We start from the raw sequence: 57671 nt of genomic DNA, 5'->3' as shown, positions 1-57671 counted from the left end.
TTCAAGGTCATCAAGCTGGACCAGAAGCGCAACAACGTTGTCGTTTCCCGTCGCAGCGTGCTGGAAGCCGAGAACAGCGCCGAGCGCGAAGCCCTGCTGGAAACCCTGCAGGAAGGCCAGCAAGTCAAAGGTATCGTCAAGAACCTCACCGACTACGGCGCATTCGTGGACCTGGGCGGTATCGACGGCCTGCTGCACATCACCGACATGGCCTGGAAGCGCATCAAGCACCCATCGGAAATCGTTAACGTTGGCGACGAAGTCGACGTACGCGTTCTGAAGTTCGACCGTGAGCGCAACCGCGTTTCGCTGGGTCTGAAGCAGATGGGCGAAGATCCGTGGGTAGCTATCACTGCCCGTTACCCAGAAGGTACTCGCGTACAGGCTCGCGTTACCAACCTGACCGACTACGGCTGCTTCGCTGAGCTGGAAGAAGGCGTTGAAGGTCTGGTACACGTTTCCGAAATGGACTGGACCAACAAGAACATCCACCCGTCGAAAGTCGTTCAGGTTGGCGACGAAGTGGAAGTCATGGTTCTGGACATCGACGAAGAGCGTCGTCGTATCTCCCTGGGCATCAAGCAGTGCAAGTCCAACCCATGGGAAGACTTCTCCGGCCAGTTCAACAAGGGTGACAAGATCACCGGTACCATCAAGTCGATCACCGACTTCGGTATCTTCATTGGTCTGGACGGCGGCATCGACGGTCTGGTTCACCTGTCCGACATCTCCTGGAACGAAACCGGCGAAGAAGCCGTACGTCGTTTCAAGAAGGGCGACGAGCTGGAAACTGTCATCCTGTCGGTTGACCCAGAGCGCGAGCGCATCTCCCTGGGCATCAAGCAGCTGGAAGACGATCCGTTCTCCAACTTCGTTGCTGTCAATGACAAGGGCGCTATCGTCAAGGGCATCGTGAAAGAAGTTGACGCCAAAGGCGCCATCGTCACTCTGGCCGACGACATCGAAGCCACTCTGAAAGCTTCCGAAATCAGCCGTGACCGCGTTGAAGACGCGCGTAACGTTCTGAAAGAAGGCGAAGAGATCGAAGCCAAGATCATCAGCGTTGACCGCAAGTCCCGCGTTATCAGCCTGTCGATCAAATCGAAAGACGACGCTGAAGAGCGCGAAGCTATCCAGAGCCTGAAAAACGCTCCGGAAGCTGCTGCCGACACCACCATGGCTGCGCTGCTGCGCGAAGCAATGGCCAAGCAGAACTGAGTTCTGTTTGATCGGTAAAAAGGGCGACCCTCGGGTCGCCCTTTTTTTTTGTGCTCCGCAACCAGGTGGCGCGGCGGATGGCACTGCTGGATCACGCCAGCTTCAGGCTGGCGAAGCCCGTTGTAGGAGCGGGTTCACCCGCGAATCAGGCAGCGCGGTAGATGGCACCGGCTTCGCCGGTGTTCGCGGCTAAACCCGCGCCTACGCCGATGTCGCCAGGCCCAGTGTAGGAGCGGGTTCACCCGCGAATCAGGCAGCGCGGTGGATGGCACCGGCTTCGCCGGTGTTCGCGGCTAAACCCGCGCCTACGCCGATGGCGCTGGATCACACTCGCCTCAGGCTGACACGCCCCGTTGTAGGAGCGGGCTTGCCCGCGAATCAGGCGGCGCGGTGGATGGCACCGGCTTCGCCGGTGTTCGCGGGTAAACCCGCTCCTACGCCGATGGCACCGGACCACGCGAGCTTCAGGCTGGCACAACCCAGTGTAGGAGCGGGCTCACCCGCGAATCAGGCAGCGCGATGGATGGCACCGGCTTTGCCGGTGTTCGCGGGTAAACCCGCTCCTACGCCGATGGCGCCGGACCACGCGAACTTCAGGCTGGCATAACCCAGTGGAGGAGCGGGTTCACCCGCGAAGCAAGCGCCGCTGGCCTGCCTGAGTGGTAGACCATTCTTGAATTACTTCAATCTTGAATTTTTTTATTAAGTCAAGATCCACCCTGTTCAAATCCTTCCCAGCGTGCTACAAACTGGTTAAGCAATGATCTAGCTGCTTGATAACGAAGGGAAAAATATGACGAAGTCGGAGCTGATCGAACGTATTGTCACCCATCAGGGGCTGCTCTCGTCCAAGGATGTGGAGCTGGCCATCAAGACCATGCTTGAGCAGATGTCGCAATGCCTGGCTACCGGCGATCGCATCGAGATCCGCGGTTTTGGCAGCTTCTCGCTGCACTATCGCGCCCCTCGCGTAGGCCGTAACCCGAAGACCGGCCAGTCGGTCAGCCTCGAAGGCAAGTTCGTGCCGCACTTCAAGCCCGGCAAAGAGTTGCGTGACCGGGTCAATGAAGACGAGCATGAAGAGGCCCATACCTGATTCCACAAGGAGCAATCTGATGCGTAACCTCAAGCGCGCCCTGGCGGCGGTGTTCGTGCTGCTATTGGCGGCTGTGGTGTTGTTCTTCGTGCTGGAGAACCAGCAAACCGTGTCACTGGTCCTGTTCGGTTGGGCTGCACCCGCCATGCCGGTTGCTGTCCTGGTGTTGGCTGCCTTGGTCATTGGCCTGGCAGTCGGGCCGTTGCTGGGGGCCTACGGCGTGCAGCGCAGCAAGCGCAAGATCAGGGCTTCTGCTCGTCAGGCGGCATTGAACGGCAACTAAGGAAATTTCCTACACCTACTAAAGAAAGGTTCACCTATGCATGCGTCGGTCGTCATGGAGTAATAGTCCACTTCATTTTCGGTCCAGGCGAGTGTGCGCAGCATGGAATATCCCAGCCTTTCCCATCACGGTGGTACCCGGGGTGTCACCGGGTCCTGTCACCAGCTGCACCTCGGTCCATCCACCAGTTTGCTGGTCGACTGCGGGCTGGAACAGGGAAGTGATGCGCCGCCCGGTGCAGAATCCGCCCCTCTCGGTTTTGATATCCAGGGTATTCAGGCTCTGGTCATCACCCATGTCCATCTCGACCATGTTGGGCGCATCCCTGCGCTGCTGGCAGCGGGTTACCGTGGTCCTATCCTGTGCAGCGAGCCCTCGGCCCGGCTGCTGCCGCTGGTACTGGAAGACGCCTACAAGCTGAGCATCAGCAGCGAGCCTGCGCAGGTGGCGCGCTATCTCGAATTCATCCGTGACCTTATCGTGCCGCTGCCCTTCGAGCAGTGGCACACGGTGGTTGAGTGCCCTGGTCTTGCCTGTCGTATTCGCCTGCAGCGTGCAGGGCATCTGCTGGGTTCCGCTTATGTCGAGTGCGATATGCAGCATGAGCAAACCAACAGCCGGTATGTGTTTTCTGGCGATCTGGGCGCTTCTGGCAACCCGCTGCTGCGCCCGGTGCAGCCCCCGGAGCGTGCTGACGTGCTGGTGTTGGAAAGCACCTACGGCGACCGCCTGCACCCGCAGGCAGACGACCGCCGTCAGCGGCTGGAAGACGCCATCGACCGAGCCCTCGCCGACAAGGGCACCCTCTTGATTCCTGCATTCAGTCTTGGTCGTACGCAGGAGCTGTTGTACGAGCTGGAAGACATTCTGCACCGCAAAGCCCTGCTGAACACTACTGGTCCGGCTCCGGACGGTGAGTCAATCGACTGGTCACAGTTGCCCATCATCCTCGATTCGCCCTTGGCTCAGCGCATCACCAGCGTGTACCGGGAGCTGCACGAATACTGGAATGCAGAAGCCAGGGCGCGTGTTGCTGCAGGGCGCGATCCACTCGGCTTCAGCCAACTGATCAGTGTGGACACCCATGCCCGCCACCAGCAGGTGGTCAATTACCTCAAGAGCACCGGGCGACCGGCGATCGTGATTGCCGGCAATGGCATGTGTTCGGGTGGGCGCATTGTCAACTACCTCAAGGCCATGCTTGGGGATCCGCGGCATGAGGTGATGTTTGTGGGGTATCAGGCTAAGGGGACGCCGGGGGCGGTGATACAGGCGAGTGAGGGGGCGGAGGGTTTTGTGCAGATCGACCTGGATGGGCATATGTACGAGGTGCGGGCAAAGGTCATGACATTGTCGGGGTACTCGGGGCATGCGGACCAAAAAGGGTTAGTGAGCTTCGCAACACGAGGCGCTAGCTTGGCAGTGAATATCCTCTTAGTGCACGGCGATCCTAATGCGAAAGCTGCGTTGAGCCAGGCCTTGATGACCGCAAGCTTAGCGTTCAAGCACAAGGTAGAGGTGAGCATTCCTCGATAACGACCTGACAATCTGAACAGGCCATGGTGGAACCAGGGCACTACTTTTATGGTCATTGCCTCTCAGGTCACATGGGGGGGCAGCATTTTTCCCAGCTTCCTTCGGTCAGCTCCAGGATCAAGCAGAGGCTAATTGCCGCTGCGCTCGATTTTAGTTACCGTAGGAGCGGCCGCTATAGAATTCAGCGCTGCTTGGTATACCAGTAGTCTGTTCAGCTTATCGGAATCAAGGAAAAATAAAAGAAATGCGCAATGACCTCGAGCGCTTCAAGCAAGAGCGTGAATTTGATATTTTCGATTTGACTGAAGGGGTATGGCGGCAGCGTTGGTTGGTGCTGGTGGTTACTGCAGTGGTGGTGGCGGTCTTCGCTATTTACGCGATTGCAGTGACGCCCGTTTATCAAGCCAAGCTGAATGTTCAGCCTCCGTTAGATAGCGATATCAATCAGCTGAATGTCGGGCGGTCGGATGGCAAAGGGCTCCTTGTGCCAATAACGGCAAAGTTTGTTAATGATGTATATTTGCGAAACTTGCAGTCCAATGTTTTGCGTCAAATGTTTTACAAACGTGTCTATTTGACGAGTTTTGTTGAAAATGTTGAGGGTGAATCGCAAGCAGGGCTTTATGCAAAATTTAATTCTCAGTTTTTGGTTGGTATACATCAGTCAGAGCAATATGCAACAGTAACGGTGTTGGCAGAAGATCCTAAACAAGCTGCTGATTGGGCTGTGCGCTATGCGGAGATGGCGGGTGAGCAATCAAAAAAAGAGTTGATAGAAAGGGTGGTGTCAGACTTTAAAGTTGAAGCTGATAATCTTCAGCAGTCTATAGATTCTGCGCGGGCGAAAGCCAGGCTTGAGCGGGATGACCGCATTGCCCAATTGACAGAAGCCTTGAAAATATCAAAGTCGATTGGTTTGGAAAAACCGCCGATTATTGAAAATAATCTTTCGTCTGAAGTTTCTGCAGGTATGAATGGGTCGTTAATGTACATGCGGGGGAGCAAGGCTCTGGAGTCGGAAATTCAGAATCTCCAGACACGCTCGTCTGATGATCCATTCGTCAATAACCTCCGCGAGCGTGAAGAGCAGGCGGCCGTTTATCGATCTTTGAAGGTTAGTCCTGATCAATTTTCGGTGTATCGTCAGGATGGTGTGGTCGAGATACCAGAGACGCCGATTAAACCAAGGAAGGCATTGCTGGTGGCTGTCGGAATGTTTGCGGGCTTGTTTCTAGGGATTTTTATTGCTCTTGTTCGCGAGGCTTGGCGTTTCCGTCAGGCGCGTTTGCGCACGTAGTCAATAGCCGGTTGGCCGGTGCTGTGAGTTATCGTATTCCTTGAAGACAAGCGCCATGGAACGACTCACCAGGCTAAAGCAATGATCAAATTTTAAAGGGTTCGATTAAAAATGAATGAGCGATATCTAGTCTCAGTGGTAGTGCCAACCCATAATCGCTCAAAGTATGCGATCCCTTGCGTAAAAAGCCTGCTGGAAATTAAAAGCGAACGGCTGCAGGTTGTTGTGCATGACACCAGCAATGATGACTGTGCTCTCGCGGCGTGGGCGGCCGCCCAGACAGATTCGCGTTTGGTGTACGTACATTGGAAAAATCGTCTTTCCATGACCGAGAATCATGAGCGTGCGATTGAGCTGGCAGAAGGCGAATACGTATGCCTGATCGGTGACGACGACACAGTCTCCGCGAGAATCATCGAAGCAGCCGAGTTCGCAAAATCTGAGGCGATCGAAATGCTGACGCCACAGGTAAAAGCGTTTTACTACTGGCCTGACTTTCGGACCAGGTTCTATGGCGCCGCGCATGCCGGGCGCATTTACTTGGACGATTTTTCCGGTGGATGCATGCAGTATGACGTGAAAGCACGTTTGGATATTGCACTGCATGAAGCTTGTCAGGGTACTGATGCGTTACCCAAGCTTTATCACGGATTGGTCAAGCGCCGTCTTCTGGATGAGCTTCGGCAGCGTAGCGGCAAGATCTTCTATGGAACTAGCCCCGACATGTCAGCCTCCATCTCGCTATCTCTGATAGGTAAAACATACTCCCTCATAGACTTTCCCTTTACCATGCCAGGCGGTGGCGGAGGCAGCAATAGCGGGCGCAGTGCTATGGGGAAGCACAAGGGAGATCTTAAAAGCGATCCACACATGAAGCCGTTCACCGATCTGCGTTGGCCGCCTGAGTTGCCGATGTTTTTCAGTGTGGAGACTGTCTGGGCCCACGCTGCATGGGCCACCCTTGAGGGCTTAGGTGATAAAGCTCGTCAAGCCCAGTTTAATCTGGCTCGGCTTTATGCTTTATGTCTTTTCCATCATCGGGATTATGCAAAGGAGGTGCTCTCGGCGCGGCGTGCTGCTAAGCAAGGCGGATGCACCCAAGTCGGTACTGCCCGGATCGTTTCGGAGCTGTTCTCTGTCGTCTGCAAGTATGCGCTTGCGAGGTTTAAGCGCGTTTTGAAGCCCAAGGCTAGTAATGGTCGAGAAGTAGTAGCTGTGGTTGAAGACGTGTATCTCGCCCGGCAGGCCTTGGATCAGCGACTGCCTTTGAGCTTGTCAGGCTCTGCACAAAGCGAGTCATCGTCAGTAAACGCTCAAGGTAGTGAGTGATTGTGCAGCCATGAAGATAGCCAACCTATCATCGCTATTGCTTGCCAGTTTTTCTGGAAAATTGATCTATGCGTTGGCAAGCTTGGTTTCCCTGCCTGTGGCAGCACATGTCTTGGGGGCCGAAGCGGTGGGGTTGGTCGGTTTCTTCACCACGCTTCTGATGGTACTGATGGTGCTAGAGGGAGGGCTTACCAGTAGTGTAATACAGCGTTTGGCGAGTATCAGAGGCTCACGATTAATCGGGCGCTCACATCGTCCCATTTTCGCACTCATCAATACCTATCTGCTGGTGTTCACCTTAATGGGTTTGGTGGCGGCGTTAGTGATTGTGATGGCTTCACCTATGCTTGTGTCAAGTTGGCTGAAGCTCACCGTGATTGCTGAGCAGCAAGCACTATATAGTTTGTATTGTATGGCTATATTTATTGGGCTGAATCTCCCGGTGATGTTGTTGCAGGGGGTGTTCGCCGGCCATGAGCTCCAGCAGTCTTTAAATAAGATTTATATTCCGTACTCCATAATGCGGACGCTAGGCGTGCTTCTGGTTGTTAGCGAGGTTTCGCGTCTTAATAGTGTGGTTGGCTATTTTGTAGTTCAGGTTGTGGTGCAATTTGTTTATGTCCTTTCCTTGCTCTTGGTGTTGAAAAGGCACGGAGCTCTCGGGCGAGCCAGGGTCCACTTTAAATATCTGAAGCACGGAATTGCTTTTAGTCGAGGGGTTTTTCTAATCTCACTGACCTCGCTGATAACAGTGCAATACGATAAGGTATTCATGAGCGGTAAGCTTGGCTTGGAAGAGTATGCTTATTACAGTCTGGCGAGCACGATCGCTGGATTTCCCTACATATTCTCGACAGCGTTTAATGCTGTTTTGTTTCCGAGGTTTTCAAGTAACTTGCGGCTTGGCCAGTTGGACGTAATAGAAAAAATATTTCGTGCTGCACTGGTTTTGTTCTCCCTTGTCATGACCATTATGTGCAGTGCGGTATTCTGGTTTGCTCAGCCCGTTCTACTTATGCTGTTTGAGCCGTTCCTGGCAAACGGAATGGCGATCGTGTTGCCGTGGCTATTGGTTGGAACGGCATTACAATCTCTCTTAATTATTCCCTTCGCGCTGCAGTTGGCGGCAAGTTGGACTTCACTGTCTTTTCGCTTGAATTTGGTGGCAGTGCCGGTCATGCTGTTGGCACTACCCACTCTGGTGGCTCACTTTGGAGCGGTCGGCGGAGGGTACACTTGGGTGCTTTACAATTTGTTTTCGCTTGCGTGTACTGCATATTTCACCTGCCGTCGCTTTCCTTGGTTAAAGAGCGCATATAGGGCCTGTCTGATAGCTGTGCTCTTCACTACGGCGCTGGCGAACGGAATTTTTTTCCTATGTTCAATTTGGTTAAGCAGCGGTTTGGCTGTCTTGGTCGTCACGTGTCTTTCTTCGGCAGCGTTGTGCGCAGTAGGCTTGGTAGTTTTTCGACGGCATCTTGCTGGACTCAGATGACGTGACCGTATACGCTTTCCTGATTAGGGAGAATGACAATGAAAATCATGGTGCTCGGTGCGTCCGGGATGTTAGGTAGCGCGGTATTCAGGCATCTGGCGTCTGATCCGCGCTACGACGTATGTGGTACCGTCCGTAGTGCGGGAGTGTTACGATTTTTCTCACCGGCTGAGCAGGTGCGCATTCAGGTGGGTATCGATGTGCTTAACCAAGATGAGGTTTTAGCACTGTTCAATCAGCACCGTCCTGACGTAATAATCAATTGCACCGGTTTAATAAAGCAACTGGCAACTGCAAACGATCCGCTTGCTGTACTGCCGATCAACTCTTTGCTACCCCATCGGCTGCAAAAGATAGCCAGTTTGATTGGCGCTCGTCTAGTTCATATTAGTACGGATTGCGTGTACGCCGGCACTCGAGGGATGTACATTGAGTCAGACCCGTCTGATGCAGAGGACCTTTATGGTAAGTCGAAGTATATTGGAGAGGTCACTGATGCGACTAATGCCATTACACTCAGGACTTCCATTATTGGACATGAGCTGAGCAGTAGCAAATCACTCATTGATTGGTTCTTGTCGCAAACAGGTCCAGTGAAGGGTTATCAACGAGCGATTTTTTCAGGCTTGCCCACCGTTGAATTAGGTCGGATCATCGGCAATCTCGTTTTGCCTAATGCTGAATTAAGCGGCCTTTATCACGTGTCAGCTGAAGCCATTGACAAGTATTCGCTGTTAAGTAAAGTCGCGAGAATTTATGGTAAGGCTATCACTATTACAGCCGATGATGAGGTAGTCATTGACCGGTCTCTCGATTCGACACGTTTCCGAGAAGCTGTCGGATATTTGCCTCCCTGTTGGGATGATTTGATATCTAGCATGCGCGACTTTAAATAGATTTATCAGGGCAAATATATGTTCAAAAATAAAGTATTGATGATTACCGGTGGCACTGGATCGTTCGGTAATACAGTGCTAAAGCGCTTTCTGGATACTGATGTTAAAGAAATAAGAATATTCAGTCGCGATGAAAAAAAACAAGAAGACATGCGTATCGCCTTGGGTAACGACAAGGTAAAGTTTTATATTGGCGATGTTCGGGACTATAGCAGCCTTATACAGGCAATGGTGGGCGTGGATTATATTTTTCACGCTGCAGCACTAAAGCAAGTTCCATCTTGTGAATTTTTTCCAATGGAGGCCGTGAAAACCAATGTCATGGGGACTGAAAACGTTCTCAATGCGGCGGTTGAGTGTAAGGTCAAGCGCGTTGTTGTTTTGAGTACTGATAAAGCGGTTTATCCCATAAATGCGATGGGTATTTCCAAGGCTCTAGCTGAGAAGTTGGTAATCGCGAAATCTCGGATGATTCCCGATACTTCACCCACCGTTATATGTGCCACTCGTTACGGCAATGTCATGGCGTCCCGCGGGTCAGTGATTCCGCTATTTGTGAATCAACTTAAGTGTGGGCAGGCGTTGACGGTCACAGACCCCAATATGACGCGTTTTCTGATGTCATTGGAGGATTCGGTCGATCTGGTTTTGCACGCGTTTGAGCACTCCCAGCAGGGTGATATCTTTGTTCAGAAAGCGCCCGCTTCGACAGTGGGAGATTTGGCGGAAGCGCTCAAGCAGCTCTTTGTATCAAGCAGTGAAGTCAAGGTGATTGGTACCCGGCACGGCGAAAAGCTCTACGAGTCATTGATATCTCGCGAAGAGATGGCTAAGGCTGAGGACATGGGGCGGTACTATCGGATACCTGCCGACAATCGCGATCTGAACTATGAGAAGTATGCTTCTGATGGCGAGCAGGAGGTCTCTCAGCTTGATGACTACACCTCTCATAATACAACGCTGCTGTCCATCGAAGAAATCAAGGAGACGTTGTTGAGGTTGGAGTATATTCAGCAAGAGTTGAAGGTTTGACTGCGATGTCTCTTTGGTTGCAGTGCATTATCTTTAATGGTGCTGGAAAAGGTGGTTCGCAGTGACAAAGGCTTCTGTCAGTGTAATTGTTCCTTGCTATCGGAGCAAAGCATCAATTTCGCGTGCGGTCGAATCGGTGTTTACGCAAACCCTGAGGCCGATCGAAGTAATTTTGGTTGATGACTGTAGCCCAGATGATACGCTTGAACAACTGTATGCCGAGCAGCAAAAATACCCTGCGGGCTGGATAAAAGTGATTGAACTGCCACAGAATGGTGGGCCAGGGAGTGCACGCAATGCAGGCTGGGCACAGGCGAACGGCAAGTATGTGGCGTTCTTAGACTCTGATGATTGTTGGCATGCTCGAAAAGTCGAACTTCAGTACAACTGGCTTGAGCAGCACCCCGAAGTAACTTTGTTGGGACAAAAATTTGCTTCGGGGATGCAGCGAGAGCCGGCTGTAGAGGATGTGAGTTGTACCCAGGTAACAAAGCGACAGCTACTGTTTTCTAATCAATTTACTACATCGTCGGTAATGCTGCAGCATGGCGTGAAAAGTCGATTTAAACAAGGGAAGCGCTACTGTGAGGATTATCAGCTCTGGTCTGATATCCTTTTTAAGGGGGGGGTGTGTTGCAATATGGATTTTCCGTTGGTCAAAACCTTTAAACCTGTTTATGGGGATTCTGGTTTGAGCGGGCAGTTATGGTCTATGGAGTTGGGTGAATTAGGTGTTCATGGCGCGCTGTTGCGGGAAAAGAGAATTGGGATCCTGCCATTTTTGTTGGCCGTGTCGTGGTCGATGCTGAAGTTTGCCCGACGTGTCGTAAACTCATATGTGCGAAGACGTTAATGATCTATATCTTCGGCTGGGCAATGATGCTGTTGGCGCTAGTCGCTTCTGAAATTACCAAGAACAGGAGCCGTATTCCTGTGGCTTTGGTGATTTTGTTTGTTGCGGTAGTAGCTGTATTGCGCGGTGCTGTTGGCACGGATACTAACACCTATGAGTGGTTGTTGGGTTTGGCTACCTTGGATCCTTTGGCGGGAGGGGTTGAGCCTGCCTTTACTTTCCTGGGCTGGATTTTCATGGGCGTTACAGGCTCTTCTGTTGGCGCAGTGAGATTATTTGGTCTTTTGCTATTTATTGTTCTTTTTTATTATTTGTTGCGCTCCAATGGGAATGAGCGATTTTTTTTGTTGTCCTGTTTCTTACCTTCCTTTATTTATCAGTACAGCATGAATACATTGCGATTAGGTTTGGCCAGTGTGTTTTTGCTTTTGGCATTCCAATATGCTCGACGGATTCGTTACTCAAGACGGGTGGGTTTTTCGTTGATCGCTTTGGGGTTTCATTATTCCTCGATTTTTAACGTCGCCTATCTGATGATGTTGCGCGTCCCGTGGGCGCGCTGGAGCAGTGTAATTGCCGGCCTTGGTTTTGTAGTGTGCGTGGCGTTATTACTGATCCTTAAAAGTGATTATTTTCTGATGAAGCTTAGTGCTTACAGTGCAGTTTCATCACCTGGAAAGTTTTCTGGCATGAGTAAGGTGGTGGTCATTGCAGTAATGCTCATGGCGGTTGCGGCTTCGCGCATGCCGCGCAGCGACAAAATAAAATTAGTGATTCTTACTACTGTTTTAACAATCGCATTTTTTGCGTTAGCAAGCATTAGTTATGCTGGGTTGCGATTTCTCGATTTGTTGTCGTTCTCGCTGCCGTTAGCCGTTCTGGTAGCGTATAACGATAATGAGCGCTCCTTGGACTGGGCGATAAAAATAGGGCTATCGGCAGTTGGGATCTTGTCAATGGTGGCTAGTTATAGGAACTATCTCCAGGAAATGGGGCAGGGTCCTAGCCCTTTTTTGCCTTATCATTTACTGGATGCACTCGGCGGCCTGTAAGTTGGTGTCGCAAGGTTGTGATAGGAGCGGGAACTTGAAAATCCTAGTGTTGGGCGCAAATGGCTTCATTGGGGAACGTTTGATGACGGTCCTCGCCGAGCAAGCGCACTCGATTCGAATGTTAACCCGTAAGCCCGGGAAAGCATCCAGTGAAAAACTGGAAGTGCTAGTGGGGGATCTCACGAGTGATACGCTGGACGTTGAACGTCTTGTAGATGGCTGTGATGTGATCATCAATTGTGCGGGTGAAATCAAGAATGAGCAATTAATGCCCGCTTTGCATGTCAGCGCGGTAAAGCGCCTACTCGATGCCCTTGGCCGCAGGGGCCGGGGAGCGCCTCACGTTCGCTGGGTACAATTGAGCAGTGTTGGCGCGTATGGACCAGCGGCGGGCAAAAGACGAGTGGTCACCGAGCAGACCGCACCTAATCCTCAAGGAATGTACGAGATTACCAAGACCGATGCGGACAAGCTGATCATGTCTCATGCTGCATTGCAGGGAGAGTCGGGTGACTGGGTAATACTTCGACCGTCCAATGTGTTTGCTTGTGACATGCCCAATGGTTCCATTCGTCAGTTGGCCAGGATCATTGGTAAAAAAATGTTCTTCTACGTTGGGCGCGAAGAAGCGATTGCCACTTACATTCATGCGAATGACGTTGCAGCAGCCCTTGCCTGTTGTTCGAGTGAGCCACGTGCAGCGAGGCAAATCTACAACTTGTCCAATGATTGCAGGCTGAGGGACGTGGTCGAGGCACTTGCAGATTGTCAAGGTGTTCAGCCGCCGAAATGGTGGTTGCCGGAGTGGCTAGTCAGAGTGGCTGTTTGGCTTGCTGGGAACATGATGCGTTTGCCGTTAACACAAAGTCGAGTAGATGCCCTGGTAAATAAAACTTCTTATCCTGCGGAGAAAATACGCAACGATTTGAATTTTACGCCTAAGTACAGCGTCCCCGTGCATATATGTGAAGTGATCCAAAAATAATGGAATTATGAATTGAAGGCTATTGGGTAATTTTATCTGTGACTGGCGCATTGGAATCTAACAGTATGTCAATTAAAGGTTTGCGGGTGGCACGGATTTCTACGGTCCCGTTTTTTGTGGTTACGCAGCTTAGCGCTCAATTGCGAGCGCTAAATGAGGCGGGAGCAGAGGTCGACGTGATCGCCAGTAACGACGACATGAGTGGATTGCTTCAGTCAAGGAAGGATCTGAATTTTATACCTGTCGAGATAGCCCGCGAAATCAGCCCGCTGAAGGATTTGCGCAGCCTGATAAAGCTTATCATTTTGTTCAGGAAGCAGGGTTATGACATCGTTCACTCCACGACGCCTAAAGCAGGACTGCTAGCGGCTATTGCTGGGCGGATCGCAGGTGTCAAGATACGTTTGCACACCTTCACAGGCCAGCCTTGGGTAACCATGAATGGGTTAAAAAAGCACCTGCTAAAATTTTGCGACGCGCTCATCGCCAGATTAAATACCCACAACTACGCCGACAGTGTCAGCCAGCGAGAGTTTCTCGTTCGAGAAGGTGTGATTCCACAAGAGAAAGTGTCAGTGATTGGCTTCGGTTCACTGGCGGGTGTTGATATGGATCGATTTGACTGTCAGCGTTTTTCACCGGAGGTGATTGCGCAGACCAGAAACGAACTCGAAATTCCTCAGGATGCCAAAGTTCTTCTCTTTGTTGGGAGAGTCACTCCAGAAAAGGGTATAGGTGAACTCATGGAGGCTTTCACCACGCTGAGGGCAGTGCATGCGGACCTTTTTCTCGTGCTGGTCGGGCCTTATGAGGCTGAAGGGCGAGAGGTTGTCGAGTCTCATTTTGCAGCGGGGACCGCGCACATAAAGGTGCTTGGCCTGCAGGAATTGCCTGAAAAATTTATGGCAGCGGCCGATTTGCTCTGTTTGCCGAGCTATCGGGAAGGGTTCGGTACGGTAGTGATCGAAGCAGCGGCGATGGGCCTTCCAACAGTTGGAACGGATATCTATGGCCTTAATGATGCTGTCGTCAATGGCGAAACGGGGCTATTGGTGCCTGTCCGTGACTCCGGTGCTTTATCCGATGCGATAGATGCTCTACTGTCGCACCCCCAGCGTCTGATTAGCATGTCCACAAAGGCAAAAGAGCGTGCGAGAAGGGACTTCGATTCCAGGCACTGCTCAGCGCTTCTAATCCAACAGTATGAAGGATTTTACAAGTGAGTCATTCAGCAGAGCTGTCAGCCGGTGAGCGCATTCTGGTGACGGGATCCACCGGTTTTGTGGGGGGCGCGCTGTTGAACGGGCTTATTGAGGCGGGGCGTTTTGACGTAGTCGCACAGTACCGTGAGAGGCCAGAAGCGATCAGCACTCTGGTAGACGCGGTATGTGTGCCTTCGATCAACGGCGAGACTGATTGGAAGGCCGCGCTGGAAAAAGTTGATGTTGTCGTACATTGCGCGGCGCGTGTTCACGTAATGAATGAAACTACGAACGATCCCTTGGCTGCTTTTCGTCGCGTGAATGTAGATGGAACGCTTGCACTTGCCCGCCAGGCAGCGAGTGCTGGTGTCCGTCGATTCATCTACTTGAGCTCCATCAAGGTTAATGGTGAGGAAACGAGCGAAGCTCCTTTCAACGCGCAGGACAACTGTTCACCTACTGATCCCTACGGTATATCCAAGTGGGAGGCTGAGCAGGGTTTGCTGGCCTTGGCAGCGGAGAGCGCAATGGATGTCGTGATTGTTCGACCGCCACTGATCTACGGTCCAGGGGTCAAGGCGAATTTCCTTAAGATGGTCAAATGGATGGATCGAGGTATACCGTTGCCTTTGGCGTCAGTGCACAACAGCAGAAGCTTGGTGGGCTTGAGTAACCTTATTTCCTTCCTGATTCATTGCATTGACCACCCAAACGCTGGCAACCAGATATTCCTGGTGTCAGATGGCCAGGATCTGTCGACGCCAGCTCTGTTATCGAAAGTAGCAGGCGCGCTAGGTAAATCATCCCGTTTGATACCTTTCCCGGTGTCATTTTTGTTGGGGCTGGCAGCCTTGGTTGGGAAAAAGGCAGAATTTCGCCGACTGTGTGGCTCACTGACGATAGACATTGAAAAAAATAGACGGTTGCTCGGTTGGCAGCCGCAGTCTTCGGTATCCGATGAATTGAAGCGAACTGTCAAAGCATATCGTCAGCAGGAATCCAAATGAGCCTTTGGTTGCTATTACCCATTACCGCAATTCTTTCATATTTTTTAACCGCCGCCCTTCGTCGCTATGCGCTCTCAGCGAGCATGATAGATGTGCCGAATGCACGCAGTTCCCACACCGTGCCCACTCCTCGTGGTGGTGGCGTTGCTATTGTGTTGTCGTTCCTTTTAGGGTTGGTAGTACTCGGAATCGTGGGAGTGTTGCCTGGCGCTCTAGCAGTAGGGCTTTTCGGGGCAGGTCTGATCGCAGCGCTGATAGGGTTTCTTGATGACCATGGTCATGTGCCTGCACGCTGGCGATTGCTCGGGCATTTTTCTGCCGCGGCCTGGGGCTTGTTCTGGATGGCAGGTGCTCCCCCCCTTGAGCTCTTTGGAACGGTTTTAGATCTGGGATGGGTGGGAAACGTTCTTGCGACCGTGTATTTGGTCTGGTTACTCAATTTGAACAATTTCATGGATGGAATTGATGGCTTGGCCAGTGGCCAGGCCGTGACGGCATGCATCGGTGGCGCATTGCTCTATTGGCTGGGCGGGCAGGCATCGCAACTGTGGCTTTGCGGCTTGTTGCTGGCCGCAGTGGCAGGTTTCTGGATTTGGAACTTCCCTCCAGCAAAGATCTTCATGGGCGATGCCGGCAGTGGTTTCCTCGGGATCATGATGGGGCTACTGGCCCTACAGGCTGCTTGGATTTCGCCCGCTTTTTTCTGGAGTTGGCTAATACTGTTAGGAGTGTTCGTTGTTGATGCAACCTGGACCCTGATTCGAAGGCTCCTGCGCGGGGAGAAGGTCCATGAGGCACATCGCAGTCACGGATATCAGTATGCGGCCAGGCACTACAAAAGCCACAGAGTAGTCACCCTCACTGTGCTGTTGATCAATGTACTCTGGCTGACACCACTCGCGTTGCTGGTGGGATCGGGGCTCCTCAACGGAGCTGGCGGTCTACTGATCGCCTATGCGCCGCTATGTGTACTGGCGGCAAAGTTTAACGCCGGGCGGCGGGAGGCCTGACTATCTATGAGACCAGGAGGCGATAACAAGATGCGCAGTTGGCTTCTACAGCTTACGCGGCGCCAGAAACGGTTGCTGCAATTGTCTACTGATGTGCTGCTGATATGGGTGGCGCTCTGGCTCGCGTTTGTGGTCCGTCTAGGCATTGAAGAGATGGCTAACCCCATAATCGACCATGCGTGGCTGTTCCTCACTGCTCCTTTGGTGTCCATTCCGTTGTTCATTCGCTTCGGTTTGTACCGTGCGGTGATGAGATATTTCGGTAACGACGCCTTGATCGCCATCATCAAGGCCGTGACACTCTCGGCGCTCATTCTCGGCTTCATCATCTACTGGGCTAGCAACCACCAGAATGTTGTGCCGCGGTCCATCACCTTCAATTACTGGTGGTTGAGCCTGATCATGATCGGCGGTCTTCGCCTGGCCATGCGGCAGTATTTCTTGGGTGACTGGTTTGCCGCGGCTGTGCAGCACGTTCCTTTTGCCAGTAATGGCCGTGGCGATGGCCTGCCGCGAGTGGCCATCTATGGCGCCGGTGGTGCTGGCAATCAGCTTGCTGCCGCCCTGCGCTCTGACAAGGCCCTGCGCCCGGTTGCCTTCATCGACGATGACCCCAGCATCACCGACCGGGTGATTGCCGGCTTGCAGGTTTACCGCCCCGACCAGTTACAGGACATGATCGATGCCACGGGAGCGCAGGAAATCCTGCTAGCCATACCGTCCTCTACCCGCACTCGCCGTCGCGAAATCCTCAACTTCCTTGAAGGCTACCCGCTGCACGTGCGCAGTATTCCCAGCTTCCTGGACCTGGCCAGCGGTAAAGTAAAGGTGGACGACATCCAGGAAGTAGATATTGCCGACCTATTGGGTCGCGATGCCGTCCCGGCACAGGCTGACCTGCTGGAGCGCTGCATCGTCGATCAGATCGTACTGGTAACCGGTGCCGGCGGCTCCATCGGCTCGGAACTGTGCCGGCAGATATTGGGCCAGGGGCCAAAAACCCTGCTGTTGTTCGACCATAGTGAATTCAACCTCTACAGCATCCTCTCCGAGCTGGAGCAGCGCGTTGCCCGTGAATCCCTTACGGTCAGCCTTGTACCCATCCTGGGCTCGGTGCGCAACCAGTCCCAGCTTCTGGACATCATGCGCACCTGGCACGTCGACACTGTCTATCACGCAGCTGCCTATAAGCACGTGCCGATGGTGGAGCACAACATCACCGAAGGCCTGATGAATAATGTCATCGGCACACTGCACACTGCCCAGGCCGCGTTGCAGGCCGGAGTTGCCAACTTCGTGCTGATTTCCACCGACAAGGCCGTGCGCCCGACCAATGTGATGGGCAGCACCAAACGCCTGGCCGAGATGACCCTGCAGGCGCTGAGCCGCGAAGTGGCGCCGGTGCTGTTTGGCGACAGCAGCAACGTTTCGCAGGTGAACAAGACCCGCTTCACCATGGTGCGCTTCGGTAACGTGCTGGGCTCATCGGGGTCGGTGATTCCACTGTTCCACAAGCAGATCAAGGCGGGCGGCCCGCTTACCGTCACCCACCCCAAGATCACCCGCTACTTCATGACCATTCCCGAGGCCGCGCAGCTGGTAATTCAGGCCGGCTCCATGGGCAAGGGTGGCGATGTGTTCGTGCTGGACATGGGCGAGCCGGTGAAAATTGTGGAACTGGCCGAGAAGATGATTCACCTGTCGGGCTTCAGTGTGCGCTCCGAGCGTAACCCGATGGGTGATATTGCCATTGAGTTCACCGGGTTGCGTCCGGGGGAAAAGCTGTATGAAGAGTTGCTGATTGGCGATAACGTCATTGCGACCCGTCACCCGATGATCATGAGTGCCAACGAAGACTTCCTGCCCTGGGATACGCTCAAGGAGTTCCTGCGGCAGCTGATGGCGGCAGCGGCGGTTGATGACTTTGTGCGGGTACGGCAGTTGCTGCGCGAAACCGTGAGCGGCTATTCGCCGGAAGGCGAGATTGTCGACTGGATTTACCAGCAGCGGCGCCTGGAGCCCTGACCTTGCTTTGCAGCTAAACCTGCTTCCACAGGGCCGCAGCGCGGCCCCTGTATCTCCGCCATTCCAGCCTGAATGTCACGTTGCCATCGTCTTCGCTCTCGAATCAACCGCCGACAGTCTAGAATCCTGAAAGTGGAAGCGCAGACCCTGACAACGGAAGCAGACAAACATGACCATTTTGGTAACCGGCGGTGCAGGCTTTATCGGGGCGAACTTCGTTTTGGACTGGCTGGCCGGCGATGACGAACCCGTGGTCAACCTGGACAAACTCACCTATGCAGGCAACCTGCAGACCCTGAGCAGCCTGCAGGGCGACAAGCGCCATATCTTCGTGCACGGCGACATTGCCGATAGCCGGCTGGTCGCGGAATTACTGAATGCCCATCAGCCCCGCGCCATCATCAACTTTGCCGCTGAGTCCCACGTCGACCGATCGATCCATGGCCCGCAAGCCTTCATCGAAACCAACGTCGTCGGCACGTTCCAGTTGCTGGAAGCCGCGCGTGCATACTGGGGCAGCCTTAATGAGCCGGCGCGGCAGGCATTTCGTTTCCTGCATGTGTCTACCGACGAAGTGTATGGCTCTCTGACTGCCGACGAACCGGCTTTCACTGAAACCCACCAGTACCAGCCTAACAGCCCGTACTCGGCCAGCAAGGCTGCCAGCGACCACTTGGTGCGTTCGTACTACCACACCTACGGCCTGCCGGTGCTGACCACCAATTGCTCGAACAATTACGGCCCTTATCACTTCCCGGAAAAGCTCATCCCGCTGATGATCGTCAACGCCCTGGCCGGCAAGCCGCTGCCGGTATATGGCGACGGTCAGCAGATTCGCGACTGGTTGTACGTAAAGGACCACTGCAGCGCCATCCGCCGCGTACTGGAGGCCGGCAAAGCTGGTGAGGTGTACAACGTCGGCGGCTGGAATGAAAAGCCCAACCTGGACATCGTCAACCGCGTGTGCGCGCTGCTGGACGAACTGCGCCCACGCGCCGACGGCAAGCCCTACGCCGAACAGATCACCTATGTAAGCGACCGTCCAGGTCACGACCGCCGTTATGCCATCGATGCCCGCAAGCTGGAGCAGGAGCTTGGCTGGAAGCCTGCGGAAACGTTCGAAACCGGCATCCGCAAAACCGTGGCCTGGTACCTCGACAACCAGGACTGGGTGCAGAACGTGCAGTCTGGCAGTTACCGTGACTGGGTAGAAAAAAACTACGCAGGGCGTTCTGCATGAAGGTGCTGCTGCTGGGCAAGGACGGTCAGGTAGGATGGGAACTGCAACGCAGCCTGGCCCCACTGGGGCAGTTGCTGGCGCTGAACGCTCGCAGCCAGGCATACTGTGGCGACCTGGCCAACTTGCCGGGCCTGGCCGAAACCGTCCGTGTCTACGCCCCCGATGTCATCGTCAATGCGGCGGCCTACACTGCCGTGGACAAGGCCGAGAGTGACCGTGAGCAAGCCTTCAAGGTAAACGCCGACGCCGTCGGCGTGCTGGCCCGCGCTGCCGCTGAATGTGGCGCGCTACTGGTACATTACTCCACCGACTATGTGTTCCCGGGGCAGGGCACCCAGCCTTGGCGCGAAGACGATGCCGTTGACCCATTGAATACCTATGGCGCCAGCAAGCTGGCCGGCGAGCAAGCGATCCAGGCTGCCGGTTGCCAGCACCTGATTTTCCGCACTTGCTGGGTGTATGCCGCACGCGGCAACAATTTCGCCAAAACCATGCTGCGCCTGGCTGCGGAGCGTGACAGCCTGGGCGTGATCGATGACCAGCATGGTGCCCCGACGGGTGCAGAACTGATCGCCGACATCACCGCCCACGCCATTGTCGCCACGCGCCGCAACCCATCCCTGGCTGGCCTGTACCACCTGGCCGCTGAGGGTGAAACCACCTGGTGCGGCTATGCCCGTTACGTACTGGAGCAAGCGGCGGTCCATGGCGTGCCGCTGAAAGCTCATGCCGAGCACGTCACCCCCTTGACCACAGAGGCTTATCCGACGGCGGCCATGCGGCCGGCCAACTCGCGTCTCGATACCCATAAACTGCAGAAGGCCTTTGCCCTGACCCTGCCAGACTGGCGCCTGGGTGTGGCTCGCATGCTGACGGAAATCCACGAGAAAGGACCACTATGAAGCGTAAAGGCATCATTCTGGCGGGTGGGTCGGGTACCCGCCTGCACCCGGCGACCCTGGCAATTTCCAAGCAACTGTTGCCGGTGTACGACAAGCCGATGATCTATTACCCGCTGACCACACTGATGCTGGCGGGCATTCATGACATCCTGATCATTTCCACCCCGCAAGACACCCCGCGCTTCGAGCAACTGCTGGGCAACGGCCACCGCTGGGGCATCAACATCACCTACGCCGTGCAGCCATCTCCGGACGGCCTGGCCCAGGCGTTCCTGATTGGCGAAGACTTCCTCGGCAACGCCCCTACCGCGCTGGTGCTGGGTGACAACATCTATTACGGCCACGACTTCCAGCAGTTGCTGCGCAACGCGATGGACCGGCAAGGCAGCGCCAGTGTGTTCGCCTATCACGTGCAAGACCCCGAGCGTTATGGCGTGGTCGAATTCGACGGGCAGGGTAATGCCATCAGCCTGGAAGAGAAGCCGGCCAAACCCAAGTCCAACTATGCTGTGACCGGGTTGTACTTCTACGACAACGACGTTATCGAGATTGCCAAAAGCATTCGGCCATCCGCGCGTGGTGAGCTGGAGATTACCGACGTGAACCGCGCGTACCTGGAGCAGCACCGTTTGTCGGTAGAGATCATGGGGCGGGGGTATGCCTGGCTGGATACCGGGACGCATGACTCGTTGCTTGAGGCAAGCGGGTATATCGCGACGATCGAGCGGCGGCAAGGGCTGAAGGTGGCCTGCCCCGAAGAGGTGGCATTCCGGCAGGGGTGGATCGATGCCCAACAGTTGGAAATGCTGGCAGCACCGCTGGCCAAGACCGGTTATGGCCAGTATCTGCTGCGTTTGATTCAAGGCACGGTTTATTGAGGCAACAACCTCGGTGGGGCGGCGCCGCCATTCCACGGGCGGTTCAACCCGCGAAGGGACCGAGTCCTGCTGGCCAATTTCCACCCGCCGTTCACCGTTGCCGGCGCTACCGTATTCGCGGGTAAACCCGCTCCTACACAGATTGGTGGTGGACACACATTGGTGATTGGGCGCAGACCGTCGTAGGAGCGGGTTTACCCGCGAAAGGGCCGCCCCTGCTGGCCAATTCCCATCAGCCATTCACCGTCGCAGCCGCCACCGTATTCGCGGGTAAACCCGTTCCCACGCCGTGAACCATCCCTCACCCCAGGGTTTTCCCACCCCCACAACCCGCGTATCATCTGCGCACACAAATCTGAACATTCCCACGGCAGTTCCAGACCATGAGTCTTGCGCACCCTGCGTGCATGGCAGTTTCAGGTACCCAGACAATCATCAGTGACATATAACGAATGGCCAGTTTCGTGGCCAGGCCAGGCATGCCGGCTGTCCGACGGATGGGACGGTGCCCGATGAGATTTGAAGGAATAGGTTTTGATCAAGCGTAGAAAGGTTGCAATCGTTGGTTGTGCGTACCGTTTTCCTGGCTCTTCCAATGCAGGCTTCTGGCAAAACCTGATGGAGGGCCGCGACCTGGTGACCCAGGTTGACCCGTCGCGTTGGAACAAACGCGAGTTCCTGCACCCGGACAAGGCCAGCCCTGCATCCAGCTACACCTTCGCCTCAGGCACCCTGGGTGATATCAGCGCTTTCGACGCTGGCTTCTTCAGCATCTCGCCGCGTGAAGCCGCGATGATGGACCCGCAGCAGCGCATGCTGCTGGAAATGTGCTGGGAAACCTTTGAAAACGCCGGGGTCAAGCCGTCCAGCCTGCGTGGCAGCAACTGCGGCGTGTACCTGGGCATCGCCGGTGTCGAGCAGTCCTACCGCCTGCTCGAGGACCTGTCAGCCATCGATGGCGCCACGGCGACCGGCAACACCATGAGCATCGCGGCCAACCGCCTGTCGTTCTTCTACGACCTGCGTGGCCCGAGCATGGCCATCGACACCGCCTGCTCGTCGTCGCTGGTGGCCTTCCACCAGGCGTGCCAGGCCATCCTCAGCGGTGATGTCGACCAAGCCGTGACGGGCGGTATCAGCCTGCACATGCACCCGTTCGGCTTCATGATCTTCGCCAAGGCGACCATGCTGTCGCGCACCGGGCGCTGCCAGTCGTTCGACGAAAACGGCGACGGTTACGCCCGCTCCGAAGGCGGCGGGTTGTTCCTGCTCAAGGACTACGACCAGGCAGTGGCCGATGGAAATACCATTTTGGCGGTGGTAGCGGCCAGTGCGGTGAACACCGACGGGCGCAAGTCCAGCCTGACCCTGCCCAATGCCGAGGCCCAGGCGGCGTTGCTCAAGCGCGCCTACTCCCAGGCCGGTATCTCCCCCGAGCAGTTGGACTACCTGGAGGCCCACGGCACCGGTACCGCGGTGGGAGACCCGATCGAAACCCGCGCCATCGGCGAGGCACTGGGCCAGGCGCGCGGCGCCGGCAACCCGCTGCCAATCGGCTCGGTGAAAAGCAACCTCGGGCACCTTGAAGCCGCCTCTGGCGTGGCTGGCCTGATGAAGGCACTGAACTGCCTGGCCGAGCGCACCGTGCCCGCTACCATTGGCGTGCAGGCGCTCAACCCGAACATCGCGTTCGCCGACCTCAACCTGCAGGTGGTCACCGAGCCCCTGCCGCTGAAGGCCGATGGCCAGTTGACGGTGGGGGTGAACTCGTTCGGCTTTGGCGGCGCCAACGCCCATGTCATCCTGCAAAGCCCCGAGCCACAGGCGCCGGCAGCGCAAGCGGCCAGCGCCCGGCGCGTGCCGTTACTGCTCAGTGCCAAGAGCGAACAAGGCCTGCGCGCAACCGCTGAACGCTTTGCCGCCTACCTGGCCGGGCAGCCACAGGCCGACTATTACGATGTGGCCTACCAGGCGATGTTCCGCCGCGATGCGCACAGCCACCGCCTGCTGCTGGTTTGCGACAACGCGGCCGAAGCCGCCCAGGCGCTGGACGACTATGCCCAGGACCCGACCCTCAGCGAACTGAGTGCAGTGCTGGAGGCCGGCCAGGCTCTGGACGGCGCCTCGGCACCGGTATTTGTCTACTCCGGCAACGGCTCGCAATGGCAGGGCATGGGCCGGGCGATGCTCGACCAGCCGCTGTTCGCCGCCGCCGTGGATGAAGTGGACGCGTTGTTCCAGCCCTTGGCGGGCTACTCGCTGCGCGCCGAGCTGCTGGGTGACAACGGCGAAGGCCGTTATGCACGTACCGAAATCGCCCAGCCTGCGCTGTTTGCCCTGCAAGTGGCGGTTACCAAAGTGCTGGCTGCCGAAGGCATCCACCCGGTGGCGGTGATCGGCCACAGTGTGGGTGAAGTGGCGGCGGCCTGGGCCAGCGGCGCGTTGAGCCTTGAGGACGCCACCCAGGTCATCTACCACCGCAGTCGCCTGCAGGGCCTGACCCGTGGTACCGGGAAGATGACGGCGGTCGGCCTCTCGGGTGAGGCCACGGCGCAACTGATTGCCGAACTGAAACTGGATGGCCGCCTGGTGGTGGCGGGCGAGAACAGTGCCCGCGGCGCCACTGTCGCCGGTGAGGTTGACGCCCTGGCACTGCTGGAAGCGGCCCTGGAAGAGCGCCAGGTATTCGCCCGCCGCCTGGACCTGGACTACGCCTTCCACTCGCCGGCCATGGACCCGATCAAGCAAGCGGTTATCGACGACCTCGCGCATATCCGCCCGCAGGCTACGAAGATCCCGTTCTACTCCACTGTCGTCGGTGGCCAGTTGAACGGCGAACGGCTGGACAGCCAGTACTGGTGGCAGAACATTCGCTTCCCGGTGCTGTTCCAGGGCGCGCTGGCTGCCTTGGTGCGCAATGGCCTGAACCTGTTCGTCGAAGTGGGCCCACATGCGATCCTGCGCAGCTACGTCAACGATGTGCTGGCCGAGTGCGAACAACCGGGGCAAGTGATTGGCACCCTCAAGCGCAACGACCACAGCCCGCTGCTGCTGGAACGTACCGTAGCCCGCCTGCAGATTGCCGCCGTCGAGCCACAGTGGCAGGCACGCTTCCCGGTGACCGGGCGCCCGCTGCGCCTGCCTAACTATGCCTGGCAGCACGACCACTTCAGCTTGCCGGTCACTGCCGAGGCCTATGGCCCGCTGAGCCACGAGCGCGTGCACCCGTTGCTGGGTTACCCGGTAACAGACCAGGCGCTGACCTGGGAAAACCGCCTGGATACCCAGCAGTACCCGACCCTGGCCGACCACAAGGTGGGTGAGTCGGTACTGTTCCCGGGTGCAGGCTTTACCGAGCTGGCCCTGGCGGTGGCGCAACTGCACCAGCCGGGCGAGTTCGTCGATATCGAAGAGCTGGAAATCCACAACCCTCTGCTGCTGAGCAGCGAGGTCATCAAGAAAGTGCGCGTGCAGGTCGAAGAGGCCGACGGCACGTTGCGCATCAGCTCGCGCACGGTGATGCAACGCGAAGACTGGGTACAGCACGTGGTTGCACGCTTGCCGGGTGAAGCGCGCGGTGTGCTGCTGGACACCCGGGCACCGGCGTTGCCAGCCCGCCCGGCAGACTTCACCGGCGAGCAGCACCTGGCAATGACCTGCGCGGTTGGCCTGAACTACGGTCCCGCTTACCAGACGGTGGCCGCAGCTTGGGTGGAAGGGGAGCGCGTGTTGGCTCAGTTGGTCGTGCCTGCTGCCATCGAGCACGAGCTGGCAAGCCTGCACCTGCACCCGGCGTTGCTGGATGGTGCCTTCCAGCTGATTACCGAGCTGCTGGCCAGCCGCCAGGGGCATGACGATGGACTGGCGTTCATCCCCGTCAAGCTTGGGCGCATTGCCTTTACCAATGCTGGCGGTGTTCCGGTGTTGGCCGAGGTGCGTCAGCGCAAACGCACCGCGCATTCGCTGCTGGTCGACTTCACCCTTTTCGATGCCAGCGGCGCTGCCGTGCTGGCGATCAAGGATGCGCGCATGCGTGCCGTGCGCCTGCAGTACGACCGCAGTGGCGATATCAAGCGTATGGGCCATGTAGGGCAGGCCGCGCCAGGCGCGGTTGTGCCTGTGCAGCGTAACGCCGTGGCCTGCTCGCCGTTGGTCGAGGCCTTGCAGTGCCTGGCCGACGAACCGGCACAGGTGCGTTACCTGAATGAAGTGGAGCCACTGCTGGATGTGCTGTGCAACAGCTTTGTCCTCGATGCGGTGGAACAGGCCGGCGGCCGCATCAGTGCCGAGCAGGTCGCGCTATGGTCGCAGGGCCAGGGCGACTTCCTGGCGATGCTGTTGCGCCATGCCGAGCACGACGGCAGCCTGCAGCGTAGCGCGGACGGCAGCTGGCAACTGGTCGACCAGGGCGAGCGCCCGACCTCGCAGGCTATCTGGCAAGAGCTGTTCAAGAGCTACCCCGAGTACTTCCAGATTATCCATTCCGTTGGCCGCATCGGCCGACATCTGTCGGCGTTGCTGGATGGCAGCCAGGCCTTCGACACCCTGCAACCGCGCGAAACCAGCGGTGCCAGCCTGGCGCGCCTGGTGCTGGGTGCGGCAGGGCAGCAGCACCTGCTCAGCGGCATTGGCCAGACCTTGGCCGCACGCCTGGCGCAACTGCCGCCCGGCCAGCGCCTGCGTGTGCTGGAGTTCGGCTTCGGCGGCGCTTCGTTTGCCGAGCTGTTGTACGCCGGTCTGGATTTCGATCGCCTCGATTATGCCTACTGCGTCGCCGAGCCTGAGCTTGAGCAGCGTCTGCGTGACGATTGCCCGGCGCTGGAGGTGCTTGGCCTGGAGCAACTGGCCGACGCCGGTACGTTCGACTGGGTGCTGGTGCCTACCGACTTTGGCCCCCTTGGTACGGTGGGTGACGCCCTGCGCTTGGCCAGTGGCCGGCTCAACCCGCACGGCCAGTTGGCGCTGCTTGGGCAGTACCCGGCGCGCTGGGCCGATTTCGTCTTCGGTGCCCAGCCAGATTGGTGGCTGGCCGGCCCGCAGCAGGCGTTGTCGCGCCAGCAAGGCCCGGCGTTCTGGAGCCATGAGCTGCAGCGGCATGGCCTGACCGCGTTGCGCACGCTGGAGGCGTTGCCGGGTAACGCCTGTGGTAGCTACCTGTTGCTGGCGGACAAGCCCGCCGGTGCCGACACTGTCGCACCCGTGGCAGTGCAGCGCTGGGCCGTACTCGCCGAAGCAGGGCAGGGCGCTGCCCTGCGCCTGGCAGAGCAACTGCGCGCCCAGGGCCAGCAGGTTGACCTGTTGCAGCCGGGTGACGCCCAGGCGCTGGCGGCTCAGCTTGGCGCCTTTGCCCAGCCCCCTGAGCATGTGCTGCACCTGGCCGGTTTCGACAGCGGCACAGGCCTCGATGGCCAGGCCGAGCGCTGCATGCAAGCGGCCGCGCTGGTGCAGGCCTGTGAGTCGCTGACGATCGCCCCGCAGTGCTGGTTGTTCAGCCGTGGCGCTGCCGAGCACCTGCACAGCGCCGACACCGCCGCTGACGTTGCGGCCATCGGCGACGCGGCGTTGTGGGGCTTTGGCCGTACCCTGGCCAACGAATCCCCGAACTGTCGTATTCGCCTGCTCGATCTGGCGCACGCGGCAGCGGTCGAGCTGGCGGTACCTGCGTTGCTGCACGCCGATAGCGAAACCGAGCTGGCCCTGGACGGCGAAGGCCGTCGCTACGTGCCGCGCCTGCGCGTGCTGGGCGACCAGCCGCGCCGCGCAGTGGGCGATGCGCAGTGGGTGTGCCTGGGCTTCGACCTGCCGGGCCAGCTGCGCAACCTGCGCTGGGAAGTGCGTGAGCCGCGTCAACCGGCGGCGGATGAGCTGGACATTCAGGTGCGCGCGACGGGCCTTAACTTCCGTGACGTGATGTTCGCCCTCGGCCTGCTGTCGGATGAAGCCATCGAAAACGGCTTCTCCGGCCCTACCCTGGGCTTCGAATTTGCCGGTGTGGTGCAGGGCAAAGGCGCCGAGGCAGTGGGCGACTTCGCCCCGGGTGACCGTGTGGTGGGCTTTGGCCCCTGCAGCTTCGCCAACCGCCTGGTCACCAACGCCAACGCCGTTGCACGCATCCCCGAAGGGATGTCGTTCGAAGCGGCGGCCACCATTCCGAGTACCTTCTTCACCGTGTACTACGCGCTGCATCACCTGGCGCGCCTGGAGCCGGGCGAGAAGGTGCTGATCCACGGCGCTGCCGGTGGCGTGGGCATCGCTGCCATCCAGATCGCCAAATGGCTGGGCGCAGAAATTCACGCCACCGCAGGCAGCGACGAGAAGCGCGACTTCCTGCGCCTGCTGGGCGTCAGCCACATCTACGACTCCCGTTCGCTGGCTTATGCCGACCAGGTGCTGGCGGCCACCGGTGGGCGTGGCGTGGACGTGGTGCTCAATTCGCTGGCCGGTGAGGCCATCAACCGCAACCTGCAGGTGCTGAAGCCGTTTGGTCGCTTCCTGGAGCTGGGCAAGCGCGACTTCTACCAGAACACCCGTATCGGCTTGCGCCCGTTCCGCAACAACATCAGCTATTTCGGTATCGACGCTGACCAGCTGATGAGCGAGCGCCCCGCGCTCACCCGCCGCCTGTTCGCCGAAATGATGGAGCTGTTTGAACAGGGCATCCTGCATCCGTTGCCGTTCCGCGAGTTCGACGCCAACCAGGTGGTCGAGGCTTACCGTTACATGCAGCAGGCACGGCAGATTGGCAAAGTCGTGGTGACCTACGCTAACCCTATCCAGCAAACCGTCGACACCCGCGTGCAGCCGGTGCGGGCACTGCAGCTTGCCGCCGATGCCAGCTACCTGGTCACCGGCGGCCTGGGTGGCTTTGGCTTGCGTACTGCGCAGTGGCTGATCGACAAAGGTGCCCGTCACCTGGTGTTGCTGGGCCGTCGTGGCCCGGCCAGTGAAGAGGCCCAACCGCAACTGGCGTTGTGGCACGCCCAAGGTATCGATGTGCAGGCCGTGGCGTGCGACATCACCGACCGTGAGCAACTGCGCGGGGTGGTCGATCGCATCGGCGCCAGCCCATGGCCACTGCGTGGCCTGGTGCATGCCGCGACGGTGATTGACGACAGCCTGATCCGCAACCTAGACGGCGACCAGTTGCGTCGCGTGCTGGAACCCAAGGCCAAGGGCGCGCAGTACCTGCACGAGCTGACCCAGGGCCTGGCGCTGGACTTCTTCGTGATGTTCTCCTCGGCCACTACCTTGTTCGGCAACCCCGGCCAGGCCAACTACGTGGCGGCCAACCACTGGCTCGAAGCCCTTGCGCGGCACCGACGTGCTCAGGGCCAGGCAGCCACTGCCGTGCTGTGGGGCGCCATCGACGATGTCGGCTTCCTGGCGCGCAACAGCCAGATCAAGGACGCCCTGCAGAGCCGCATGGGGGGCTCGGCGCTGCGGGCCGAGGCCGCCTTGGCACAGCTCGAGGCCATGCTGTTGCAGGGTGATAACGGCCATGGCGTGCTGGAACTGGACTTCAAGGCCCTGGCGCGCTTCCTGCCGAGCGCCAGTACACCGCGCTTCAGCGAACTGGCCCGTGCCTATGGCGGCGACCATGAGGATGAAGGTGGCGGTGAAGACATCCAGCGCATGCTGGAGGAGCTTGACGATGGCGAACTGCTCGAACGCTTCGTAGACATGCTCAAGCACGAGGTGTGCGAGATTTTGCGCCTGCCGCCAGCACGCCTGGATGCCCAGCGCCCGCTGCAGGAAATGGGGCTCGATTCGTTGATGAGCGTCGAGTTGGTGGTGGCGCTGGAGGAGCGTTTCGGTATTCGCCTGCCGGTGATGGAACTGAGCGACAGCTCCAGCATCGACAAGCTTGCCGTACGCTTGCTGGAGCTGCTGCGCGGTGAAGCGAGCAGCGGCGAAGAGCAACTGGCGCAGAATGTGCTTGCCCGCCATGGCAGCGAGCACAGTGCCGAAGAGTTGGCGCAGTTGAACGCAGCCTTGGCCGACAGCAACGCGGCACCCAACCGATTGATTGATTAAGAGTGCCAGATGACAGCCAGAACCCCGACCGGCCTTGCTGGTGATGCCAAGCAACGCCTGATCCAGCAAGCCCTCGCCCGGCGCCGTCATGTGGCTGCCGAGGGCGAGCAGGGCGCCACCCTGGAGCAGGTACAGCAGGCTGCCCTGAAGGTGCCCGAAGCGCACTATCGCTTTGATCTGCACCCGGGGTACCAGCAACTGCGGGTAATCCAGCAAAGCGCCATGCAGCTGGGCGTGAGCAACCCGTTCTTCCGTATGCACCAGGGCACCGCCGGTGCCCAGACGCAGATTGGCGAGCGCGAGTTTCTCAACTTTGCCAGTTACAACTACCTGGGCTACTCCGGCCACCCGAGCGTGGCCGAAGCGGCCAAGGCGGCGATCGACCGCTACGGCACCTCGGTGTCGGCCAGCCGCCCGGTTTCTGGCGACCGCCCGCTGCACCGCGAGCTCGAGCGCGAACTGGCCCGCCTGTACGAGGTAGACGATGCGGTGGTGATGGTCAGCGGCCATGCCACCAACGTCACCACCATCGGCTACCTGTTCGGGCCACGCGACCTGGTGGTGCATGACGAGCTGATTCACAACAGCGTGTTGCAGGGTATCCAGCTGTCCGGTGCCCGCCGTCTGAGTTTTGCCCACAACGACTGGCAGGCGCTGGACCGCCTGCTGGGCGAACAACGCCAGCACTTCGAGCGGGTGCTGGTGGTGGTGGAAGGCATCTACAGCATGGACGGCGACTACCCCGAGCTACCCCGGTTCGTCGAGCTCAAGCATAAGCACAAGGTTTTCCTCATGGTGGATGAAGCCCATTCGCTGGGGGTGATGGGTGCGACGGGCAAAGGTATTCGCGAGCACTATGGGTTGGCTGGCGATGACGTCGACATCTGGATGGGGACGTTGAGCAAGACCCTGGCCAGTTGCGGCGGGTACATTGCGGGCCGCACGGCACTGATCGAGCACCTGAAGTTTCTGGCGCCGGGCTTCTTGTACAGTGTTGGCATGCCGCCGGCGGTCACGGCCTCTGCGTTGGCAGCGTTGAAGCTGCTGGCTGCAGACAGCGAGCGGGTAGCGCAAGTGCAGGCGCGAGGTGAACTGTTCCTGCGCCTGGCGCGTGAAGCAGGGTTGGACACGGCGACCAGTACCGGGTTGGCGGTGATCCCGGTGATTACCGGCAGTTCGTTCAAGGCCGGCCGCTTGTCCAGCGCCCTGTTCGAGCGTGGTATCAATGCCCAGCCGATCCTGTACCCGGCGGTGCCGGAGCATTCGGCGCGGGTGCGGTTTTTTGTGTCTTGCGAGCATACGGAAGAGCAGATCAGGCATACCGTGGCGGTGGTGGCGGAGGAGATGGCGCGGCTGGGGTGAGGGCCACGGCTACAGCCAGATGGCATCCCAGTGTGGGTAGTTGCCGACATTGGGTGCCAGGCCGGCCCTGACCGGGTTGGCAATGATGTGGCGAGCGGCGTTGAGCAGGTCATCATCCTTGCGCATGGCGCGATCGCAGTAGCCCGCCTGCCAGATGGGGTTGGTTGTTACGCCGGCCTTGTGCAAGGCATGGCTGGACCTTGATTTGAAGCGGCGCATCAACGTGGCCAGTGTCACCTGTTTCAGTTCTATCAGCCAATGCACATGGTCGGGCATGACCACCCAGGCCAGCGTGGCGCAGCTGTTTTCCCGGTCTGCCTGGCGCAAGTGATTGACCACCAGCCTGGCCAGGTTGAAGTTGTGAAACAGCGGGCGACGCTGGTGGGTGACTGTGGTCAGCATGTACAGCCTGCCGGGGTGTGAAACCCGGTGGCGGCGCAGATGGTGGGCATGGGCGTAGTGCATGTGGTCATCCTTGAGGCTTCGATAGTTCGAGCCAGCGTAGACGCCGTCATGATGCCAGCAGCGATTCAACCATTGCAGAATGTGCCCACTGACCAGGGGGGGACGGTGATTGGCCAGGGATATTGGCCAGCAGGCCCGGCCCTTTCGCGGGTAAACCCGCTCCTACGACGGTCTGCGTTCAACCACCGGGCCGGTCCGGGTCGGGCGTGGGTCAGATATGCGGTGCCTCATACGCATTCAACTGCTCCACAAACCGCCAATGGCTCTTCTTGCCAAACCCCATCAATCGCTTCAACCGGATATCCCAACGCATGTGGTGGTTGGCAATCCATGGCAATGCAAACAGGTGCGCCCCGCGCCATGGGATGAACGGGTTACGCCGCAGGCTGGCATAAATCTCGACGCGGTGGCTGGCCTGATGGCTCGCACAGCGGGCATGGAAACCAGACGTGTCGGCCACCACCAGGGTGTTGGCTGGCACCGCAAAGCGACGGGGCGGCGGCAGACCGAGGGCCGCCAGCTCGGGCTCGTCGATACGGAATGAACCCTCACGGTGCATCTGCTCGCCGGAGCGCGCCGCCCCCAGGCTTTGACGATACTCCCAGGCCAAACGCTCCGGCGTCAGGCGGTGCGAGCCCGGCACATAACTGAACGGCCCTTGGTCATCCGCCACATCGTCCAGGAACAACCACGCCTTCGCCGTGGGGTGGAAGGTGTCGGCATGCAGGCGGGTCTGCGGGTCCTGATCGGCATTGGCGGCGTCGATCACGATCGACTGCAACTGGTAGGTAATGCCACCGGTATTGGACGACGCATAGGCAATCAGGTCGCGCACCCCACGGTCCGCCACAAACGCCGCGCTGGCCGGGTTTTGCGCCAGCACGTCCTGGTCAAGGCTGACCCGGCGGGTAACCGCGCGGCCCTGACGCATTTCCCAGCCAGTGCTGCGCAATGCACCCAGCTCGGCGCGCAAGGCCGCAAACTGCTCGGCAGGCAGGGCGTTTTCACGAATGAAAAAACCGTTCTGCTCAAAATGCGCGCGCTCACCGGCATCCAGCCGCGAGGCCAGCGCATTGCGACGGTAACCTGCCATGGCCATCGCCAGCTGACGACGCTGCACATGCAGGCCCAGGGCATTGAGCCGGGCGCTGCCCAGCACCGGGTTGTTCTCGAACGACTTGGCATGGGTTGCCAACTGCAGGCAATGCCAGGGGAGTGCCGCGTAACGGCCGATGTCCTTGATCGAAACAGGCATGATCTAGTCCTTTGATGGGGCCAATGGCCGGCCACAGCCGAGCATGGTCCGGGTATAGTTGAGCAACGGCGCCACTCGCCGATAGGCCACCGGCGCCGGGTGTGGCGCGCTGAGGCAGGCGAGGGCGTGCCAGGCATCGCAGGGCAGGTCTTGCTGGACGTCGGCATAGCGCGCATAGCGCAACAAGGCGCCGGCTACCAACTGGTCCAGGGTTAAACGCCGGGTGCGGCGGGGCAAGGGCTGATGGTCCTCGGTCAGGCCCCAGCCGGCATAGAACGGCGTGCCATAGGTGACCACCGGCAGCCCGCGCAGCAAGGCCTCGAAACCGGCGGTGGAACTGAGCGTATGCAGTGCATCGACCTGGCCATACAGGCTGGCGATGTCCACCCCCGCCAGTACCTGATCGGCCAGCCCCACCAGCTGTGCCGGGGCGATGTGCCCGCGGCGCTTGCCGGCCTCCACGTCGGGGTGCGGTTTGTACAGAATCCAGGCATCCGGCAACCGCGCGCGCACCTGTTGCAGCAGCCGCAGGTTGCACCCGGTACCGCCACCGCTGCACAGTGCCGAGGCATCATCCTCGACCTGGCCCACCACCAGTATCCGCAGCTGGCCCGGTTGCCCCAGCAAGGCCGGGCGCACATTGCTGCGCAGGTTGAACTTGCTGGTGCCGCTGGCAACGATCTGCGCCCGCAAGCGCGCCGCTTCGGCCAGGCATGGGGCGTCGAATTCGCCATGCTGCAACAGCTGCTCCAGGTCGCTGTCAGACTGCGCATCGTAATGAATGCCACCCCGGTCCAGCACCAGTGACAGCGCCGGGCTGTTGGTAGCCCCCAGCCCCGTGGAGCGCAAGAAACCATCCTCGACCCGCCACACTGGCACCCCCGCCTGGCGCGCACGTTCGGCCAGGCCGGCCGGCTCGCGTGCAGCCCATACCAGCAGCCGGCCCTGTTCGGCCGCTACCAGGCTTACCAGTTGCGGGCTGTCCACGCTGAAGCGCAGCTGCCCCCAACGGCTTGCGAAAAAGCGCCGGATGTTGTGCTGCTTGTGCCGCTTCACGCCCAGCACCGTGGTGGGGCCGGCAAACGCAGCATCGCGGGCTTTCTTGCTGGCTAGCTGGCGGGCAACGGTCAAGGCATCGGTCAATTGGCCGCTCAATGGGTCGACATAGCGGCAGTAACGCACATAGGCCGCCGCCACCAGTTGCACAAGGTCTGGCCGTGCCTGCCGGCGAGCAATGGCCATGCGGTCATCGGTCAGCCCCCAGCCCGCATAGAACGGCAGCCCGAAGCAGGTGACCGGCACGCCCTGGATCAACGCCTCCAGCCCGGCCTGGCTGGTCCCCACGTACACCCGCCGGGCACGCCGGGCCAGTGACGCCCAGGCTACCGGCCGCGCTTCCAGCGTAACCCCACGGGCCCGCGCGGCATCCAGCAGGCAACTGGGCTTCTGCCCGCCCAGGCAGTCCGGGTGAATGCGCACGCGCACGTCGGCATCCGGGTTCTCTGCCAGGGCCTCATCCAGCATTCGCACGTAATCGGCTTCGCATAGCCCGCCGCCCGGGATCGAATAATCCCCGGCAGTCTGGTCCACCACCAGCACCAGCGGTCGATCACGGCCCAGCGGGTCGTCGTCGGGCAGGTCCTGGGCGTTGTTGTACTTGCCGATGCCGCTGCTGCGCATCAAGGCAATCAGTTCGCGGGCGCAATTCAGTTCATAAGCGCTGAGCGCCTCGGGCTGCTGCAGGATGTTTTCCAGTAGCGAAGGGCGGTCTGCCAGGTAGTGGATGCCCACCGGGTCGACCACCATGGACATCGGCGTATCGCCCTCGATGCCCAACGAGGACGAGCGCAAAAAACCGTCCTCCAGCGCAATGTAGGGCAGCCCCCAGCGCTGGCACAGCACCCGGGCATGGGCCGACGACTGCTTGTAGCCGATACCGGCAATGGCCTTGAGACCCTTGGGCGCCTTGCGGCCACGGCGCCACAGCCAGAAGGGCGGGCCTTCCGGGCCGAGGAACTGCGGCAGGTGCAGGACCTTCCAGGCCACCCATTGCGACATGATGCCGACCCAGCCGGTGCCGTCTACCAGGGCATCGGGTGGCGAGTAACCTTCGGGCGAGTGGGGTGCAAAGGGAGGCGTATTGTGCATTACACGGCCCGCCACATGTTGCGCACCGGCGGGAACGGCACCCAGCGCTTGCGGCGCAGGGCAAAGCCATTATGCAGGTACAGGTGCTGCGCCCGATGATTGCTCAGCGGCACCTCCAGCTCTACTCGGGTAAAGCCCTGGCCGGCGGCGTGCGCGCAGCACGCCTGCACCAGCGCCGAGCCCACGCCTTGCTGGCGTGCGGCCTTGCTGACCCGCAGCCCATACAGCAAGAACGGGTAGCGCCATTCGCGCAGCTCACTCAGACAGAACCCGATAAACCGCACCCAGCCACTCAATACGCCGAATTCACCAACGAACGGCCGCCAGTGCAAGGCAAACGGCCCGCGCCGGCCATGCTTGAGCGCGGCAAAGCCCAGTGCCTGCTCGCCGTCGAAGGCCAGCAGCACACGGTCCCAGTGGATAGCCGCCCCCAGCAGGCGATAGCGGCAGGCCGTATTGCCAATCAAAAACGCCAGCGACCCCCGCCCCTCGGTCAGCAAACGGGCCAAGGCAGGGTCGGCGGCACGCTCCGGCGACAGGTCCGATCCCAAAACGATACGCACCACGTTGTCAGGCTACCCCGGCACTGGCCATGGGCGTGTCCTGGCAGGTTGCCGGCGCCAGGGCATGGGCCAGCAATGTGCTGGAAAGCTGCTGCACCGGCATTGGTCTGGCCCCGCAGCCAGGCTGGCGGCGGTTGGACCACACCAGGTAGTCGGTATCACCCGCGGGCGCACCAACAGCCTGGTACACCTCGGGCAGGATCGGCACATGGTCACCGAAGAAGCACAACAGCGCCTCGTTCGGCTGGGCCAGCAAGGTTTCGCGCAGCATGCCCAGCATGCGGTCGGCGTTGCCGATGTGCCGCACATACGGCGCCAGGTCTTTCATGCCCGGTTGCAGCGGGCGGTCGAACCAGGCGGGCAGCTCGTGCGCGGCTACGCTTTCCAGGTGCAACGGGCCATGGTTTTCCATGGTGACCGCATGGATGAACAGCGGCTGGGTGCGGCCTGGCGCCTGCAGCAGCGCGCGGATTTTTTCTGCCACGGCGCAATCACCAATGAACGGCCCGGCCTTTTGTGAAGCGTTGAACGCCTGCACATCGATGAATTCATCAAAGCCCAATGCCGGCAACACCTTGTTGCGGCCATAGAAACCACCATCGTACGGGTGGATGCAAATGGTCCGGTACCCCTGCGCCTTGAGCCTGGAGGCGATACTGGGCAGGCCTTGGCGGGCCAGCACCCGGTACGGGTTGAAGCGGTGCACGCCCAGCCGGTCGGCAGGGATGCCGGTAAGGTAGGCGAACTCGGTCCGCACCGTATTGGCGCCCCAGGCTGCCACCTGCAGTTTGCCCCGGGCCAGCGCCTGGCTGGCCAGCAGGTCGTACTGGTCGAGCACTTGCGGGCGCACGCCAGGCCACAGCCCACGCACATCGAAAAACGACTCGCTCTGCACCGAGACCAAGTCCGGCAGCGCCCCGGCCTGGGCCACTGGCGGCTGCGAAGAGGCCGGCGCAGCCCCACCCGCAAACGGCGAGCCCAGCCCGTCCCGGTCCACCGGCGCCCGCGCCGCCCAGAAGTACCGCCACAAACTGGCCGCCAAGCCCCAGCCGCGCACATCCCGCTCGGCATCAAAGCTCGGCTTCACAGCCCGATGCCCCAGGCGCAGCAAGCCCAGGCCCAGCGCCAACGGCAGCAACGCCTCAAGCCGCGCGCCCGCCACCTCGAAGCTCAAGCCCGCCCACAGGTAAACCAGAAAGCCCACCGCCAGCAGCGCGGCCTTGCCAAAGCCAAAGAACGGCAAGTACAACCGCGGGAACTTCACTGCATCGCTGAAATACTCGAAATCTGCACACACAAACGGCTCGCGCAGCGAGTGATACTTGGCGTTGCTTACCAGCACGATCAGCAGCCACAGCAACAACACATTCACGCCACTGAACAACGGCCGCGCCGTCAGTGCATACAACAGCCCGAAGGCCACACACCACAGCCCCGCGTGCAGCAGCCAGCAATCGGCCGGGCGACGCAGGGCAGGGCGGGGAACCAGCAGGCGCTCGACCGCGACGGTCAAGCCCAGGCCGATCAAAGCGACCGGCAACATGGAAACATCAATCACTGTACTTCAACCCACGCAGGATCATCGAAGAAAGCCACTGCGGGATAAGCCCCAGCAGCCAGGTGCCCAGGTTGAGCGGGAACGGAAAGCTGATACGCGCCTGGTTCGCCGCCAGCCCGCGCTTGATACGCCTGGCCGCTTTGTCGGCGGTCCACAGAAAAGGTTTAGGCCCGGGCATTTCGAAGCACATCTTCGACTCCACATACCCCGGCACAATCACATTCACTTTCACCCCTTCCGGCGCCAGCCAGTCGCGGATGGCCTCGCCGTACACACGGATGGCGGCCTTGCTGGCGCTGTAGGTCGGTGTGACCGGCAAGCCACGCCAGCCCGCCAGCGAGCTGAACAGGGCGATCTGCCCGTCGCCACGGCTGCGCATGGCGGGCAGGGCGGCCTCGACGGTGGCCAGGGCGGCCATCACGTTCACTTCCATCAGGGCGCGGCTGTCGTCCCAGTCCTCCGCTTCGCCATTGGCACCCACGGCGGTGTTAAGCCCTGCGCCCACCAGCACCAGGTCGGGCTGATGCTGCTCGCTAACCCGGCGCACCATGGCCCGCAGGGCGTCCAGGTCGCGCACGTCGAGGGCCTCCAGCAACACCTGGGCACCCAGGGCGCGGCATTGTTCGGCCATTTCGGCCAGGCGGTCCTGGCGCCGGCCTTGCAGGATCAGCGTCACCCCCGGGGCGGCGTAGGCAGGCGCCAACGCGCCACCGATACCGCCTGTGGCGCCGGTGATGAGGATGCAGCGGGGTGAGGCATGCGAACTCATAGGTATTTTTCGATTCTTGAGGTTTTCGCCATCAGCACTTCCAGGCAGTTGGCCACGGCCATGTCCATGCCGCAGGCGGTGTAGAAGCCGCCGTTGACCTGGGTGGTGTGGATGACGGTGTTGCGGAAGCGTTGAAACAGCGTGTTGTCGGGCGCTTCGGGGTGCTGCCAGAAATCATCCAGCCCGCCCTGGTGGGTTAGCCCCGGCATCGCGTAGATCGGCTCGGCCAGCGTGCAGGTAGGGCGGTGGTGCAGCAATGCAGAAGCCCCCGCGGTACTGTTGACGGTGATCATGCCGGTGATGTGCGAGAGCAGCGTAGGCATGTGCCCGCTTTCCATGAAATCGACACGCTCGGCTACGTCGTACTTGCGCGCCAACTGCTCGGTGACCTTGCGGTAGTTGACCAGCCCGGGCGTCAACGGGTGGTTTTTCACCAGCAGGCGCGCATCGAAGGGGGCGTTGAGCGAGAACGAGTCGATCACATGCTCGATCACCTGGGTCATGTTCTGGAACGGCGAGTGGTCGCGGATTTGCGCATCGCTGTCCAGCTGCAAGGGCAGCAAAAACGTGGGGTGCCGCTCGCGGGCCACTTCGGCCACCAGCGCGTCGTCATGCACACGGGCGCGCAGCAGGCGCATGCCCTGGCGGATGAAGCCGGCGTACTCCATGGCGGCGTTGAACGGGGCATGGGTGCGGTAGCGCGGGAAGCACAGCCGGTTCAGCGCGCCGCCGGCGTGGTACAGCACATCGTGCGTGGCACGTGCGGCGAACGACAGCTTGAACGGGTTGCCATTCTGATAGCGAGGAATGTACTTGCCCACGTCGCGGTACCACTGCGGGTCACGTGGCAAACGCGAGTTGTTGTTGACCCCGTCGCGCTCCAGCGTCACCCAATAGGGCCGAAAGTAGCCTTCCTCGAACACGTGCACGCGAATACCCGACAGCCGCGCCAGGGTCACGGCCGGGCGGTGTACCGGGCGGCAGTCGCCGAACAGCACCAGGTCGGTGATACCCAGTTGGCGGAACACCTGTGAATACCAGGCCTCCATGTCTTCCGGGGCGTGCGGGCAGGTCAGCTGCGCGCCGCCGGGGCCATACAGGGCGTCGCCGACGTTGAAGCGCACACTGTGCACTCGCTGGCCGATATCCCGCAGCCCCTTGGCAAGGCGGCTGAAGAAGGGCGAACTGACACCCTGAAGCAGCAGAAAATGGTGTGACGGGATACGCAGCAGCGGACCACGCGTCGCCCTTGCATTCAGTTGGTCGGGCGCTTCATGCCCAACAAACTGCTCAAGCGTCGTTTCAAGTCCTGCCATCGGGAGGGAGCTCCAGGCTGCGGTAAGGCGTGCCAATTTTGTAGTTCGTATAAGGTTCGTTCGGCGGTGGTGAAGCGGTTGGTCACCAGGCTTACGTAAGTGGGGTAGAGCAGCAGCGTGCCCGCTACCAGCTGGTCCAGCGTCAGTTGTCGGCTGCGCCGTGCCTGCACCGGTGCTTGAAGGTCCATGTCGCGGGTCAGCCCCCAACCGGCGTAGAACGGCTGGCCATAGGTCGTCACCGGCACACCGCGCAGCAGGGCCTCGAAGCCCGACTGCGAGGTCAGTACATGCAATTCGTCGACCACTTCCAGCAATTGTTGCAGTGGCGTATCGCCGATCACTTCATCGCACCAGTGCACGGTTTGCGCTTCGTCGTCACCGCGGGCGCGCGTGCCGGCCAATACCTCTGGGTGGGGTTTGTACAACACCCACGCATCGGGGTTTTGCTCACGCACGGCGCGCAGCAGTTGCAGGTTGCTGCGGATACGGTTGCCGCCAAAGCGGATGGAGGCATCGCCCTCCACCTGGCCAGGCACCAGGATCACCCGTTGCGCATGCGCGGGGCGCTGCCAGCTGGCGCCGGGCAAGTTGTACTTGGTCAGCCCCGCCGCGCAGATGGCCAAGCGCAAAGCATGCGCGCGGGCTAACAACTGCGGGTCGAACGGCTCTTCAGCCAGGATGCGCTCCAGGCGCGAAGGCCGGGTGGCGTCGTAGTAAATACCCAGGTCATCGACCACCCACGACAACGGTCGCGCCTTGCCGGCGCCCAGGCCGACCGAGCGCAGGAAGCCGTCTTCCACCCGGTTGACGGGCAGAGGGTGGGTGGAAAGGTGGGTGTCGTGCTTGCAGCCCCAGGACACCACGGGCAAGTCTTGCGCCAGCGGTTGCTCGGGCTTGACGAAGCGAATGGCCGCGCCATTGAAAAACAGGTTTGCCAGCGGTTCTTTCCAGCGGCTGAAACCCAGCATCTGTACGGTGTTTGGCAACACGCTGCGGTGCCGCCGTTGCAGGCCCAGCCAGTTGATCAGCACCTCTGGCGTACACGGCTGACCACGTTCTGGGCAGACATAGCGCGGGTAGGCCACCAGGCTGGCATGAATCAGTTGCGCCAACGGCACAGGCTTGCGGCGTGAAGGTGCCGGCAAGCGGTCGTCGGTCAGCCCCCAGCCGGCATAGAACGGCATGCCCCAGGTGTGCACCGGTACGTCCCAAAGCAAGGCATCGAAGCCCAGTTGCGACGTCATCACGAACACTGCACGCATGCGTGGCAGCAAATCGGCCGGGTGAACATTGTGGGCCAGTACCTGCACCCGCGGGTTGCCGGCCAGCGCTGCCAGATCGAAGTGCCCGGCCTTGCGCCCGGCCACCACGTCGGGGTGCACCTTGAGCACGATGGTGCTATGCGGGTAGCGGGCCAATGCCGCCTCCAGCATGGCCCGGAAGTCGCTGGCCCCTGCACCTTGCAACGAGGCATCGCCACAGGTCTGGTCGGCCACCAGCACGCAGTCGGCCGGCAGCGCTGGCAGTTCGATGCGTGCGTCGTTGTACTTCGACACCCGTTGCTGCTGCCACAGGCTACGTAGTGCCAGGGCACGTTGGGTTTGCTCGGCGTCGAGGGGCGTGGCGACCAACTGTTCGAGGCGGGACGGCTGGGAAGCGTCGTAGTACACGCCCACGTCATCGACGATCAGCGACAGGGGCGGCTCGTCGGCGCCCAGGCCCACGGAACGGATGAAGCCGTCTTCCAGCGTGAGAACGGGCTTGCCAGCCTTGTGCGCCTCGGCCATTGCCTTGATGGCGCTTGGCTTGCGGCCCCAGGCCATAACCCAATCAGCGAGCTCGATATCGCGCACAGCACCGCTTTGCAGCGCGAATTCGGGCAGCAATGCAGGCAACGTACTGATGCGCTGGGCTCCTTTTGACAGGATCAGCAGGCGAGGGCGGGGCGAAGCGTCGTCCATATACGTGGAGCGGCATCCATTCAGCAAAGGGGCGGCATGGGCTTATAGCCCTGCGGGTCCGGTGGAAACAAAGGAGGGCGAATCTTAATACAAATTCACATTTGTAGGCGTGCCGCTGAGCAAAAATCGCGAAAAGAAATTAGACGATATGTGCAGATGAAGATCTATGGCATCAAAATGACATCTGATCCCGGCAAACTCCCCGAAACCGCGGCGTACCACACCGCTGGGGAACGCAACGCACGCCTGTAGGAGCGGGTTTACCCGCGAAGCTTTTTCCCCTGTGGGTACAAAAGCTCATTTACTCCTGATCCAGCATCCCCAGCAAATAGTGGTATTTCTCCAGCAGCAACGCCATCCGGTCGCGCTCCTTGTACTCAGCGACCGTTTCTGGGCGCAAGCAATGGAACAGCGCTGTGAGGAGAAACACGTAGCGCAAGTTCCCTAGCGCCTGTTCCACATCGAAGCGCTCCGGCAGGGCTGCTCGGTACGCTTCGATGAACTCGGTCTGTGCTGCCAGGAATACCTTCATGTCCTTGCGCCGGAACAGGCTGCCCAGGTAGGCCCCGCCGTCAAAGCCTATTCGCCCAACCTTTACCTCGCTCCAGTCGATCAGGTGCAATTGGCTTTTGTCGACGAAGAGATTTTTTTGCAGGTAATCCATGTGGCTGATGCAGCGCTTGCTGCGCCGTGCTTTGGCTGCCATTTTTCGGGTCAACGGCACAAATGCCTTGAAGCGCTCGGCAAGGCCAGCAAACCTTTCGTCTTCGAGCCCAAGCTTCACCAATCCAGGCAAACACCGGGAGAAATTGAAGCGTGGGCGAAGTTGGAACCATGGCCTGAAGAAATCCATGCTCCAAAGCAGAGGTGCCTTTACAAGTGGCTGCGCTTGCAGATAGTCATGGCTTAACGTCTCCAGTTCTGCAATGCCAAGCGCCAGCGGTTTGCCGATCTTGTGCATTCGTGGGGGCTTGCCGCGTACGAACTCGGTGAAGATCAAGCTTTCCCATGGTGTTTCAATAACCCCCAGGCAGGCGGGGTAGTGAAAATGTATGCTGCCGGTCAGCATGCCATCTGCGCGATGAAAGCGCGCCTCCTGGCTGCCGATGAACGCTATTTTACGAATCGATTTTTCCACGACCTCTACAGGTTGACCGGTACAAGGGTCCTGTAGCCGATGGTGGCGTACGTAGTTCACGAACGAAGCATTACCGCCTAGCACCTCGGTCGTAATCTCCAGCGTCTTTCCTTCCCATTGGGGGACTAGAGCGTGAAGATGACTTTCGAGAGAGGCGCTTTGCCAGCGGTAGTGTGTTTTGCTGGCTACGTGCCGGCGTGTAGGAGGATTCATAACATCCATGTTGCCACTGTCATACGTCCAATTTGAAGCTGAGAAAGGGGGGTATGCTGCTGTATGAGCGGCCTGTGTACAACGAAAAGTTACAACAGGATATTGATTTGGAAGGGGAAAAAGGGCTGAACGCCTTGTGGTTCAAGGGGTGCCGCTGGCGTCGGGCTTTGTGCAAATGCAAGCGATGCATCCCGCTTTTTTGGTGTCGTTACGCGGGAGTAGCGCCACCAGTATTTATCTGGTGGCGCCCCGAACAGCCCTAGTGACTGCATAGACAACAAGCCTTCATTGATGGTCCGAAAGCTGCGATTTCCACGTCTAATCACTTAATGATTTGCGTCGGAACGAGTTGAATTGTTAGGGCGCTCACGCGCAATCAGGCCGTGGTGGCACCTTGTATCAGGCACTTCTACGAAGTTAGTTAACTGGCTGCTGGGTGTAAAAGCCTGCTGAGGATGGGGTGTGAAGAAGTAGATTAAATTTGATATCTCAATGCCATCACTGGCGCAAATCCGGCGCTTAGTTCTCTGTTCTACTAGCGTCGCCGCCAGTCAGATTGCCCTGAGACTGGGGCTTCCGCACTATGCTTCCAGCTGTAAAAACCTTAACATTCGCGCCTTCGTATACATTCGCTGTCGTCAGGGACGAAAATGAATCACCTCAGCATCGCCAAAGAAGCCCTTATCGCTCAAGCTCAAGCCGTGACTCAGTTGGCCGACCGCCTGGATGGCGAGTTCCAGAGCGCCGTTGAACTCATCCTTGGTTGCCAGGGGCGTACCGTGGTGTGCGGCATGGGTAAATCTGGCCTGATCGGCCAGAAGATGGTCGCCACCTTCGCATCGACTGGCACCCCCAGCTTTTTCCTGCACCCGGCCGAAGCCTTCCACGGCGACCTGGGCATGCTCAAGCCAATCGATGTGCTGATCCTGATCAGCTACAGCGGCGAAACCGAAGAGCTGATCAAGCTGATTCCTAGCTTGAAGTCTTTCGGTAACAAGATCATCGCCATGACTGGGAACGGCAAATCTACGCTGGCCAAGCATGCAGACATCTGGCTCGACATTTCGGTCGAGCGTGAAGTCTGCCCGAACAATCTGGCCCCCACCACTTCGACGCTGGCGACTATGGCCATGGGTGATGCACTGGCAGTGGCGCTGATTGAGGCTATCCAGTTCAAGCCAATGGACTTCGCTCGCTATCACCCCGGTGGCAGCCTGGGTCGCAAGCTGCTGACCCGTGTTTGTGACGTCATGCACTCGCCGGCACCTGTTGTTTCACCGTCTACCAGCTTCCATGATTGCTTGCTGGTCATGACCCGTAGCCGCTTGGGCATGACGGTGGTGATGGATAACGACAAGCTGGTCGGTATCGTTACGGACGGCGACCTGCGTCGGGCGCTGTTGGAAGACGAGAGCGTTACTCAAGCCTCGGTCGAGCAGTTCATGACCGCTAGCCCACACACTATTCGCGAAGATTCTCAGCTTTCTGAGGCTGAGGCCTACATGCTGGACAACAAGATTCGGGCGTTGGCTGTAACTGACGCTGAAGGCGCTGTTGTGGGGGTTGTTGAGATTTTTGACTGATCGGTCTTAGACCTTGTAGGCGGTTTTGTGTGTCTTGGCAGCGTGTGCTCCGGTGCGCTGCCTTGGCATTTCTCCTCCCCCCTTACCTCCGCAAATGCTGGCTTTGTCGGCATTCCTCCACGCTCATTTCTCACTCCCTACTTTTCCGCCCTCGAATAATGATCTATATTCGAGTGGAGTGAAGTGGTGGTTGCATTAAGGATGCTGAGATCCGCTTTCAATAATGCTGTTTTAAGTTGATCTGTATAGAGATGAGACATGATGAACGCCGTTGAGTCGCCAAATAATACGAATATAAAGCAGGCGGAATTATCCAAAGTTGATATTTCGAAATATGAAATTCAGCGGAATGGTGTTGAAGCTTTGGTGATGTCTGGGGCTAATCCCAAACGAGCAGTAATTTCGTTTTCGAGCATGAATCCCGGTAAGTATGAGCGTTGGTCATGGTTTTTTGAGCGTCATGCTGAAGGCTGCGAAGATCTATACATGATTTTCAAGGACGACTCGCAGCATTATTACCTGGGGGATAGTACGTCCTCTATGTATATTAGGCATATTAAGTTTATTAATGAGCAGCTAGAGTCGCGCGGCCTTAAGGCGTCTGATGTATATATGGTCGGCTCCTCAATGGGCGGATATGCTGCGCTTTATTTTGGGTTTACGCTTGGTGTTGCAGGTGTGGTCTCCATAAACCCCCAGATCGATTATGCAAGTACCCGTCGCCACTCCATGCAAAACTGGGAGAGGCAAATTCGGGCGATTGGAGATACTTGGGTTGATTTAAATGACTTTGTTTATCGTTTTGACGTAAAGCCAAAGATACATATTGAGCATGGTGATTATCCCGCAGATGTGGCGGCTGTTAACAAGCTCATTGGGTCGCTTACAGATTTAAAGATTTGCTACAGTCGGGAGTTCACCGGCGGTGGGCATAGCGAGACCACTATTAATAAATATCGGCTATTCGATATTATTGATTTCTGGGCGAAAGGGCGTAGGGTAAGCTAGGCCAACTCTGGTATTGGCTTCCTTTGAAAGCATGGGGAAAGTTGAATTACTCTCCCTCATGCGGCCTTATTACTGAGCCATAGCGCTCATTACTTTGGCATATCCTAATGCTGTGCTAAGAACACATTCTTTATCTTGGGCGCATAGAATGGCGTCGGCCACCTCACGGAATGCTCCTGTTCCGCCGCTGGCCAGCAGCGTTTGAGTCGCTGCTGCTTTCACGTAAATAGGGGCATCCGCCACAGCGAAAGAAATGCCGCAAGCTGAGAAGGCTGGTAGGTCAATACTGTCATCACCAATGCAAGCTGTTTGCGCAGATGTTACACCTGCTTCATCCATCAATTGCATGCAGGCACTGTGCTTATCTTTAACCCCAAATTGGCACAGACTGATACCTAAGTCAGACACGCGTTTACGTAAGGTCGCTGAGTCACGACCCGACAGTACTGCAACTCGTACACCGTTCTCTTCTAGCATGCGCATTCCCAGTCCGTCACGCACATGGAAGCGTTTAATGCACTCTCCTGTAGCATCATAGTAGATGCCACCATCAGTCAGAACGCCATCAACGTCAGTGATGACTAAACGGATATCTTTGAGAGTCGGTTTGGGTGTCGGTTGTTGGCCGGTGATGAGAGCTCTGACGTGTTCCAAGCACTCTGGCGTATCTACGCCAGGTCCTGTCGGCTCGACTATATAGGCTCGAATGCAATATCCAGCAGCCATTAGACGAAGTTGCTCTAGCTTCTCAGCATGCTCCATCATTGGTTGGGGTAGTGTAGAGTATTGCGCAACTACATCACGCCTATACGCATAGACACCAACGTGCTTCAGATAAGAAGTCGCTTCTTTGTCTCGTGGGTAAGGGATTGGCGAGCGACTGAAATACAATGCATTACCGTTAGTGGCAAGCACAACCTTCACGGTGTTGGGGTTTTTAGCCTCCTGTTCGTCGATCGGGTGACAAAGCGTTCCAATGCTCACTCCAGCGTCGGCAAGCATGCCTGCGGCTAGCGACTCAATATCAGCCGGACGTACTAGCGGTTCATCCCCCTGGAGATTAATGTAGATGTCTGCATCAACCTCACGCATAACTTCTGCTAGTCGATCGGTACCAGAAGGGTGATCCGGTGAAGTCATAACGTATTTTCCGCCGAATGCGCGTACCGCTTCTGCGACACGTTCATCGTCGGTAGCGATGACTACATCATTTGCGTTAGAAACCTGAAGAGCACGCTCGTAAACGTGCTGCACCATTGGCTTTCCTGCAATATCGGCCAGCGGTTTACCTGGCAAGCGTGTTGAGCCGAATCGGGCTGGAATAACGATCGCGATCCGTTGTTCAGAGCCTGGCATATTCACAATCCTTGCTACCTAAGATCTGCTTACGAGATTTGCAGCGGTGGGAATGATTTAACCAGATCATCAAGTGCTTTAATCTGCATGAGGAATGGTTCCAGCTTATCTAGCGGCAGGGCGCTTGGTCCGTCACATTTGGCTTGGTCTGGGTTGGGATGTGCCTCAAGGAAAAGTCCCGCAAGACCGACGCCCATACCCGCGCGTGCAAGGTCTACTACTTGATCGCGGCGACCACCCGATGCGGCACCGGATGGGTCGCGGTTTTGGAGTGCATGGGTGACGTCAAAAATGATTGGCAGATTGTCACAGGTGCGCTTCATCACACCGAACCCAAGCATGTCGACTACCAAGTTGTCGTAGCCCATGCACGAGCCACGATCGCAAAGAATTAACTGATCGTTACCTGCTTCTTTGAACTTATGCACGATGTTCTGCATCTGTGACGGGCTCAAGAACTGAGGTTTCTTGATGTTCACCGGCTTCCCTGTCTTGGCCAAAGCAAGGACTAAGTCAGTCTGGCGAGCCAAGAACGCTGGGAGCTGAAGGATGTCTACAACTTCTGCAACAGGAGCAGCTTGATAAATCTCGTGAACGTCAGTAATGATAGGTACGCCGAACTCAGATTTTACCTTCTCAAAAATTCGCAGGCCTTCTTCCATGCCTGGCCCGCGATAGGAGTGGATAGAGGACCGGTTAGCCTTGTCAAAGCTGGCTTTGAAAACATATGGAATGCCAAGCTTTTCTGTGACACGTACATATTCAGCGCAAGCAGTCAGGGCGAGGTCTTCAGACTCCAATACGTTGATGCCTCCGAAGAGGACAAATGGGCTGTCGTTAGAGCATTTGATATGTTGAGAAATTTGGATCATGTTTAGAGTCGCCCGTTAATCTAGGTGTTCGAAGGTCAAAAATGGAAGTGCCTGCTCTAATTCCGATGCGCTCATGGTAGTCATCAGAATGTTGAAGTCTGGTGGCTCAATCGACGCTGGAGGAGTCTGAGTTTCAGTCAGGATTAGAGATGACTCCGATATTCTATAATATCTGTAGCCATGTGGCTTTAGTGAGGCATGAATCGTTTCAGTTAGAGATGTGGGTAGTAGCTCGCATATAATATCAGGCTTAGATGCTCCGATAATGTTCTGCGCGCTGCTAAGGATGAGGTGCTCAGCACCCTCCGCATCAATTTTCAGGAGCTCGATTCTGGGGATGTTTTGATCCTGCACAAATTTATCAAGGCTGGTGGCCCGGACAATACGGCTTTCCACCGGTGAGCGATCAGTTACTTCTGAAACTGTAGTCGAACCAGAAACGAGAATGTCTTCACCAGAGTAAATAAATAGCTCTACTTCTGGACTGCCATCCGTAATGGCTATGTTGAAGCACTTGAGGTTGGATGCTCCATTGGCACGCTTATTGGCTAGCAGGCGGGAGTAAACCCGGTCTAAAGCCTCTATAGCAAAGACTTTAGACTTAGGGTTGCTTTTCGCTGCAGCTAGGGAGTAGACGCCGGTGTAGGATCCAATGTCGATGACATGTGACGACAACTTGGCGAGCGTAGTCCAAAGCCTAAGGCTTGTAGATTCGTACGCATTTTTTCCATGCCAGAAATAAGTGCGAGCAACGAAGTCATCATTGTTGCTGAACATGGAGAATAAGATGTCATCAATCTCAATGTCGACGAATCCAAAGTATGAAGTTTTCTCCATTAAAGATTCAAATTGAGCTTGGTCAATTCTTGTGTTGGCTTTAAGTTGGTATAGCCTTCTTAGCGCCAGCGCAGCTTCGTTCTTATTCTCCATGAACTTCATGCGGCTACCACCCGTTTCCCGAACAGTGAAGAGAATTCCTCGTAATCTAGATAGGGGCGCAGGAAAGACGCTTTGCTGCAGTTGACTATGCGTTTTCCTTCTTTGTTCATGATGGTATTAGCGTTTGCAATATTCCAGATCTGAATACTGGTGAAGCTATCTTCCAGTTGCGGGTTGCTTTCTTTGTAAAAACGGGGCGACTCAGCCGAGTACTTGAGGTCGCAGCCGAGTAGGTAAATATCTTTGATGCCGAGATAGTACGCGAACTGAATGGCAAGCATCGTCGTCGTGCAGCCAAAGAAATAGCCGGCGCGAATATCTCTTGAAAAACCGTCCCGCTGGAGGGCTGGGACATAGTAGCTCTTGTTCGGAAGTGCTCTATCATCAACTTCACGAAGCTCTTCGCGAAGGATTCGAATCGTCTTGGGGTCGAGGTCGGTAGTGCCGAAATGGCTTTTCTCCGGGTGCGTCAAGAAGCGCTTGTCCGAGAGCACATAATAGTCAGTGGTGAAACCATGCTGCTCTTCCAGCATGGTGGAGGCATTCATGCCAATGGTCACTTCTCCTTTCAGAAGAGAAAGGTCTTCTGAAAGGATAGAAGGGCCATTTGCCAAGATAAAGGCACGTTTGCCTTTCTCGCGATTTTTCAGAGACGAAATAGATTTAAAAATTTTCATAAGCGTTATCGAACACCCTAGCCATTTTTTCTGGGGTCAAGTAGGACTTGAAGTAGTCCAGGCTTGCTTCTTGAAGTTCAGCGGTCTTCTTCCAGTCATTCGCTAATTCATGAAGCGTGTCAGCGATCGACTCACCTGTGGCATAGAAAAATGGAGGCTTGTTGCCGTCGGCGAATGTCGAAAATACTGCCTTACTGAAGTAGTCCGCCCTGTTAATTGTGACGTTGCCAGCTGCTAGACCTTCAATTGATACCTGGTGGAATCCGCCAGTGGCAATCTCATCAATAGTAACGTGGCACGTCTTTCGTACTGCCATCAAAACTTTTGGAGAAACAGGTTTGTCAGGTACCACAGCTTCGATCTTGCCGAGGCTAACGAGCGAGTTCATCGCTGTTTCAAGCTCTGCCACATACTTGTTGTTCCAGCGGCCAGGCCTTAAGTGAGTTGGGCTGAAGATAACTCGAAGCTTCTCACCTTTTTGCCTGATGCTCGCCATGGGAGCATCGTGAATGATGTTTGGGACAAAAATATGATTGTTATGGATCCTGGGCTGGAATTGTCCCACTACAAAATTGGCCAGGAATGGTAGATTGATATCATTCTGGCGTGGCACATAAAGCGGCCCTTCTCTCAGGGGAGAGTGGACTTGGTAAAAGTATTTTGCTGCTTGGTTGGCGTGAATCAGGCGCTCAGCCCAAGCGGGGGGTAGATCATTGTGAATTTGAATAATATCCGCTTCGCGAATAGCAGCATCAATCAGCGGCTTGGTGAACTCGGTTTCAACGATGTAATCTTCAATAAATTTTTGAAAGAGTGGGCCGTTGTTGGGGTAATCGTTCAGCGCAATGGCGATGGAGTCATGACCAATCAGACGCTGGGCGAGCGCGACTTTCGCGGGGGCAGCCACCAGCGGAGTCTGAGAGATATGGACTATCTTATACTTCCTGGACATCAATCATTACTCCATCTTTCAAGCAGGCTTTAATGAGGTTGAGAGGCGAACCACCTTGTTCGACGGCCTCGCATTGTGAGCGATACCTCATATAAACCGATTCCAGTAATGCAAAGCCAACTGTCGACTTAGCAAGGTCTTCATAAATCTCGATCATATTGGTTGATCTGGCATGATCAACCGGGCGTATTTTCATTACGCCTTGGTAGTAGCGATGATCAAAATTGAAAAACTCCGATCTATCGAATTTCGCCTCTTCGTTCATTAGGACTGGCAGTAGCATGTCCTTCTTACGAGGGAAACCTTCCTGCAGGGCTCGTCGGATGGCTACAGGGATGTCGTCAATCGATTCTAGAGTGATTAAACGGCTCAGGCTAGTGGCTTCTTCCTCGGGGAAGAGAGTGATAACAACATCCACTGCCTCAGGATTAACTACCAAATCTTCCTCAGTTTTGATCAGAATGATTCTCTGGTCAGTTCCTGAGTATCTCAGGGCGTAGCAAAGGTTGGCAGGGGCGTTTAGCATAATCAAAAAATTGATTTCTGCCAGGTTGCCTTTGTTTTTTGCGTCAATCCTGTTGATTATGGAAAGCGGCGACTGATCTTCTGAGATGTCAAAGGCACCCAGCTGCATCCTCTCCGTATTCACATACATGAAATCATCATACGTGTTCAGCTTATCGAGAATGGATAGAACCAGCTCGGGGTCGACATCGCTTTGGTGAAGAAAAGCTGTCCCATATCCCTTGGGTTTGGCGGGGCGTACTTTAAACTCAATACGACCTTCATCGCTAATTGAAGTGATGTAATTTTCCAAAATTGCCTTTTTTTGCTTCGGTTGGGCGTTGTCCACTATGGCTTTCACTGTAGGGGATTTCACTATGACGGTAACGGGAGCCGCAGGTTTTTCTGCGATTATTGGGTGATCTTTGAACTCAATCTTTAGGTGCGTCAATTGCTTCAATCGGCGCTCCTGAAGCTTCCTCCTGATATACTTCGCTTCTGTGGAGTCGCGAAAAAAATCGATAGGATGCAAAAATAGCTTCTTTGCTTTTTTTACAAAGGGGGACTGTTTTTTCTTCATGATATTTTTTAGTTGGCTTTTGACCAGGATTTTTAAATGTTTTTCAACGCGCTTTTCGGGCCTGGTGGTCAGAGAAACCTTCTTTCCCCCTTTGAGTGTCTCCGTGAGACCATTTCTGAATGCTAGGTTTATTTGAGCTGTAAGGCCAAAGTTCTCAATTTTCTTCGGCAATTTGTAGGTTTTCGAGATTTTGTCTGAAAAATTTTGAATGTCACCTGGCTTAACAGGGATAAGCTCTGCCAAGTTGGAGAAGTACTCGACCACTCCCAAGTGTTGCCAAAGTACTACGTGACACCCACGTGTTAGAGCTTCGATGGCGACCATTGAAGATGTTTCGAACAGGCTAGGAATAATTACTACGTTTGAGAGCGCGTAAATATCATCCTTGCTCATACTGGTGCCATCTAAAAAAGCCATATTGCTGGCTGTTGGAGCCTCATCAATTGGCGGGCATACGATGGCAAACTTTAGGTCGGGAAGATTGCTGGCAAGCTGCTCCAGAACTAAAGTGCCTTTGAGCTTTTGGTAGCGTCCGACGAATGTAACGTCATATTTATTTGGTGCTAACTGTGGGTTTGCATTCGAGGCAGCAGGATTTGGGAAAACGCTTGGAGTTTTCTTGAATCCAAATAACTCTTTGCTGGCAATAAATGACGCCCAGGAGGGAGAGCTCAGGAAATGAGAGCGTTCAATCTCGATTTTCTCGAAATGGACTTCTTCTTTGCTAAACGGTAAGCCTTGTACAACCGCACCCAAGCTCCTTGAACAATGAAGTCGGATGTGTAAAGGGATGTTATTGGCAATAAAGCGCGTGCTACTGAGGGATTCTGGTGCTTCGACGCACAGGATGTTTGGAGTTCGCTCTACTTCATCGCGCACGCGAACGCGAAAATCCTCGAGTGTCTCTTCTAATCCCTTTTCGATGACCTTGACTGTCAATCCAAGGATTGCTAGTTGCTCGGATGCATAGCGGGTGTATGTGGTGACACCACTGTCTTTTCGGTTGAACGGGTCAACTAGGATGTAGATTCCATTCATCACAGGGTCCATGCATCGCTTCATGAGAGCGGGTCAGCAAATTCGCAATCCGGCAGCTGGGCTGCCGGAAGTAAAGTTAATTTTTACTGGTATACGCCAACGGTGCGCCCAAGAATCATAGTTTGAACTATAGGCGAAATGACTTTTTGCCACTCATAAACTGCAGCGTTGGTTACGTAGATCGTATCGTCCGGTTTGATCATAACCTGGCGGGCATAGAAAATTGCAGCCGGATCGCGCATGTTCAACCTTAAGACAGTTGGCTTGCTTGCACCGCTTGCCATGCGGAAGACAAAAACACCCTCAGGGTTTGCATTGGCTTCTCGCAGACCACCAACACTTCCCAGTGCATCCAGCAAGCTTGTATGTTGGCTGGGCAAATCCTTCAGTCCAGGTTCAGTGACAGCCCCCATGGCAACGAAACGCTGACGAGCTCTGTCGAGCACTACTTCAGAATTTGGTCGCAATACCATGTTGTTGCCAGCAAGCACGTCTTCGTAGTTGAACTGCTGAACTTGGCTTCCGGTACGCACAGTGACGTTAACCAAGTGCGGTTCGATCACGGGGCCGCCAGCTTGGTTGATTGCATCTAGCAAAGTCAACGGACCCTGCAGGGTGCTGAAACGTCCTGGGCTTTTTACTGCGCCTGCCACCAATACAGAGCCAGATAGGTCACCAACAAGTTCTACATGTGTCTGGACATCTGTAGTTATGCCTTTCAGTTGGCGGCGAATCATGTCCTCGACCTGGTTGAGCGTCATCCCTCCGACGAACTGCCGGCCTACATATGGCAGGGAGAGCATACCTTGAGTGTCAATTCGCGATTTTAGTTGGGTTCCACCGCTCGCGAGAGGAGCAAACAGGGCTGATCCCTCCGGAGCCGTATCGGCAATCAATACGTTCAGAGTGTCTCCTGGCATTAGGCGTACTTCTGGTGAAACAGGTTTGCTCACTGTTGCCAGAGGAGGAGGCTCAACACCGCGCATATAAGGGGCAATCGTATTTGCATTAATGTCGACGAGATTGTACGCCTCATTCTTGCTTTCGATTTCACCTTTGTATGGGCCGGCCCCCGATATGGCACCGCCGCAACCGGCAAGACCAACGGTCGCCAAGGCCAGTGCCGCCAGTTTTAGGTTAAAAATCTTGGACACAGGCTGAAATTTAATCACGATGATCCTCGATGGAAGCCAGGATGAAGCGGGTAATACCGTATAGCATCAGTAGACCGAGCAGGATGGTTGCCAAGTTGTACAGGCGTTCGGGATACAGTGCCAATTGAGGGGTGTTTGGGCTCACCACAGTAACGAGTGTCCGAATTTTTTTACTCGCTTCGATCCGGGCGTTGTCCAGCGCAGCTACAGCACTTTTGTATGTCTCTTCTGCAATCCCGGCGTCTAACGTCAGTTGTTGAAAGCGCGATGCTACTACGTTCAACTGCGAGCCTTGCGGGGAGGAGACAAGTAGACGCTTCTCTTTAACAAGCTGCTGGGTAATCGCTTCAACTTTTTGCTTCTGCTGGCGCACCTGCGGAGCGTCGCCGCGAAGCTTGAAGGTCATTTCGGTGAGCACTGCTTGCTCTTTAGTGTACTGGCTCTCCAACTCAGCGATAATGGTGGCACGATTTTGGGCGGTGTTGCCTCCGTCGAGAACCTTGTTATCATTCTGGAAGTTAAGGAGTTGGGTTTTTCGTTTTGTGTAATTTACTCGGGCAGTTTCCAGTTCGCCTTGCGCGAACTTCATTTGCTCGCGAGCAATATTGTGGCTCACTTCGTTTACAAAGTGTTCGCTTGCTTGAAGAATAGTGCGCAACATCTTCTCCGAAAGCTCTGGAGTGAAGGCCTGAACTTCAACCCGGAGCAACCCAGTTGTTTCGTCGTAGTGCGCAGATACTAGGCGTTGGTAGTACTTTAGCAGGTCCTCGCGAGGAGCATCGTTGTCAAGCCAAAAGAATATATCGCTTCTCTGGGCTGCGTAGGCTTCAACCCATTGAACTTTTTGCTCTAGGAGTAGCATCATGTCCATGGAGGTGATGTACTCGCGCAAATATAGGGTTTCTTCTCGCGAGGCGGGATTAGTGCCGGTAAGCAGGGTGGCTAAGCCAGGAACCTGAGCACCTTGGTTGTTGCCATCTTGGCGCACTACCACTTGGGCGGTGCTCACATAGCGGTCTACGGCGAAAACGCTGTAATAAACGGCCGCTAGGACCATGGGCAGGACTACCATGGCGATCGCCAGTCCCCAGCCTTTCTTGTTGCCCGAACTGCTCATAGTTGGATGCATCCTTGATATGTAGCGGTGTTGCAAAGTTAAGTAGAGGGTTGGTCAGCTGTTGTAGGCTTGGATGCCTTCATCGACATCGTCGTAAACGTGGATTCCCCCGCCGCGAACCAATAGTACGATATCGCATAATTTCTTGATTTCCGGCATCGAGTGCGAGACCAAGACAACGTTGGATTTCTTTAATCTATCTTCGAATACTTCAGCGCATTTTCGTTTGAACTGTGCGTCGCCGACCGACATAACTTCATCGATCAAATAATAGTCAAAGTCGAAAGCCATGCTGAGCCCGAATGCGACTCTGGAGCGCATGCCGGATGAGTACGTTTTGATTGGCTCGTCGATCCAGTCGCCAATCTCTGCAAACTCCTGTACAAAGCGGATTTTTTCACGCATTGACTCGCCCTCGGCGCCGTAAATGCGACACACAAACTTTATATTATCACGGCCGGTCATGCTGCCTTGAAATCCGCCAGTCAAGCCTACAGGCCAAGAAATACTTCGGTCGGTCACAATGCTTCCAGAGTCTGGTACATCAGCCCCGCCGAGTAGGCGCATTAGTGTTGATTTGCCTGCCCCATTTCGGCCGATTAGACCAATGTTTTTACCTGGTGGAATGGCCAGCGAAAGATTACGAAATACGTATCTGCGCCCATTGGGTGTCAGGTAAGACTTGGTTACGTTTCTAAGCTCGAACACGTTTGACCCGTACTCAACCGTTCTTAGTGGAAATGAGGTGCATCCTGCGAGCGCGATAGGCGCCAAGCGACAGGAACATTAGTACTACAGTGACTGTGACAACATAAGCTTCGGAAACGCCGTCAACCGGAACATAATTCGGCAGAACCTCTGCGCGAATAAGCTCCAGCAAGTGCAGAAATGGGTTTAGTAAAAGTGCAGGCATCATCGCTGGTGGTAGGTAGGCCGGTGGAATTAACACGCCTGAGATAAAATACAGCGGGAAGAATGCCATTCTGATAATTATTTTAATGCTTGGAAGTGCATGTGTGATCATCGCGAAGAACATGCCCAAGCCAAACGCGAAGAAAAGCCCTAGGGCGAGTGTCGTTATCCATTCTAGAGGGCTGTGTACGGACATGTTAAAGCCGAACCATGCAAAGCCAAATACCAAAATGGCGTAGACAGTTGCACTAATGCATGTTTCAACTATCACTCGCGCCACATAAGTGTCGAGCGGTTTGATTTGTTTGTATCCGAATAGCGAACGGTTTTCGCGCAGACTATCCATCAAGCGCAATGCCGTATTTCGGTAAAGCAAAAACGGAGCCATACCAACTAAAACGAATACAGGGTATTCGACGTCAGCGACAGTGCGGGCGCGGAGCATCGCAAACAGGATGGAGAAGATAAGCAGGTGGCATACTGGTTCGAGCAGCAGCCATAAGGCTCCCAGGCGACTATCGCCAACACGAGACCGTGCCTCGCGAAGCACGAGGGCGAAGATGACCGATTTCTGGATCTGCAGAGACGAACGAGCTTTCAAGATGGCGACCGCAAAGCAATGCAGCGCGCCTAGGCACGCCGGAATTCATCTTCAGGAAAGGTTCGCCCTGGGGCGATTTCAGACGGATCTTCCGGACACTTCCCTGTTCTAAGGGGCGGAAGGGTAAGCGCGAGAGGGCGTAAGCGTCAAGCAAGACGCTGCAAATGCAACCGAAAGTTCTAATCCTTTAGCCGCATTCGAGACGAATGGCGTAGATTGATGGTGGCATATTGATATCGATTTGGGAAGTCGTGAACCTACAGATTTTTGTTTCCGACATTGCTTCACAGCTTACGCTGGACGGACCGTTTTGGAAGTGAATGGGTTCACACTGTGCAGCCAAGGCATGGGGTTTTGATGGGCAGTCGCTGACTGTAAGGTTTACGACCAAAAAGTGCACCCGACCCGCAGATTTTTGCAGCGATAATTGAGGGGTAGGGGTGCCTTCCGAAGGCGGAGGTAGCTTCAGGAAGCGTAATTTCAAGCGCAAGCAAACCTGCGACAGTGGCCGCGAAACCCATGTGTTTACAGCAAAATCCGCAAAATTATGGCACTCTGCCAGACCTCACTAGCCTTCTTGGCTTGACTTGTATCCGTACCAGAGCATCCGCCCGATGCGCCTGCCTGACCGTGAAACGATGAACATCCCTAACTTCAAGAAGTTGTTTATGCCTGATATTTCAGCAGACGCAGCCAGCCTTATCCATGCCATAGCCTCTGCCACTGCGGTCATCGCTGCGCTGATCGCCGCCAGTGCGATGATCATTGCCCATATGACCTCGGATGTAAAAAACCAGCAAGCCGAAGTGCCCGTTTCCCGGGGGGCGCAGGCGGTTACTGTCGTCCACGAGTCGGACGTGCAGGCCAGGCTGGAGATCGAGCAACTCATTGAGCAGAACGATGCGCTCAGGGCCGAACTGGAGCGCGAGAGGGCCGAGCGGTTGAAGCTGGAGGCCAGCCTGAAGCCCAGAGCGCTGACGCCGCAGGCGCATGATGCGTTCAAGGCATTGGCGGGCGAGCTGAAGGCTAAGACGCTGGCACCGGTGGTGTTGCTGAATATCCACAAAGATGACAAGGAAGCTGTGCGCTTTGCCAAGGAAATTGCCGTTGCGCTGACCAAGGCGGGCGTGCAGGTTCAGATCAAGCAGCTGCCCCTGCAAAAGCACAATACCGGTACCCAGGTGGTCGTTTATGCCGGGGTGGGCGGTGACGAGCTTGAGCAGGCATTCAAGACGGCTGATTTTGCCTCGGATATCAAACGCTCGGGGCAGAGCCCGCGGGTGAAGGTGGATGATGGGGATGCAATTGCCATTTCGGCGTTTATCAGTGTTTATCCGCGCAGTGAGATTTGAGCGGCGGGTGGGGCTGTGATCTTGTAGGCATGGGGTGGATGGCACCGGCGGTGCCGGTGTTCGCGGGCGCGCCCGCTCCCACAGTGTGGGGCTTGGCCACTGCAGTGGTTCGCCCTCGCCACGTCTGGCCTGATGAAGCCCATTTCTTCTGACTGCAAGCGAGGCATAGCCTCGCCTGGTCTCGCGTCATTCCCTTCAGTGGTGCCTGTTTTTCGCAATCTCGATGTCGTTCATCAGGGCTTTTGCGGTGGCCAGCAGGTAGTCCGCAGCGCCCAGCATCTTGTGGTCGTCTTCCATGTCGCCTTCGCGTACCAGGTGCTTGCAGTAGCCCAGCAGGACGGAGACGTGTTCATAGGCGTCATCGACGGGGACGCCGGGTTGGACGCGCAGCAGGTACAGGGTGGGGTTGCCGGCTTCGAGGAAGGTTTCGATGCCTGCGGTGAGGAGGGGAGATTGGTTGTTGTTTTTCATGGTGATATTCCAGTGCGTTGACAGAACCCACCACCTCGATCTTTCTCACGGACAAAGGTGGCAGCCATTGCGCGGGGTGAGAAACCGATGCACTGAAAACGGCCAAGCCGAAGCTTGCCCGCGAATGGCTGCCATTGAACAGTAGAGCAGCAGTGCACAACGGGTTCTCACACCCGGTCACCAACATGGCGACCCGGTGACGTTATCCCTGAGGCATTTCCCCGGCAATTCAGCTGCTTCTGACTGGCGCGTAGGATAGTTCGCTTGGTTGTCCGAGTTGAAGAGGTGGGGCGGGGTTTCAGGAAAGTCTGACGTGAGTAATGTGCATTCCAAGGCAAATATCTTCGCGGTGATTGTTGACCGTTGTTGGGGTGGGTTTACACGCGGACGGGGGGCTGCTGGCCAGTTTTTACTGGGTGGTCAGCGGGGCTGCGGCT

General features: G+C 56.9%; 44 protein-coding genes (1 of these 44 running past the window's edge). 24 read left to right on the top strand and 20 right to left on the bottom strand.

From position 1 onward, the window contains the following. The 21 genes from rpsA to QYE47_RS17260 form a co-directional block, all read left to right on the top strand. On the top strand, window positions 1-1218 hold the 3' portion of the coding sequence (rpsA, locus tag QYE47_RS17360; RefSeq protein WP_003252673.1) for a 30S ribosomal protein S1. Its footprint begins 459 nt before the window's first position; 1218 of the gene's 1677 nt are visible here — the last part of the coding sequence; the start codon falls outside the window, past its left edge; its stop codon occupies window positions 1216-1218. Between the two features lie 793 nt (window positions 1219-2011). Next, window positions 2012-2314, top strand: a complete 303-nt coding sequence (gene ihfB, locus QYE47_RS17355) for an integration host factor subunit beta (protein WP_010952810.1) — start codon at window positions 2012-2014, stop codon at window positions 2312-2314. Between the two features lie 19 nt (window positions 2315-2333). Continuing rightward, window positions 2334-2597 (top strand): lipopolysaccharide assembly protein LapA domain-containing protein, encoded by a 264-nt coding sequence (locus tag QYE47_RS17350; protein WP_003260859.1) that lies wholly within the window; start codon window positions 2334-2336, stop codon window positions 2595-2597. A gap of 102 nt (window positions 2598-2699) precedes the next feature. Further along, the gene (locus QYE47_RS17345) at window positions 2700-4133 is read left to right on the top strand and encodes an MBL fold metallo-hydrolase RNA specificity domain-containing protein (protein ID WP_019439150.1); all 1434 of its coding nucleotides are present in this window, start codon (window positions 2700-2702) and stop codon (window positions 4131-4133) included. 244 nt (window positions 4134-4377) lie between these two features. After that, window positions 4378-5430, top strand: a complete 1053-nt coding sequence (locus QYE47_RS17340) for a Wzz/FepE/Etk N-terminal domain-containing protein (RefSeq protein ID WP_019439151.1) — start codon at window positions 4378-4380, stop codon at window positions 5428-5430. A 111-nt stretch (window positions 5431-5541) separates the two neighbouring features. Continuing rightward, window positions 5542-6759, top strand: coding sequence for a glycosyltransferase (locus QYE47_RS17335; protein ID WP_014592019.1), 1218 nt, complete (start codon window positions 5542-5544; stop codon window positions 6757-6759). A 10-nt stretch (window positions 6760-6769) separates the two neighbouring features. Continuing rightward, window positions 6770-8254 carry an oligosaccharide flippase family protein gene (locus tag QYE47_RS17330; protein ID WP_014592018.1) on the top strand — a complete coding sequence of 495 codons (1485 nt, stop codon included), beginning with the start codon at window positions 6770-6772 and terminating at the stop codon, window positions 8252-8254. Window positions 8255-8292: 38 nt separating this feature from the next. Continuing rightward, a complete protein-coding gene (locus tag QYE47_RS17325) occupies window positions 8293-9150 on the top strand; it encodes an SDR family oxidoreductase (protein ID WP_070384211.1) in 858 nt (285 codons plus the stop codon). An 18-nt stretch (window positions 9151-9168) separates the two neighbouring features. After that, window positions 9169-10182: a polysaccharide biosynthesis protein gene (locus QYE47_RS17320; protein WP_014592017.1), complete on the top strand. Its 1014-nt coding sequence runs from the start codon at window positions 9169-9171 to the stop codon at window positions 10180-10182. 61 nt (window positions 10183-10243) lie between these two features. Continuing rightward, the gene (locus tag QYE47_RS17315) at window positions 10244-11035 is read left to right on the top strand and encodes a glycosyltransferase family 2 protein (protein WP_023390080.1); all 792 of its coding nucleotides are present in this window, start codon (window positions 10244-10246) and stop codon (window positions 11033-11035) included. Beyond that, complete coding sequence (locus QYE47_RS17310; protein ID WP_014592016.1) at window positions 11035-12087, top strand: EpsG family protein; 1053 nt, start codon at window positions 11035-11037, stop codon at window positions 12085-12087. The genes QYE47_RS17315 and QYE47_RS17310 overlap by 1 nt, the downstream gene beginning before the upstream one ends. A gap of 34 nt (window positions 12088-12121) precedes the next feature. Beyond that, entirely contained in the window at window positions 12122-13072 is a 951-nt protein-coding gene (locus QYE47_RS17305) for an NAD(P)-dependent oxidoreductase (RefSeq protein WP_019439155.1), read from the top strand. A 65-nt stretch (window positions 13073-13137) separates the two neighbouring features. Continuing rightward, a complete protein-coding gene (locus QYE47_RS17300; RefSeq protein WP_014592015.1) occupies window positions 13138-14295 on the top strand; it encodes a glycosyltransferase family 4 protein in 1158 nt (385 codons plus the stop codon). Further along, complete coding sequence (locus QYE47_RS17295; RefSeq protein WP_019439156.1) at window positions 14292-15281, top strand: SDR family oxidoreductase; 990 nt, start codon at window positions 14292-14294, stop codon at window positions 15279-15281. The genes QYE47_RS17300 and QYE47_RS17295 overlap by 4 nt, the downstream gene beginning before the upstream one ends. After that, the gene (locus tag QYE47_RS17290; protein ID WP_019439157.1) at window positions 15278-16291 is read left to right on the top strand and encodes a glycosyltransferase family 4 protein; all 1014 of its coding nucleotides are present in this window, start codon (window positions 15278-15280) and stop codon (window positions 16289-16291) included. Before QYE47_RS17295 ends, QYE47_RS17290 begins: the two co-directional genes overlap by 4 nt. 6 nt (window positions 16292-16297) lie before the next feature. Then, window positions 16298-18316 carry a nucleoside-diphosphate sugar epimerase/dehydratase gene (locus QYE47_RS17285; protein WP_019439158.1) on the top strand — a complete coding sequence of 673 codons (2019 nt, stop codon included), beginning with the start codon at window positions 16298-16300 and terminating at the stop codon, window positions 18314-18316. Window positions 18317-18485: 169 nt separating this feature from the next. Further along, window positions 18486-19556 carry a dTDP-glucose 4,6-dehydratase gene (gene rfbB, locus QYE47_RS17280; protein WP_014592011.1) on the top strand — a complete coding sequence of 357 codons (1071 nt, stop codon included), beginning with the start codon at window positions 18486-18488 and terminating at the stop codon, window positions 19554-19556. Beyond that, entirely contained in the window at window positions 19553-20458 is a 906-nt protein-coding gene (gene rfbD, locus QYE47_RS17275; protein WP_070384210.1) for a dTDP-4-dehydrorhamnose reductase, read from the top strand. The genes rfbB and rfbD overlap by 4 nt, the downstream gene beginning before the upstream one ends. After that, a complete protein-coding gene (rfbA, locus tag QYE47_RS17270; protein WP_019439160.1) occupies window positions 20455-21336 on the top strand; it encodes a glucose-1-phosphate thymidylyltransferase RfbA in 882 nt (293 codons plus the stop codon). The genes rfbD and rfbA overlap by 4 nt, the downstream gene beginning before the upstream one ends. A 534-nt stretch (window positions 21337-21870) precedes the next feature. Further along, window positions 21871-29370 carry a type I polyketide synthase gene (locus QYE47_RS17265; protein WP_070384209.1) on the top strand — a complete coding sequence of 2500 codons (7500 nt, stop codon included), beginning with the start codon at window positions 21871-21873 and terminating at the stop codon, window positions 29368-29370. Window positions 29371-29379: 9 nt separating this feature from the next. Beyond that, window positions 29380-30732, top strand: coding sequence for an aminotransferase class I/II-fold pyridoxal phosphate-dependent enzyme (locus tag QYE47_RS17260; RefSeq protein ID WP_070384208.1), 1353 nt, complete (start codon window positions 29380-29382; stop codon window positions 30730-30732). Between the two features lie 9 nt (window positions 30733-30741). Here QYE47_RS17260 and QYE47_RS17255 read toward each other — a convergent pair whose 3' ends face one another. The 9 genes from QYE47_RS17255 to QYE47_RS17215 form a co-directional block, all read right to left on the bottom strand. After that, window positions 30742-31197 carry a transposase gene (locus QYE47_RS17255; RefSeq protein WP_070384207.1) on the bottom strand — a complete coding sequence of 152 codons (456 nt, stop codon included), beginning with the start codon at window positions 31195-31197 and terminating at the stop codon, window positions 30742-30744. A gap of 211 nt (window positions 31198-31408) precedes the next feature. Further along, a complete protein-coding gene (locus QYE47_RS17250) occupies window positions 31409-32452 on the bottom strand; it encodes a phytanoyl-CoA dioxygenase family protein (protein ID WP_004577660.1) in 1044 nt (347 codons plus the stop codon). Window positions 32453-32455: 3 nt separating this feature from the next. Next, a complete protein-coding gene (locus QYE47_RS17245; RefSeq protein WP_070384206.1) occupies window positions 32456-34600 on the bottom strand; it encodes a capsular polysaccharide biosynthesis protein in 2145 nt (714 codons plus the stop codon). Then, window positions 34600-35166: a GNAT family N-acetyltransferase gene (locus QYE47_RS17240; protein ID WP_014592004.1), complete on the bottom strand. Its 567-nt coding sequence runs from the start codon at window positions 35164-35166 to the stop codon at window positions 34600-34602. Before QYE47_RS17240 ends, QYE47_RS17245 begins: the two co-directional genes overlap by 1 nt. 4 nt (window positions 35167-35170) lie before the next feature. After that, the gene (locus QYE47_RS17235; protein ID WP_076403588.1) at window positions 35171-36706 is read right to left on the bottom strand and encodes an LTA synthase family protein; all 1536 of its coding nucleotides are present in this window, start codon (window positions 36704-36706) and stop codon (window positions 35171-35173) included. Between the two features lie 7 nt (window positions 36707-36713). Next, window positions 36714-37490 (bottom strand): SDR family oxidoreductase, encoded by a 777-nt coding sequence (locus QYE47_RS17230; RefSeq protein ID WP_003252728.1) that lies wholly within the window; start codon window positions 37488-37490, stop codon window positions 36714-36716. Then, window positions 37487-38806, bottom strand: coding sequence for a capsule biosynthesis protein (locus QYE47_RS17225; RefSeq protein ID WP_041167060.1), 1320 nt, complete (start codon window positions 38804-38806; stop codon window positions 37487-37489). Before QYE47_RS17225 ends, QYE47_RS17230 begins: the two co-directional genes overlap by 4 nt. Then, complete coding sequence (locus QYE47_RS17220) at window positions 38746-40767, bottom strand: capsular polysaccharide biosynthesis protein (RefSeq protein WP_070384204.1); 2022 nt, start codon at window positions 40765-40767, stop codon at window positions 38746-38748. The genes QYE47_RS17225 and QYE47_RS17220 overlap by 61 nt, the downstream gene beginning before the upstream one ends. Before the next feature lie 301 nt (window positions 40768-41068). Then, window positions 41069-41905: a phosphotransferase gene (locus QYE47_RS17215; RefSeq protein ID WP_081343631.1), complete on the bottom strand. Its 837-nt coding sequence runs from the start codon at window positions 41903-41905 to the stop codon at window positions 41069-41071. 863 nt (window positions 41906-42768) lie between these two features. On the opposite strand from QYE47_RS17215, the gene QYE47_RS17210 reads away from it, so the two are divergent. Together QYE47_RS17210 and QYE47_RS17205 are read left to right on the top strand one after the other, a co-directional pair. Further along, window positions 42769-43701 carry an SIS domain-containing protein gene (locus QYE47_RS17210; RefSeq protein ID WP_064492484.1) on the top strand — a complete coding sequence of 311 codons (933 nt, stop codon included), beginning with the start codon at window positions 42769-42771 and terminating at the stop codon, window positions 43699-43701. A 258-nt stretch (window positions 43702-43959) separates the two neighbouring features. After that, window positions 43960-44709 carry an alpha/beta hydrolase gene (locus tag QYE47_RS17205; protein WP_070384203.1) on the top strand — a complete coding sequence of 250 codons (750 nt, stop codon included), beginning with the start codon at window positions 43960-43962 and terminating at the stop codon, window positions 44707-44709. A 69-nt stretch (window positions 44710-44778) separates the two neighbouring features. On the opposite strand, the gene kdsB is transcribed toward QYE47_RS17205, so the two are convergent. The 10 genes from kdsB to QYE47_RS17155 form a co-directional block, all read right to left on the bottom strand. Then, the gene (gene kdsB / locus QYE47_RS17200; protein ID WP_081343630.1) at window positions 44779-46065 is read right to left on the bottom strand and encodes a 3-deoxy-manno-octulosonate cytidylyltransferase; all 1287 of its coding nucleotides are present in this window, start codon (window positions 46063-46065) and stop codon (window positions 44779-44781) included. Window positions 46066-46094: 29 nt separating this feature from the next. Continuing rightward, window positions 46095-46937, bottom strand: coding sequence for a 3-deoxy-8-phosphooctulonate synthase (kdsA, locus tag QYE47_RS17195; protein WP_070384202.1), 843 nt, complete (start codon window positions 46935-46937; stop codon window positions 46095-46097). Between the two features lie 15 nt (window positions 46938-46952). Then, window positions 46953-47876, bottom strand: coding sequence for an FkbM family methyltransferase (locus tag QYE47_RS17190; RefSeq protein WP_070384201.1), 924 nt, complete (start codon window positions 47874-47876; stop codon window positions 46953-46955). Then, window positions 47873-48553, bottom strand: coding sequence for a 6-hydroxymethylpterin diphosphokinase MptE-like protein (locus tag QYE47_RS17185; RefSeq protein WP_070384200.1), 681 nt, complete (start codon window positions 48551-48553; stop codon window positions 47873-47875). The genes QYE47_RS17190 and QYE47_RS17185 overlap by 4 nt, the downstream gene beginning before the upstream one ends. Then, entirely contained in the window at window positions 48540-49505 is a 966-nt protein-coding gene (locus tag QYE47_RS17180; RefSeq protein WP_070384199.1) for a hypothetical protein, read from the bottom strand. The genes QYE47_RS17185 and QYE47_RS17180 overlap by 14 nt, the downstream gene beginning before the upstream one ends. Further along, the gene (locus tag QYE47_RS17175) at window positions 49489-51627 is read right to left on the bottom strand and encodes a glycosyltransferase (protein ID WP_172830937.1); all 2139 of its coding nucleotides are present in this window, start codon (window positions 51625-51627) and stop codon (window positions 49489-49491) included. Before QYE47_RS17175 ends, QYE47_RS17180 begins: the two co-directional genes overlap by 17 nt. Window positions 51628-51710: 83 nt before the next feature. Beyond that, window positions 51711-52799, bottom strand: coding sequence for a polysaccharide biosynthesis/export family protein (locus QYE47_RS17170; protein WP_172830936.1), 1089 nt, complete (start codon window positions 52797-52799; stop codon window positions 51711-51713). Then, complete coding sequence (locus QYE47_RS17165; protein ID WP_070384197.1) at window positions 52792-53898, bottom strand: ABC transporter permease; 1107 nt, start codon at window positions 53896-53898, stop codon at window positions 52792-52794. Before QYE47_RS17165 ends, QYE47_RS17170 begins: the two co-directional genes overlap by 8 nt. A 54-nt stretch (window positions 53899-53952) precedes the next feature. After that, window positions 53953-54606, bottom strand: coding sequence for an ABC transporter ATP-binding protein (locus QYE47_RS17160; RefSeq protein WP_070384196.1), 654 nt, complete (start codon window positions 54604-54606; stop codon window positions 53953-53955). A 13-nt stretch (window positions 54607-54619) separates the two neighbouring features. Next, entirely contained in the window at window positions 54620-55411 is a 792-nt protein-coding gene (locus tag QYE47_RS17155) for an ABC transporter permease (protein WP_076403582.1), read from the bottom strand. Window positions 55412-56025: 614 nt separating this feature from the next. Between QYE47_RS17155 and QYE47_RS17150 the strand changes: the two genes are divergently transcribed. Further along, entirely contained in the window at window positions 56026-56763 is a 738-nt protein-coding gene (locus QYE47_RS17150; protein ID WP_014591989.1) for a hypothetical protein, read from the top strand. A 195-nt stretch (window positions 56764-56958) separates the two neighbouring features. On the opposite strand, the gene QYE47_RS17145 is transcribed toward QYE47_RS17150, so the two are convergent. After that, window positions 56959-57234, bottom strand: a complete 276-nt coding sequence (locus QYE47_RS17145; protein ID WP_014591988.1) for a DUF3077 domain-containing protein — start codon at window positions 57232-57234, stop codon at window positions 56959-56961. Window positions 57235-57671 lie beyond the last annotated feature (437 nt).

Origin of the sequence: Pseudomonas sp. 2,4-D (assembly GCF_030418155.1) — a bacterium.
Lineage (GTDB): Bacteria > Pseudomonadota > Gammaproteobacteria > Pseudomonadales > Pseudomonadaceae > Aquipseudomonas > Aquipseudomonas alloputida.
This window is presented reverse-complemented; position numbering and strand designations above follow the sequence as displayed.

Excerpts from the sequence above, each read along its gene's own strand:
- ihfB (WP_010952810.1), top strand. The coding sequence starts at position 2,012 with ATGACGAAGTCGGAGCTGATCGAACGTATTGTCACCCATCAGGGGCTG.
- QYE47_RS17350 (WP_003260859.1), top strand. The coding sequence starts at position 2,334 with ATGCGTAACCTCAAGCGCGCCCTGGCGGCGGTGTTCGTGCTGCTATTG.
- QYE47_RS17345 (WP_019439150.1), top strand. The coding sequence starts at position 2,700 with ATGGAATATCCCAGCCTTTCCCATCACGGTGGTACCCGGGGTGTCACC.
- QYE47_RS17340 (WP_019439151.1), top strand. The coding sequence starts at position 4,378 with ATGCGCAATGACCTCGAGCGCTTCAAGCAAGAGCGTGAATTTGATATT.
- QYE47_RS17335 (WP_014592019.1), top strand. The coding sequence starts at position 5,542 with ATGAATGAGCGATATCTAGTCTCAGTGGTAGTGCCAACCCATAATCGC.
- QYE47_RS17330 (WP_014592018.1), top strand. The coding sequence starts at position 6,770 with ATGAAGATAGCCAACCTATCATCGCTATTGCTTGCCAGTTTTTCTGGA.
- QYE47_RS17325 (WP_070384211.1), top strand. The coding sequence starts at position 8,293 with ATGAAAATCATGGTGCTCGGTGCGTCCGGGATGTTAGGTAGCGCGGTA.
- QYE47_RS17320 (WP_014592017.1), top strand. The coding sequence starts at position 9,169 with ATGTTCAAAAATAAAGTATTGATGATTACCGGTGGCACTGGATCGTTC.
- QYE47_RS17310 (WP_014592016.1), top strand. The coding sequence starts at position 11,035 with ATGATCTATATCTTCGGCTGGGCAATGATGCTGTTGGCGCTAGTCGCT.
- QYE47_RS17300 (WP_014592015.1), top strand. The coding sequence starts at position 13,138 with ATGTCAATTAAAGGTTTGCGGGTGGCACGGATTTCTACGGTCCCGTTT.
- QYE47_RS17290 (WP_019439157.1), top strand. The coding sequence starts at position 15,278 with ATGAGCCTTTGGTTGCTATTACCCATTACCGCAATTCTTTCATATTTT.
- QYE47_RS17285 (WP_019439158.1), top strand. The coding sequence starts at position 16,298 with ATGAGACCAGGAGGCGATAACAAGATGCGCAGTTGGCTTCTACAGCTT.
- rfbB (WP_014592011.1), top strand. The coding sequence starts at position 18,486 with ATGACCATTTTGGTAACCGGCGGTGCAGGCTTTATCGGGGCGAACTTC.
- rfbD (WP_070384210.1), top strand. The coding sequence starts at position 19,553 with ATGAAGGTGCTGCTGCTGGGCAAGGACGGTCAGGTAGGATGGGAACTG.
- rfbA (WP_019439160.1), top strand. The coding sequence starts at position 20,455 with ATGAAGCGTAAAGGCATCATTCTGGCGGGTGGGTCGGGTACCCGCCTG.
- QYE47_RS17260 (WP_070384208.1), top strand. The coding sequence starts at position 29,380 with ATGACAGCCAGAACCCCGACCGGCCTTGCTGGTGATGCCAAGCAACGC.
- QYE47_RS17255 (WP_070384207.1), bottom strand. The coding sequence starts at position 31,197 with ATGCACTACGCCCATGCCCACCATCTGCGCCGCCACCGGGTTTCACAC.
- QYE47_RS17250 (WP_004577660.1), bottom strand. The coding sequence starts at position 32,452 with ATGCCTGTTTCGATCAAGGACATCGGCCGTTACGCGGCACTCCCCTGG.
- QYE47_RS17245 (WP_070384206.1), bottom strand. The coding sequence starts at position 34,600 with ATGCACAATACGCCTCCCTTTGCACCCCACTCGCCCGAAGGTTACTCG.
- QYE47_RS17235 (WP_076403588.1), bottom strand. The coding sequence starts at position 36,706 with ATGTTGCCGGTCGCTTTGATCGGCCTGGGCTTGACCGTCGCGGTCGAG.
- QYE47_RS17230 (WP_003252728.1), bottom strand. The coding sequence starts at position 37,490 with ATGAGTTCGCATGCCTCACCCCGCTGCATCCTCATCACCGGCGCCACA.
- QYE47_RS17225 (WP_041167060.1), bottom strand. The coding sequence starts at position 38,806 with ATGGCAGGACTTGAAACGACGCTTGAGCAGTTTGTTGGGCATGAAGCG.
- QYE47_RS17220 (WP_070384204.1), bottom strand. The coding sequence starts at position 40,767 with ATGGACGACGCTTCGCCCCGCCCTCGCCTGCTGATCCTGTCAAAAGGA.
- QYE47_RS17210 (WP_064492484.1), top strand. The coding sequence starts at position 42,769 with ATGAATCACCTCAGCATCGCCAAAGAAGCCCTTATCGCTCAAGCTCAA.
- QYE47_RS17205 (WP_070384203.1), top strand. The coding sequence starts at position 43,960 with ATGATGAACGCCGTTGAGTCGCCAAATAATACGAATATAAAGCAGGCG.
- kdsB (WP_081343630.1), bottom strand. The coding sequence starts at position 46,065 with ATGCCAGGCTCTGAACAACGGATCGCGATCGTTATTCCAGCCCGATTC.
- kdsA (WP_070384202.1), bottom strand. The coding sequence starts at position 46,937 with ATGATCCAAATTTCTCAACATATCAAATGCTCTAACGACAGCCCATTT.
- QYE47_RS17190 (WP_070384201.1), bottom strand. The coding sequence starts at position 47,876 with ATGAAGTTCATGGAGAATAAGAACGAAGCTGCGCTGGCGCTAAGAAGG.
- QYE47_RS17185 (WP_070384200.1), bottom strand. The coding sequence starts at position 48,553 with ATGAAAATTTTTAAATCTATTTCGTCTCTGAAAAATCGCGAGAAAGGC.
- QYE47_RS17180 (WP_070384199.1), bottom strand. The coding sequence starts at position 49,505 with ATGTCCAGGAAGTATAAGATAGTCCATATCTCTCAGACTCCGCTGGTG.
- QYE47_RS17175 (WP_172830937.1), bottom strand. The coding sequence starts at position 51,627 with ATGAATGGAATCTACATCCTAGTTGACCCGTTCAACCGAAAAGACAGT.
- QYE47_RS17165 (WP_070384197.1), bottom strand. The coding sequence starts at position 53,898 with ATGAGCAGTTCGGGCAACAAGAAAGGCTGGGGACTGGCGATCGCCATG.
- QYE47_RS17150 (WP_014591989.1), top strand. The coding sequence starts at position 56,026 with ATGCGCCTGCCTGACCGTGAAACGATGAACATCCCTAACTTCAAGAAG.
- QYE47_RS17145 (WP_014591988.1), bottom strand. The coding sequence starts at position 57,234 with ATGAAAAACAACAACCAATCTCCCCTCCTCACCGCAGGCATCGAAACC.